This is a genomic window from Pedobacter hiemivivus, from assembly GCF_004331685.1.
Lineage (GTDB): Bacteria > Bacteroidota > Bacteroidia > Sphingobacteriales > Sphingobacteriaceae > Pedobacter > Pedobacter hiemivivus.
In genome coordinates, this window is record NZ_SJSM01000014.1 from 57,672 (window position 1) to 115,342 (window position 57,671).

Here is a 57,671-nt window from a genome sequence, read left to right on the forward strand (position 1 = left end):
CCTAAAATCATAAACACAGGTTCCATCCTTACCGACCCAAAAGCGATATGAGAGATTGATAAACATACCGGTACCAACAGGTTGGCACATTCCTGTTCCTTTGGAACTATGGCGTCATAAGCAATACTATATGGCAGAGGTGCCTTAACCCCAATATCACCCTCATTCTGTACAAAACCTGCCTGAGTAACATATCGCTGTGTATTGTGCGAATCCAATGCATAAGACCCCATTCCAATCGGATTAGGCACTTCCTTTTTACCCAACACTTCGTGCTCTGTCATCACATAAACACTCACCATCCTCCTGGCCTCCCTAATGTACAATTGATGTGGCCAGTTGCCATTATCTTTGAACTCATCCTTTGCCAATCCCCAGGTATTCAGTTTAGCCTGTAGGTTCTTCGGTATACGTGAATCAGTTGCCATGAAATATAGTAACCCCTTCTGATAATTTTCATGATCCTTGATGATCTTTCGACGTTCCTTGTAAGAAGCCTCAGGATAAGCATAATTCCCTCCAATATAGTCAGTACTAAAAGGACCGTGATTATTCGTATCAGTCTTCCTGTTTGGAACGGGATCGTACTTATTAAATAGTTCATTCCAACCGCTTTGGAACACCCTGGCCAACAGCTCATAGTCTGCAGAATTATAGCCATCAGGTTTTGGAAAAGCAACCCGGTTCTCCGGATGATCGGTTAAACACATCCTGAAACAATAAGCCTGCAATTTATCGTCACCCTCGCCCTTTATTCCTGGATTCTCCTTGGAAATTCCGGCAAGCAAACCACTCGCCTTATCACCCGGCACTTTGTAAGGATCTATCTTTCTGGCAAAGTGATGGCCATGTTGAAAAACTTCCGTCTGGATGCCATTCCAATTTTCTCCATACACACTGTTGGCTTCCCGGCCTACATGGTAGCTTACTTTGGCCGAAGCCATAAGGTCACCCTCATAGGTTGCATCAATAAACATCTTGCCATAAAACTTCTTCCCACTCAGCGTAGTAATAGATATGATCTTTCCATTTACTTTATTGACGCCATTTTTCCTGTTAAGCCATTCATTGCGGTATACGGTAAGCTTGTTTTCCTTAACAAAATCTTCCATCACCTTTTCTGCCACATGAGGTTCAAATATCCACATGGTCCTGTCGGCACCGTCTATTGCCGGTGTACCCTGACCTTTATTGCCGTATGCTTCCTTTTTCTGCCACTTCCAGGCTGTATCAGTATTGTAATGCATAAACACACGGTGATAAAATTCCCTTGCCAATCCACCAATAACCTCCTTATCTCCGGTATCCGTAAAGCCGAGTCCGCCCGAAGAAAGACCTCCAAGGTGTACATCAGGTGATACTAGGATCACAGACTTCCCTAATCTTGCGGCTTGCACACCCGCTGTTACCGCAGCAGAGGTACCTCCATAAATGATGATATCGGCATCATAAGTTTTCTTTTGAGCCCAGGCCGTATTAGCCAAAAGGGTGACAGACAGTATCAGAACTGCGAATTTATTTCTCATTACTTAGTATTTAACAATTTACTTAAAAAACCAGGATAACTGTCTTTATCAACAGACCCGTCCCCTTTCGTGATACTGTCACCAAAACAGACAATGCCCGAAGCCGGCAATTTATGGTCAGTTATGAAATCATAAACTGTTAAACCAATAAATCGATATCCGTTTACTGTAGGGTGAATCCCATCCCTCTTATTGGTATTGGCAAGATTTTGAATTAAAGAGTCCCTATCAGCACCAATTTTGCCGATTGCCAAAAAGCGATGTTCCAGATCCAGCAAATAGGTTTTATGCTCCGCAGCTATTTTTTTAACGACATCGTTGATTTGCTTTCTTCTTCCGGACACCCCCTCGGGTTCATAAAATGCTGCAGGATGACGGGTTAGCAGGTCGGGCTCATAACATGGAAGTATGGTCATCAGCAACACCTTGCTCTTCGTTGCTTTAATACGTTTCACCATTTCTTTAAGATGCTGCTCATATTCCGACAAGGGTATGTGCTTCACACTGTTCATGTCATTGGTACCGACCATCAATATGGTTAGCTTTGGTTGATGGGCAAGGCAATCCTTTGCTATACGCGTTAGCATATCCACCGTATTGTTCCCCCCAACGCCCGCATTGATAATTTCAAAAGCTGCAGGTTCCCCACTTCCCTCAAGGGAAGATGGAAAACCTGCAGTGTGTGCAAAAGAACTGTTGCGCAGCAAGCCGTTCATCAATACTGTACCAGCTATTGTACTTAAAACGTACTTAACAATTTGTCTCCTGTTGATATGATTCATTATTTGTGAATTGTAATTTATGGTTTAGTTATGGTATAGGTAAAGTTTTTATATGATTTAACCGATCCAAGGCCCAATTCGACATTATTGCTTGCAGATGTCAAAGTAATAATAATTGTTTTATTCACCGTCACCGCAACATTCTTGATAGGAATGAGAATCTCAGCGGAGTACTGTCCGGCCGGAATCGTCACACTTGTGTATGTAGGCATTGTATAGTTTACATCAACCACCGCTGTTCCGGATATGGTAAAATTCACCACTACATCATAATCCTTTGGCGTATTTACATATACCCTGGCTCCGGCAACCGGTACTGCAGGTGATCCGCTTGCCGTGTTGCCTACTGCGGTTACAGCCCCCGGATAAGGTCCTGTATTTACTTTTGCTACAATGTATACTGCATTTGGAATGTCCGGATAATTCTTTTCATCTTTCTTACATCCCACAACTGCAATTCCAAATAATAAAACGATTAAGCTTATTTTAATAACTATTAAAGTTTTCATAATTTCCATAAATTAATATCCTGGATTAGGAACCAGGTTAGGGTTATCAATAAGTTCCTGGGCAGGGATTGGCCAGCGCAACCAATTGGGATTGGTATTTCCCGTTACCGTAGCATAACGTCCTGTTCTAATGAGGTCATAATATCTTTTACCTTCATAAACCAGTTCTCTTAGCCTTTCTTTTTCAATTTCCAAACGAACATCACCCTGCAAAGTGGCTAGCGTACCGCCAATATTAGCCCTTCCACGAACCAGATTTAGTAGCGTAATCGCATCCGGTGTTAATCCCTGTTCATTTAAGGCTTCGGCTCTGAACAAGATGATTTCAGGTAAGCGGTATACGATTCTATTTGCATCCTGCTGTAAAACATTATTGGCTACCGTACCAGGATATTTCAGCACGTAAGTTTGATTAGGATCTCTGTAAGGAGCCGGACTGGGTCCAGAGTTACGGTAAGTACCCGCGGTTCTCAGGTCGCCAGCAGGGAGAGCACTAAGCACAGCAGGAGATGGCTGGAACCTCCAGTTGCCAGCAGTATAGGCCTGACCTAAAGGAAGAAATAGATCCGTCAGTGGATTTGTATCGCCTTCCTGATAGGTATAGTTATACTGGATTTCGAATATCGATTCTGACGAGTTCTTATTGGTAAAAATAGTAGGGTAACTTGCGCCGGCTACCAAACTGTAATTCGCCGAACTCACCATCACCAGTCTGGCCATTTCCGCTGCCTCAACATAACGCTTCTGCCATAAATATAAATCAGCCAGTGTACTTCTAATCGCTCCTTTTGTAGCACGTCCTTTATTTTCAAGTGTAGAGCCAAAAGGAAGATCTGGCACCCTTAATTCTGCAGCCTTCAAATCCAGTTCAATCTGAGTAAAAATCTCCGCTCTGTTTTTTTGTTTAGGAAACAGCTCCCCGGAAAGGCTCTCAAAAGGCTCGAGTACTAAAGGTATATTTTCAAATGTGCGTGTTAAGTAAAAGTAAAAAAGTCCTCTTAAGAAATAAGCTTCTCCCATAATCCGTTCCCTGCGAACATCCAATGCCGGATCTGGAATTGTAGGCACGTGTTTAAGTACACCGTTGATCCTGTTTATGCCCTGGTAAAGAAAATTCCAGGTCACATAACCGTTGCCTGAGCCCACATTACCACTAGTCACCTGCAAGTCATTGGATTGGGTCCTGTCGGTATTAGCGAAAACATCTGTCCGCCCATCTCCCCAGACCACATAATTCACCGCATTTTTTTGCAATGCGTCATAACAAGCATTGATGGCATTGTCTGCGTCTGATGCTGTTTTAAAGAAATTGGCACCGGTAATCTGGCTTTCAGGAACCTGGTCGGTCACTTTCTCACAACCAATTCCTGCGAAAACCACCAGCAATCCTAATATATATTTTAATCTAAATCTTTTCATGGTCATAACTTTTAAAATCCAACACTTAACCCAAATATGAATGTCCTGTACTGAGGATAAGTTCCCTGGTCAATACCAATATCGGTGACTCCGCTTCCAAGAGAACTGGCTTCAGGGTCATATCCGGTATAATTAGTAATGGTAAAGAGATTTTGCGCAGTGGCATATACCCTGATATTTCTGATCGGCGTCTTATTAAAAAGCTTTGTAGGCAGCTTGTAGCCTAGTGTCACGGTTTTAAATCTTAAATAAGAACCATCTTCAATCCAACGGTTAGAGAATCTTTTGTTTCCAGCAGGATCGGCATGGTTAGCACGTGGAATATCTGTCACATCACCTTCAGCTCTCCATCTTCTGAGCATATCCAGACTTCCGCTAAATCTACCGTCACTTTCTACTGTAAAGCGGCTTCCGTTAACCACATCATTACCATAAACAAAGGTGGTCAGGATATTCAGGTCAAAATTCTGATAAGTAAAAGAGTTGTTGAATCCTCCGGTAAACTTTGGAAGCGCAGAACCGATAATCATCCTGTCCCCATCATCTATGGTCTTGTTACCGTTAACATCCGAAAACATCATATCCCCACCCTTAAACACATAATTGTTAGCTCCAATACTGGTAGAAGTTAAGCCCGTGGCATTGTCAGTAGTATATTGGTATACCCCATTGGACTTCCAGCCGTAAAAACTACCGATAGACTCTCCAACCCTAAGCACAGAATAGGAAATTAATGAACCAGTCAATCCCGCCCCCTTTTGTAAGATAATCTCGTTTGCGCCCGAATTTAGGCTCAGCACTTTGTTTTTATTAAAGGAGATATTGAAGCTAGAACTCCATGTAAACTTTTTCCCTTCTATATTTCTGGTATCCAGCGTAAACTCCAGTCCTTTATTTTCCGTAGCGCCCACATTCTGAAGTACAGAACTAAATCCTGTTGTACCCGGCAAAGGAACATTCAACAGTAAGTTTGAAGTTTTCTTTAAATACACATCGGCGTTCAGGGTAATCCTCGAATTAAGCATAGAGATATCCAACCCGATATTGTATTGATCGGTCGTTTCCCAGGTAAGATCAGGATTAGGGATTGTGGTCATATGGACGCCACTTTGTCCCAAATATCTCGAACTGGTACTGTATCCGCCCTGCGCAATGTAATCGTCTATAGACTGGTTACCAGTCCGACCCATACTTGCACGAAGTTTGAAGTCATTTACTGCGGTTATGCCCGACCAAAATGATTCATTACTGATTCTCCAGGCTGCCGATACAGCAGGGAACATAGCATAACGTTTGTTTGCACCAAATCTTGAAGAACCATCACGACGAGCGGTTGCTTCTAAAAGATATTTATCTGCAAATGAATACCCAACTCTCGCAAAAGCAGAAGATAGGCCATTGGCACTAACGCTAGACCCCACTCCTGTAGCTATCGAAGCTGCATTCAGCGTATAGATGTTGTCAGTTGCATACTGGGAACCTGAAGCTTGTAGCCCAAAAGAACGTCGCTTTTGCTGACTATAACCCAACAAACCTGTAACCTTATGGTTTCCAATAGTTTTAGCATAACTTAGTGTATTCTCATTTACCCATCCGGTTACATTTGATGAAAAACCAAAACCAGATGATACCCCATTCCGCGTAGCATTAGAAGGCTCAAAAAAAGTATCCAGTACAGAAGCGTAGTTGACACCCAAGGTCGACCTCAGTCTCAATCCCGGAATGATTTCGAATTCCCCGTAAACATTCCCCAGCAAAGAAGTCACCTGATTCTCATACTTTACACGCTCAGCATAAGCAACGGGGTTTATAAAGCCGGATACATCATCATTGTACAACGTACCATTTGGATTATAAAGTGGCATAGCCGGAGATTTTTTTAAAGCCACCTGGATCAGCGATAAACCACCATCATCAGTGGATGACCGCCTGTTCAGGTATCTTGTAACCGACAGATTAGAACCGAACTTCAACTTGTCTGTCGCATCATAGTCCAAATTCAGTCTGCCGCCGCCCCTTTGATAACCAGAATTAATGATGATACCCTCCTGGTCAAAATAGTTGCCACTCAGCGCAAAACGAAGCTTATTTTCCCCTCCTCTTATCGCCAGTTCATAATTTGATATCGGAGCGCTTCTTAAAATGGCGTCCTGCCAGTCGGTATTAGCCAGATTACCAGAGTTATCCGGCAAAATAAAACTATATAAAGAAGTAATGCCATCATTAATTGCATTTGCACGCTGTTCCTGGATTAATTCCAGCGACTGTATGCTGTTCAACATTTTTGGCCTGGTGTTTTCATTGTCTTTTTGCACACCTCTATAATAGCTCAAGTTATAGGTAGTAGCTCCTTTGCTTCCTCTTTTCGTAGTTATTAATACCACACCATTTGCCGCCCTTGAACCATAAATGGCCAAAGCTCCGGCATCTTTCAGAATTTCCATAGATTCAATATCATCGGCATTGATGGCCGACAAAGCTGAAGGTGGTGTTCCTCCCCTCCCATTGTAACCAGTTAATGATCCTGATTCAACAGGTACCCCATCCACAATATATAGCGGATCATTACCTGCGTTGATAGACGTAGTACCTCTTATTCTCAGAGTAACCGCACTACCCGGGGCCCCGGAATTTTGCACCACCTGCACACCGGATGCCCGGCCCTGAATCAATGATTGAGGCGTAGATACAGGAAGATTTTCTATTTCTCTTCCTTTTATCGAAGATACCGCAGAGAGTAAATCCTTTTTCTTTTGTGTACCATAACCTACCACCACAATTTCAGAGAGCCCTTGCTCTTGCTCCACCAGTTGCAAATTGATCTGAGTTTTGCCCGATGTAGCGATCTCCTGGGGGGTAAAACCAATGTAAGAAAATACAAGCGTGCCTTTCTCCGGAATCCTAATGGTATAATCACCATTCTGATTGGTAGTCACCACGGCTGATCCTTGTTTGTGTTTAACGGTAATTCCCGGCATAGCCATACCTTTTGTATCGGTTACCTTACCGGTAACCAGCTTTGTGGTATCGGCAGTGTTATACAACCTTGGCCTGTCTTTCATAAAGACTACAATGTTTTTACCTCTGATGGCATAGCCTAGGTTCTGCAGATCAAGAATCGTCCTCAAGGCCTCATCAAGAGGTATATTATTCATAGAAAGATTCAACACAGCCTCCTCATTAATTTTATCGGGGGGCCAGACTACATTATAGCCCGTCTGTTTCTTTATACTTTTAAAGATCTGCTTCAGAGATTTTCCATCCTTATGAAGTGTAATCCTTTGCCCCAGCACAGCTGCAGAAGCATGGACCAGGAACACTAGGATTAAAATCGTGGTAAGTTTCATCACACGCATTAGTTGGTCAGACAAAATAGCAGAGCGACCATGCCTGATAAGGTCATAAAAAGTCATATATTTGGTTGTTTTGGTTGATAATTTATTGTACTAGCAATTTTGTAATAATCAAAACTTACATCCGGGAGTGTTAGAGCACTCCTGGATTATTTTAATTATCGTGATGTGGTTGTAAAGACTATTGCATAACGATAATCCTCCTTCCTTCGATTCTAAACTGAACTAATTTCGTGAGTGACAATACCTGAAGGAGTTCTCTTGCATTTTCAAACTTGGAAACACTTCCACTCAGCACCAGTTTCCTACTCGCTTCATCCTGATAAATTATATCTACATCATACCACCTGGATACCTGGCGCATAATGCTTTCCAGGCTTTCGCGGTTAAAGTTAAAAGTGCCGTTCTTCCAGGCTACTGCAATTTCCGTATCTACTTCCAGTACATCAACGTGGGCAGCTTTCAATACAGCTTGCTGACCGGGCTTTAAAGCAGTCAAATTTCCTTTTACCCATACTTTCACAGCACCTTCCAACAATGTCGTCCGAGTGCTGTTTTCATTATCATAAGCATTCACATTAAAATGAGTACCCAATACCCTGATCTCCTGCAAATCAGTAACTACCTTAAAAGGAGCGTCTTTTTGTTTGGCAACTTCGAAATAAGCCTCTCCTTTCAGCAAAACTTTTCGCTCATTTTTATCAAAAACCAGTGGGTATTTTAAGGACGACATGGCATTTAGCCACACCTTGGTGCCATCAGGCATGGTAATTTCATACTGCCCACCTCTAGGTGTTTCTATTGTGTTGAATAAATTCAGCTGATTGGCCTTCCCCTTCACTTCATCCAATTTGTACACGAGTTTACCATCCGCTTTTTTGGTAATCTGGATTCCGGCCTGACTAAGTATTGTGCCATTTGCTTTATCATCAAGGGTAATTTTTTTACCGTCAGCCAACGTAAGAGTCGCTTTGTTTCCACCAGGTGCCAATTGTTCTGATTTTACCGACACCGACTGCTGAACAATCTGCTGCTTTCCCGGCTTGTTCATAAAGAACAAAAGTCCTACACTTAAGGCAATCAATACCGATGCGGCTATAGCAATTCTTCTATATAAAAGGTTTTTTTGGTTTTTATCCCCATAGCCTGCATCGGGTTGCGTCATCATCTTTTGGTGCATGCGTTCCCAATCGCCTTCCGTATGCTGCGCTACTTGTGATTCACTGATCCAATGCTCCTTCAACAGTAATAGCAGTTCTTCCTTTTTTTCATCTTTTTCAATCAGCGCAAACAATTCATTAAACTGCGCTGCTGTGCAGGAGTTATCTAGATAACGCGCTAGTAAAAAGGATAGCTTATTTCCTTCAGACATACATTTTGTATTTGGTTCTAAATACAAAGACGAAAAAAAACAAGGGGAGGCCTACTCTGCTATGAATTATTTTAAAAAAATATAACAACCAGAATAATCAGGTCAGAATTTGCGGAAATATGCAGTCTGATAAAGCTTAATGCATCCAGAATATGATTCTTAACTGTAGCTTTAGAAATATTTAAATGTGTTGCAATCTGATCATAAGTCATATGCTGCTCCCGGCTTAGACGGTATACAAATTGTCTTTTATAGGGTAACTTATTAACCACCTGATCTAACTGACTCTCCAATTCATCAAGATACAGTTTATCATCAGAACTACTATTGTCTGCCGCTTCGATCTCGGTCCAGATCAGCTCTCTCAGGATTTTATCTTTCGAAGCTAAGCGTAGAAAATCAAAAGCCTTATTCCTGGCGACCTTAAAAAGAAATGACGAAAAATTATTGATCTCGGTTAATATACTTCTGCTATGCCAGAGCTTTAGAAAAACGTCCATTACAATTTCCTCTGAGCTTTCCCTGGATTTAGTTACTTTAAGCAGATAGGTATGAAGCCTTCCGTTATATTTTTCAAAAAGCTGCTTGAAAGCCGCTTCATCTCCTTCACTGATAAGGAGCAATAGATCACGGTCGTTATCATCTATAATTTTCATACTAGCTGCCAGGCTGGCTCATACAATGGTTTAATCTGTTTGGTCTACTACACAATAGTACATAAACTCGGTAACTAAACAAAGTCGGGATGTATTAATAGATTATCTTATGCACCACTTTGTTCCTTGTTTACCTTTCTTATCTTTGCTGTAAATAGAGGGTTCTTAAAACCCAACTAATATACGAAATAAAGATGTCAGACGAAAAGATCATATTTTCAATGGCGGGCGTAAATAAGATTTACCCGCCCCAGAAGCAAGTTTTAAAAAATATTTACCTGTCCTTTTTTTACGGCGCCAAAATTGGTGTAATTGGTTTAAATGGTTCAGGAAAATCTTCTCTCTTAAAGATCATCGCAGGTCTTGATAAATCCTTTCAGGGAGAAGTTGTTTTTTCTCCAGGTTATACCGTTGGTTATCTTGCACAAGAGCCAATACTGGATGAGAACAAAACTGTAAGGGAAGTAGTTGAAGAAGGTGTGGCCGAAATTACAGCCATCCTAAAAGAATACGAAGAAGTTAATGAAGCATTCGGTTTAGAAGAAAATTATTCTGATGCGGATAAGATGGATAAATTGATGGCGCGCCAAGGTGAGCTTCAAGATAAAATTGATGCCGTTAACGCCTGGGAATTGGATTCTAAATTGGAACGTGCAATGGATGCCTTGCGCTGCCCTGATCCGGACACCAAAATTGGCGTTCTATCAGGAGGAGAACGCAGACGTGTAGCCATGTGTCGTTTATTACTACAGGAACCAGATGTATTATTATTGGATGAGCCTACTAACCACTTGGATGCTGAAAGTATCGACTGGCTAGAGCAGTTTTTAAAGAATTATAAAGGAACCGTTATTGCGGTAACTCACGATAGGTACTTCCTGGATAACGTAGCTGGATGGATCCTTGAACTAGACAGAGGTGAAGGTATTCCATGGAAAGGGAATTACTCATCCTGGTTAGAGCAAAAAGCAAAACGTTTGGCGCAGGAAGAAAAAACAGAAAGCAAACGCCAGAAAACACTGGAACGCGAGCTGGAATGGGTACGTATGGCACCAAAAGCCAGACATGCAAAATCTAAAGCCCGTCTATCTAATTATGACAAGCTGGCTTCGGAAGACGGCAAAGAAAGAGAAGACAAACTGGAGTTATTTATTCCGGCAGGACCAAGACTGGGTAATGTAGTTATTGAAGCCAACAATGTAACAAAAGCATATGGCGACAAGCTATTGTTCGAAAATCTAAGCTTCTCTTTACCTCCAGCGGGCATTGTGGGTATTATTGGCCCGAATGGAGCAGGTAAAACCACGCTTTTTAGATTGATCACACAGCAAGAAACACCTGACACCGGGACCTTCCGCGTTGGAGAAACCGTAGCATTGGGTTATGTGGATCAAATGCACAATGATTTAGACCCTGAAAAAACAGTATACGAAAACATTACTGATGGACTGGACAACATCCAACTGGGTAATAAACCAGTAAGTGGAAGGGCCTATGTTTCTAAATTCAACTTCAATGGTGGGGATCAACAGAAAAAAGTTGGTATTCTTTCAGGTGGTGAACGCAACAGGGTACACCTAGCCATTACGTTAAAAAAGGGGGCAAACGTATTGTTACTGGATGAGCCAACCAATGATATTGACGTAAACACGTTAAGAGCATTGGAAGAGGCACTTGAAAACTTTGGTGGTTGTGCAGTTGTGATTAGTCACGATAGATGGTTCTTAGATCGTATCTGTACGCACATCCTTGCTTTTGAAGGCGAATCTCAGGTTTACTTCTTTGAAGGAAACTACAGCGATTACGAAGAAAACCGTAAAAAGCGTTTAGGTGATGTAACTCCTCATCGTCTCAGATACAAAAAACTGGTGTAAATTTCATCTTGAAATAAAAAGGCCGGTATTTGCAAAAAATTGCGATACCGGCCTTTTCTTATTTATAAAGTTGCTGAATCTTCTCCTACAGAAATCATCCCTTTTTAGTAAAGAACCCATTAAAATACATCAACTGATATTTGATGGCATTTGACCAGTAATCCCAGTTGTGTACACCTGGCCTGATGATAAAATCATGGGGAATATTGCTGTACTGCAACGTTTCATGCAGCTTCATATTTACATTGTAAAAGAAATCATCCTTACCGCAATCAATAATTAAAGCCAATCGATTTGGAACCAGCATCCAGGTCATATTTACAATGGTGTTGTCTTTCCAACGTTGCATGTTCTTATCATAATCTCCCAGTCTTTTAGCAATGTTCCAGTTTAATGGGAAAGGCGTAATGTCTACCCCACCACTCATACTTCCAGCAGCACCAAATACATCCTGGTGCTTAAAAGAAAGATATAAAGCACCATGTCCACCCATGCTAAGGCCTGTAATTGCTCTCCCCTTTCGGTCTTTTATGGTTTTGTAATTTTTATCAATCCAATTCACCAGTTCCGTAGCCACATAAGTCTCATATTTCCATTCCGGATCAATGGGACTATCAAAATACCAGCTGGTTACATTTCCATCTGGACATACAATGATCGTTTGATAATCATCAGCATATTGCTGAAGCGCCGGCACTTTTTTTATCCAACCAGAGAAAGCATCACCTGCACCATGGAGCAGGTAAACTACAGGCATACTTTGCGCCTGGCTATAGCTATCAGGCGTAATCACTACGGCCTTAATGTTTTTCTTCATGGCTGCGCTATAGGTTAGTGCAGTATCTACTTTAGCAGCATGTGACAACTGCACACACAGCAAGGCTATAAAGCTTAAAAAAAGCGTTTTTTTCATTGTTATTGTTGATTTATCCAAATACAGGCTGCTCCAACCAAGGCCGCATCTTCCCACATTTCAGTTTGCCTGATCATTACGTTTTTGTTTACTATTTTTTGTTGCAGTTGAGGCATAAAATGATCCCATGTACGCGCTATATTGCCCCCAATAACCAGTACTTCCGGATTTTCATCCGCAATAAAATCATTGAGAAAACTAGCCAGGTTTGTAGCAAACTCATCAAAGATCTGGTTCTTTAAAGCAGGTGTTGCGCTATTCAGCAGATCCTCTACATTTTTCACTTCTTTACCTGTCAGCTCCTTATATCTGGTCAACAACCATCGGGTAGATATATACTCTTCCGCATGTTGCTCAAGAAAAGGTAGCGCAGCTCTATTTACATCCACCACTTTTCCGCTACAGTTACTGGCCGATCCAAGTCCGGTACCCAATGTAATGCCTATTGCTCTACCTACATCAGCTGCAGCACCAGCTACCATTTCACCAATGAGAAAGGCTTCAGCATCATTTATAAAAATAATGGATTCACGCGGGATGTTTAACTTGTCTGATAATATTTCACCTACATCGAGTCCATATAGTGAATCATACTTTTTTACATTTTTAAAAAGCGCAATCCCATTTTTATAGTCAAACGGGCCGGGCATGGCTACACCGATTTTAACTTGATCAACAGGAAGTTCAGCAATTAGTGGGCTCAGCGCCTCAACCCAGGAATCGAAAATAATCGAGGCCGCCGCTTCAGAAGCCACTCTTTCTCGTTTTAAACTATCTGGAATAACATGGTAAGTGGAAGAATCTATATATGCAGCCGTAATGTGCGAACCGCCAATATCTACGCCAATAAAAGGAATCAAAGCTGTATTAAGGTTCATGAGCTCAGTTAAATTTGGTTTAGGTTATTCAAATAAAGGTATTTAAACCGCTTTATTAAAATGTTTTCCAAAGTTTTTTAAACTATTCGCTTTCTTCCCCAAGGGCTAGGAGTTCATCATAGGTCAATTCATATAGTTTTGCTGTTTTCTTAATCAACGTATCCGCTGGGTACACAAAATCACCTTCAATTTTTTCATACGTACTCAAAGCCAAGTTTAAACACTTCGCTATTTCCTTTTCCGTTCTTTTAGCATTTTGCCTTAAAAACGTAAATTTCTCTCCCAATGTCAATTTCATATTGTTTAATTTGAATTTAAGTAGATAACCAGCAAGATAAGCGGATACTTTTTCGATTTTTTTTCAGGCCCTTTGCAGGCCGGATAGCGCTTCCTAATGCGACTTTACTACTGCTCGTCTGGGGATTATGTTTCAATTGGATTTTGTCGAACAAAGACGAGCGAGAGACGAACCGAACTCGGCGCAATAACGACTTTGTAAAGGAGCGAGATACAGCAATCCTACAACCCTAATGCAGACCCGAAAATTTTCCTAAAACGGCGTCAGGAATGACGCCTATATATCACAATTCAAATCTCCAAGATTAGAGTTGCTGCGATATAGATATTAACATAATAACAAATATAATGATTCCAATTTACTTCAGCTATAAAGGCTGTATAAAAAACTCCGTATCGCACATTTTGTCGGTTTTCCTGTATAGAAACCTTATTGAAAAATCGGAATTGATTGTTGTTTTATGAACGGTTATCCTTTAGCATATCAATTGCGGTTTTTAGACTAAAATTAAACTTCTGACAGAGTGTACCATACATTTTATCGTTACTAGCTAAAAAGCTAATCAAATCTTTAAGGTAAACGATGCCAATACATTTCCCATTAGTTATAACAGGCAAATTTTCCTGAGTCTTTTTAAGGAGTATATCAATTGCATCAAGTACCAGTTGTTGCGGATGTAGTCCCATTTCGTCATTTAATTCAAAAAGATAAGATCCCTGATCAAGGATAAAAGAACAGATCTGTGGATTATGGGCTATTCCCAATGGTGAAAGCGAAACAAGCTGATCGACATAGTCATTTAGCGTAGCAATAGTATATTTAGACAGACAGTATGAGCTTTTGGCAAAACCAAACACTCTTTTTAAAGTTGTTACACTGATCCTTTTGTTCAAAGACTCCTGGATCTCTACGGCAATATGCCTGCAGTCACGGGGTGTAATATTGGTTAAACCCGTTTTTAAAATTATCTGTTGTTTTAATTCTTCAACATCCATTTTAATTGTACCTGTTTTCTATTTAATGTTACTACTATACCTTGCATCAAAATTAATGTCGAATAGACCTGAACTAATACAAGTAATTAAATCTATAAGTTACTATTGCACTCTGGTTACTTTTAAAAAGCTGTTTGGGAATACTGTACTCGTTCCACTCGTAACCTTTAAATGTTTAATAGTTAGCGTTGGAGCCGTGCTACCTGTCACAACAATACCTTTTATTACAACGCCACCTGTCTGGCTTAATGTCGCTAAAAATGGAGATGATGTTGCAGTATTAAATGCATTTATTCGTAGAGTTTTTGAAGCGGTACTTGTACTCGAACCTGTAATCTGAGCTTCTATAGATGCGCCGGTAGTATTGCTTAGATTCACGCCGTAATTTATACCGGTAGTAACTGCAGTGGTAGAAGTTGATAAAACTGCTTCAAACTCATAGGTTGCGTTAGCAGCTAAAGCCAGTGACAAGCCTGTTATATCCACCAGACTTGTACTAGTAGTTGTTACATTTGCAGCAGCAACCCTTGCATATGTCGGTCCTTCCGCCTGTACAAATTCCGTTGTAGCCAGTTGAGTGGTGTTAGTTCCAAATGCAGCGGTTACTGCAGTTGGAACCCCCGTAAGAGCTGGCGAAGCAAGCGGAGCCTTTAGTACCACTTCGTTATCAAGCTCGTTGATAGCTGCCTGAACATTAGTTGCTGCTATAGTTCCCGCAGGTGTATTAGGAAGCGTAGTTGCAGTTTGGTCTCCTGTATTTGTTCCCGATAAATTTGCTACAGATGTATTGGCTAACATTGCGTTTGTTATCGCGCCGTTTGCAATAGAAGTAGCATTGCCTACTGAGGTTACTACTCCAGTTAAATTCGCGTTTGTCGTTACGCTACCGGCAGTGGTCGCAGTCGCGGCATTTCCACCGATACTTAAATTAGCTACCGGTGTTGTTGATGTTACTGTAAAGGGCGCTGTCCCTGTTGCTATATTTGATATCAAAACCGGTGCTGTGAGGTTTCCTCCGGTTAGGACGAGGCTTGTTCCTGTTGCAGCTCCAAGTACTGGTGTTGTCAGCGTTTTATTAGTAAGCGTCTCAGTACCATTAAGCGTAGCCAATGTACCTGTCGTTGGTAAGGTAAGTGTTGTAGCACCCGTTGAGTTCAATGTTGTTGAAAAAGCACCGCTTGTAATTAATGAACTATTGTTAGCCAAAGTTAATGAAGCTGTTGTGGCTGGTGCGCTTATGGTGACTTTATTTACTGTTGTCGCAGTAGCCACACCAAGATTAGGCGTTGTAAATGTTGGGGAATTTGCAAAAACAGCAAGTCCTGTACCGGTCTCGTCCGATAATGCTGCTGCCAGTCCGGCAGAGTTGGTTAACGTACCTTGTTTCCCTGCTGATGCGGTACCAGCTGCTGCATCAGCATAAGCAGTGGTGGCAATTTTCGTACTGTTATCTGCAGCAGTCTGGGTCACACCAACTGTTGTGGCAGGAAGTGTAACCGTACCAGTAAAAGTAGGTGAAGCTATTGGTGCTTTTACATCCAGCGCTGTTTGGGTAGCTGTTGATACAGGTTTGGCAGCATCACTAGTATTATTAACATTACCCAATCCTACCATTCCAGCACTAATACCGCTTACTGTACCCGTAAACGTTGGAGAAGCTAATGGAGCATATGAAGTACTCGTATAAGCATTCGAGCCCAAAATCCCACCAGCTCCAATATTCAAAACTGAGCCATCTGTACCAGAAAAAGTTAAACTGTTATTTGAAGTCAATGTTTTACCATCTAAGACTGTTATTGTAGCCCCTGTTGCAGGAGCGGTTAAGGTAACTTTGTTTATTGAACTAGCTGTTGCTACTCCAAGATTAGGTGTTGTAAATGTTGGCGAAATTAACGGTGCTTTTAAAGCGAAGCCAGCTGTAAGTGCTGTTTGATCTGCCTTTAAAGCAAGTCCAGCGGTAACTGCTGCTTGGTCCGCTTTCAATGCAAGCCCGCTAGTAAGATCCGTAGTATTTGCTTTCAATGCGATGGCATCAGTAGCAGTATTAAGTGCAGACTGGTCTGCCTTCAATGCCAAGCCTGCTGTTACCGCTGTTTGATCAGCTTTTGATGCCAACCCAGTAGTAAAATCTGCTGTACTAGCTTTCAATGCAAGTCCGCTAGTAAGATCCGTAGTATTTGCTTTTAATGTGATCGCATCAGTGGCAGCATTAAGTGCACTTTGATCAGCTTTCAATGCAATAGCATTCGTAGCAGCAGTAAGTGCTGTCTGGTCCGCTTTAGATGCCAATCCAGTAGTAAGGTCTGTTGTGTTTGCTTTTAATACTAACCCAGCAGTAAGATCCGTAGTATTTGCTTTCAATGCGATGGCATCAGTAGCACTACTAAGTGCAGACTGGTCTGCCTTTAATGCAAGTCCAGCCGTAACCGCTGTTTGATCAGCTTTTGATGCCAATCCAGTAGTAAGATCTACCGTATTTGCTTTTGATGCTAGTCCGCTAGTAAGATCCGTAGTATTAGCTTTTAGTGCAATCGCATCAGTGGCGTCATTAAGTGCACTTTGATCAGCTTTCAATGTAATAGCATTTGTAGCAGCAGCAAGTGCCGTTTGGTCTGCTTTCGATGCCAATCCAGTAGTAAGGTCTGCTGTGTTTGCTTTTAACGCTAACCCAGCAGTAAGATCAGTTGTATTAGCTTTCAATGCGATGGCATCCGTAGCAGTATTAAGTGCAGACTGGTCTGCCTTTAATGCAAGTCCAGCCGTAACCGCTGTTTGATCAGCTTTTGATGCCAACCCAGCAGTAAGATCTGCTGTATTAGCTTTTAAGGCAAGTCCGTTGGTAAGATCCGCTGTACTAGCTTTTAGTGCGATTGCATCAGTGGCAGCATTAAGTGCACTTTGATCAGCTTTCAATGCAATAGCATTCGTAGCAGCAATAAGTGCCGTCTGGTCCGCCTTCAATGCCAAGCCAGTAGTAAGATCTGTTGTGTTTGCTTTTAATGCTAACCCAGCAGTAAGATCCGTAGTATTTGCTTTCAATGCAATAGCATCCGTAGCAGTATTAAGTGCAGACTGGTCTGCCTTCAATGCCAAGCCTGCTGTTACCGCTGTTTGATCAGCTTTTGATGCCAACCCAGCAGTAAGATCTGCTGTATTAGCTTTCAATGCTAACCCAGCAGTAAGATCCGTTGTGCTAGCCTTCAATGCGATCGCATCTGTTGCAGTATTAAGTGCCGACTGGTCCGCCTTCAATGCCAAGCCTGCTGTTACCGCTGTTTGATCAGCTTTAGATGCCAATCCAGCGGTAACATCTGCCGTATTTGCTTTTGATGCTAGTCCGTTGGTAAGATCCGTAGTGTTTGCTTTCAATGCAATAGCATCCGTAGCAGTATTAAGTGCAGACTGGTCTGCCTTCAATGCCAAGCCTGCTGTTACCGCTGTTTGATCAGCTTTTGATGCCAATCCAGCGATAACATCTGCCGTATTTGCTTTTGATGCTAGTCCGTTGGTAAGATCCGTTGTGTTTGCTTTCAATGCGATTGCACCAGTGGCAGCATTAAGTGCACTTTGATCAGCTTTCAATGCAATAGCATTCGTAGCGGCAGTAAGTGCCGTCTGGTCCGCCTTCAATGCCAAGCCTGCTGTTACCGCTGTTTGATCAGCTTTAGATGCCAACCCAGCAGTAAGATCTGCTGTATTAGCTTTTAAGGCAAGTCCGTTGGTAAGATCCGCTGTACTAGCTTTTAGTGCGATTGCATCAGTGGCAGCATTAAGTGCACTTTGATCAGCTTTCAATGCAATAGCATTCGTAGCAGCAGTAAGTGCCGTCTGGTCCGCCTTCAATGCCAAGCCTGCTGTTACCGCTGTTTGATCAGCTTTAGATGCCAACCCAGCAGTAAGATCTGCTGTATTAGCTTTTAAGGCAAGTCCGTTGGTAAGATCCGCTGTACTAGCTTTTAGTGCGATTGCATCAGTGGCAGCATTAAGTGCACTTTGATCAGCTTTCAATGCAATAGCATTCGTAGCAGCAATAAGTGCCGTCTGGTCCGCCTTCAATGCCAATCCAGTAGTAAGATCTGTTGTGTTTGCTTTTAATGCTAACCCAGCAGTAAGATCCGTAGTATTTGCTTTCAATGCAATAGCATCCGTAGCACTACTAAGTGCCGACTGGTCTGCCTTTAATGCAAGTCCAGCTGTAACCGCTGTTTGATCAGCTTTAGATGCCAATCCAGTAGTAAGGTCTGTTGTGTTTGCTTTCAATGCGATCGCATCAGTGGCAGCAGTAAGTGCCGTCTGGTCCGCCTTCAATGCCAAGCCTGCTGTTACCGCTGTTTGATCAGCTTTAGATGCCAACCCAGCAGTAAGATCTGCTGTATTAGCTTTTAAGGCAAGTCCGTTTGTAAGATCCGCTGTACTAGCTTTTAGTGCGATTGCATCCGTAGCAGCATTAAGTGCACTTTGATCAGCTTTCAATGCAATAGCATTCGTAGCAGCAGTAAGTGCCGTCTGGTCCGCCTTCAATGCCAATCCAGTAGTAAGATCTGTTGTGTTTGCTTTTAAGGCTAACCCAGCAGTAAGATCCGTAGTATTTGCTTTCAATGCAATAGCATCCGTAGCACTACTAAGTGCCGACTGGTCTGCCTTTAATGCAAGTCCAGCTGTAACCGCTGTTTGATCAGCTTTAGATGCCAACCCAGCAGTAAGATCTGCTGTATTAGCTTTTAGTGCGATTGCATCAGTGGCAGCAGTAAGTGCACTTTGATCAGCTTTCAATGCAATAGCATTCGTAGCAGCAGTAAGTGCCGACTGGTCCGCCTTCAATGCCAAGCCTGCTGTTACCGCTGTTTGATCAGCTTTCAATGCCAAGCCAGTAGTAAGATCTGCTGTATTTGCTTTCAATGCGATGGCATCAGTAGCACTACTAAGTGCAGACTGGTCTGCCTTTAATGCAAGTCCAGCTGTAACCGCTGTTTGATCAGCTTTTGATGCCAATCCAGTAGTAAGGTCTGTTGTGTTTGCTTTTGATGCTAGTCCGCTGGTAAGATCCATTGTGTTTGCTTTCAATGCGATCGCATCAGTGGCAGCAGTAAGTGCACTTTGATCAGCTTTCAATGCAATGGCATTCGTAGCAGCAGTAAGTGCAGTCTGGTCCGCCTTGAATGCCAAGCCTGCTGTTACCGCTGTTTGATCAGCTTTAGATGCCAACCCAGCAGTAAGATCTGCTGTATTAGCTTTTAAGGCAAGTCCGTTGGTAAGATCCGCTGTACTAGCCTTCAATGCGATTGCATCAGTGGCAGCATTAAGTGCACTTTGATCAGCTTTCAATGCAATAGCATTCGTAGCGGCAGTAAGTGCCGTCTGGTCCGCCTTCAATGCCAAGCCTGCTGTTACCGCTGTTTGATCAGCTTTTGATGCCAACCCAGCAGTAAGATCCGTAGTATTTGCTTTCAATGCGATCGCATCTGTTGCAGTATTAAGTGCCGACTGGTCTGCCTTTAATGCAAGTCCAGCTGTAACCGCTGTTTGATCAGCTTTTGATGCCAATCCAGCGATAACATCTGCCGTATTTGCTTTTGATGCTAGTCCGTTGGTAAGATCCGTTGTGTTTGCTTTCAATGCGATTGCACCAGTGGCAGCATTAAGTGCACTTTGATCAGCTTTCAATGCAATAGCATTCGTAGCGGCAGTAAGTGCCGTCTGGTCCGCCTTCAATGCCAAGCCTGCTGTTACCGCTGTTTGATCAGCTTTAGATGCCAACCCAGCAGTAAGATCTGTTGTATTAGCTTTTAAGGCAAGTCCGTTGGTAAGATCCGCTGTACTAGCTTTTAGTGCGATTGCATCAGTGGCAGCATTAAGTGCACTTTGATCAGCTTTCAATGCAATAGCATTCGTAGCAGCAGTAAGTGCCGTCTGGTCCGCTTTAGATGCCAATCCAGTAGTAAGATCTGTTGTGTTTGCTTTTAAGGCTAACCCAGCAGTAAGATCCGTAGTATTTGCTTTCAATGCAATAGCATCCGTAGCACTACTAAGTGCAGACTGGTCTGCCTTTAATGCAAGTCCAGCCGTAACCGCCGTCTGATCAGCTTTTGAAGCCAACCCAGCGGTAACATCTGCCGTATTTGCTTTTGATGCTAGTCCGTTTGTAAGATCCGTTGTGCTAGCCTTCAATGCGATCGCATCTATTGCAGTATTAAGTGCCGACTGGTCCGCCTTCAATGCAAGTCCAGCTGTAACCGCTGTTTGATCAACTTTAGATGCCAACCCAGCAGTAAGATCTGCTGTATTAGCTTTTAGTGCGATTGCATCAGTGGCAGCAGTAAGTGCACTTTGATCAGCTTTCAATGCAATAGCATTCGTAGCAGCAGTAAGTGCCGACTGGTCCGCCTTCAATGCCAACCCAGCAGTAAGATCTGCCGTATTTGCTTTTGATGCTAGTCCGTTGGTAAGATCCGTTGTGTTTGCTTTCAACGTGATCGCATCAGTGGCAGCATTAAGTGCACTTTGATCAGCTTTCAATGCAATAGCATTCGTAGCAGCAGTAAGTGCCGACTGGTCCGCCTTGAATGCCAAGCCTGCTGTTACCGCTGTTTGATCAGCTTTAGATGCCAACCCAGCAGTAAGATCTGCTGTATTAGCTTTTAAGGCAAGTCCGTTGGTAAGATCCGCTGTACTAGCCTTCAATGCGATTGCATCAGTGGCAGCATTAAGTGCACTTTGATCAGCTTTCAATGCAATAGCATTCGTAGCAGCAGTAAGTGCAGACTGGTCCGCTTTAGATGCCAACCCAGTAGTAAGATCTGCTGTATTAGCTTTCAATGCAATAGCATCCGTAGCAGTATTAAGTGCAGACTGGTCTGCCTTTAATGCAAGTCCAGCCGTAACCGCCGTTTGATCAGCTTTTGAAGCCAACCCAGCGGTAACATCTACCGTATTTGCTTTTGATGCTAGTCCGTTGGTAAGATCAGTTGTATTAGCTTTCAATGCGATCGCATCTGTTGCAGTATTAAGTGCCGACTGGTCCGCCTTCAATGCCAAGCCTGCTGTTACCGCTGTTTGATCAGCTTTAGATGCCAATCCAGCGGTAACATCTGCTGCATTAGCTTTTAAGGCAAGTCCGTTGGTAAGATCAGTAGTATTTGCTTTCAATGCAATAGCATCCGTAGCAGTATTAAGTGCAGACTGGTCTGCCTTTAATGCAAGTCCAGCCGTAACCGCCGTTTGATCAGCTTTTGATGCCAACCCAGCGGTAACATCTACCGTATTTGCTTTTAATGCTAACCCAGCAGTAAGATCCGTAGTATTAGCTTTCAATGCGATCGCATCAGTAGCATTACTAAGTGCAGACTGGTCTGCCTTTAATGCAAGTCCAGCCGTAACCGCTGTTTGATCAGCTTTAGATGCCAACCCAGCAGTAAGATCTGCTGTATTTGCTTTTGATGCTAGTCCGTTGGTAAGATCCGTTGTGTTTGCTTTCAACGCGATCGCATCAGTGGCAGCATTAAGTGCACTTTGATCAGCTTTCAATGCAATAGCATTCGTAGCAGCAGTAAGTGCAGACTGGTCCGCCTTCAATGCCAAGCCTGCTGTTACCGCTGTTTGATCAGCTTTAGATGCCAACCCAGCAGTAAGATCCGTAGTATTTGCTTTCAATGCGATGGCATCAGTAGCATTACTAAGTGCAGACTGATCAGCTTTTGATGCCAACCCAGCAGTAAGATCTGCTGCATTAGCTTTTAAGGCAAGTCCGTTTGTAAGATCCGTAGTATTTGCTTTCAATGCGATTGCATCAGTGGCAGCATTAAGTGCACTTTGATCAGCTTTCAATGCAATAGCATTCGTAGCAGCAGTAAGTGCAGACTGGTCCGCCTTCAATGCCAAGCCAGTAGTAAGATCTGTTGTGTTTGCTTTTAATGCTAACCCAGCAGTAAGATCCGTAGTATTAGCTTTCAATGCGATCGCATCAGTAGCATTACTAAGTGCCGACTGGTCTGCCTTTAATGCAAGTCCAGCTGTAACCGCTGTTTGATCAGCTTTAGATGCCAACCCAGCAGTAAGATCTGCTGTATTAGCTTTTAAGGCTAGTCCGTTGGTAAGATCCGCTGTACTAGCTTTTAGTGCGATTGCATCAGTGGCAGCATTAAGTGCACTTTGATCAGCTTTCAATGCAATAGTATTCGTAGCAGCAGTAAGTGCCGACTGATCTGCCTTTAATGCCAAGCCAGTAGTAAGATCTGCTGTATTAGCTTTCAATGCAATAGCATCCGTAGCAGCAGTAAGTGCCGACTGGTCCGCCTTCAATGCCAAGCCTGCTGTTACCCCTGTTTGATCAGCTTTAGATGCCAACCCAGCAGTAAGATCTGCTGTATTAGCTTTCAATGCTAACCCAGCAGTAAGATCCGTAGTATTTGCTTTCAATGCAATAGCATTTGTAGCATTATTAAGTGCAGACTGGTCTGCCTTTAATGCAAGTCCAGCCGTAACCGCCGTTTGATCAGCTTTTGATGCCAATCCAGCGGTAACATCTGCCGTATTTGCTTTTGATGCTAGTCCGCTAGTAAGATCCGTAGTATTAGCTTTCAATGCAATAGCATCAGTGGCAGCATTAAGTGCACTTTGATCAGCTTTCAATGCAATAGCATTCGTAGCGGCAGTAAGTGCCGTCTGGTCCGCTTTAGATGCCAATCCAGCAGTAAGATCCGTAGTATTTGCTTTCAATGCGATGGCATCAGTAGCACTACTAAGTGCAGACTGGTCTGCCTTTAATGCAAGTCCAGCCGTAACCGCCGTTTGATCAGCTTTAGATGCCAACCCAGCAGTAAGATCTGCCGTATTAGCTTTTAAGGCAAGTCCGCTGGTAAGATCAGTTGTGCTAGCCTTCAATGCGATCGCATCTGTTGCAGTATTAAGTGCAGTTTGATCTGCCTTCAATGCAAGTCCAGCTATTACCGTTGTTTGATCAGCTTTAGATGCCAATCCAGTAGTAAGGTCTGTTGTGTTTGCTTTCGCATCCAACGCAGTTTTCGTAGCAGTACTGAGCGGCTTAGCCAAATCGCTCGTATTATCAACATTCCCTAATCCAACTTTTGATGGACTAATTCCCGTAGCAATCTTTGCATCCGTCACATTCCCATCCAATAATTTCGCAGTTGTTACCGCATCATTTGCAATTTTTGAGGTAGAAATAGCAGCATTACTAATGATGGGTGCTCCTGCCGTACTACCAGTCCCCAACAAATCTCCCGCCAACTGTATTTTTCCTTTCACACTATTCGTAGCATCAGGAATTGTAGCCGCGTTAACAACAACAGCATCAACATATGTTTTTACAGCCTTTGTTGTCGGATATTTTATGTCGGAAGCACCATCAACAGTTACATCAAGTGATTTATTAGCTAAAGCTTCTTTTAAATTAAGTGCAGCTTGAGTAAGTGTACTAATTGGTTTATCGAGGTCTCTGGTATTATCAACATTATTTAAACCACTTATCCCAGAAACCCCTGGCATACCCTGTGGACCAATTGGCCCTGTTGCTCCGGTAGCTCCAGCCGGTCCAGCAACTCCTTGAATTCCTTGTGCTCCGGCTGGCCCAATAGGCCCTTGTGGACCTGTTGAAGATGTAGATTCGTTACTCGGTGTCCAGGCACTACCATTCCATTTTAAGATCTGTCCCGTTAAAGGAGCAGTTATACTAATAGCAGATCCCTGTAATTTATTTACCGTAGGGTTAGGATAATTCCCGCTCAAATCTCCCCCAGCGGCACCTACAGGAGATGCAGAACTTGCATAAATCGCATAAGGAACAGACTGAAGTTGAGACGTTCCCATATCTATAAAACTCCCCCCTCCAGCTGGATCTATTTCCACTTGAAGAAACTTATTACCCGTGCTCCAATTAATTGACGCTATTGTTCCACTTTGCGAAAGTGCTCCACGACTGCCAATTACAGCCGTAAACAATCCGAATTTGTTAGTGGTAAGCTGCCTGCTTTCTGTATAAACACTGTTTCCACTTGCACCGCCATCTCTAATGGTTAACCTTAACCGGATGGACTGCTCTGCAACAGGATTACCATCTGCCTTCCTTGCAACCCCTTGATAATTAATTTGGGGAAGTTGTTGTGCCATAGCACTGCTGCAACAAATCAGAATAAATGCAAGAACAATTAAAGAAAATCGAGTTTGCGAAAGTTTAGACATATAGTGGTGAGTTCTAATTTAGAATAGTAATGAAGCCTTTGACAATTTCAGACTTGGCATTCCTTTTAAGTTTGATGACATAGTAATATGTACCTTCGGTAAGTAATCTACCCGAAAGATACGCTGTCCAGTCGTTTTGATAATTTTTGGTTTGAAACACAGTCCTACCCGAGCGGTCAAATACTGTTACTTCGTTTTCAGGAAATTTTTCAAGATCCTTAATTACCCAGACATCGTTAACTCCATCCCCATTTGGTGTTAGAATATTGATAGGAAAAATTAAGGGACCTGCAGCAATAACCAGGTTACTAACAATAGGTTGCAGTACCCCATTTGTAATGCTTACTTGCCTATTAATCATAGTTTCAACGAGCGCAAGTTCTCCTACACTCCACTCGTAAGTGAAATCTTTTTGGGTATAAGTATTCCCCGAGGAGTTTACAACAGCCGCACCTACACTTTGTGCATAACCGCTACCAGCCGCCATCAAAGTGAATAAAAAATACAGCCAATACCTCATGCAGTAACAGTAGTTTCTGGCATCACAGTTTGGTTAATTACGATAAAAATGATTCTTCCTTTGTATCCCGACAAATTTGATAGAATTCGAGACAAAGGTATCAAAGTGTTTGATTAGATTATTAAATCGTAATATAAATATCTCTAACTATTCAATAGTTGTATTAATTTAAGATATAACCACCTAATTACTAATGGAATTACCTACAAAAACCTTCATAAGGATAGCCTACCACATGTTACAAAGCTTCAATCTCCTTTACATAAAAACTGGTGCATCTTGCACTTAAAAACAAAAGCCGCTGTAAATTTTTAATTTACGGCGGCTTTTTAAAACAACTAATTAATCTACTATTTAGTTAAATTCACCCTAAGGTTCAATTCAAAACTACCATTGGTATAATTACTCAATGCCGAAGTCTGAGTGGTATAAGTACCGCTTACCAGGTATCTCTTTTTGTAATCCATACCTAAACCGAAAGTCGCATTTTTGGTGCTGTGGTACATACCTAACAACATCACCTGCTTGTTGGCAATGCTCAGTTGTGCACCCGCATCGAAGATATTGTCAAAGCCTTTTACACCACGATAAGCAACTTTTGGCTCTAAATCTACCCCCTCAGCACCTTTGCTCAGGTTAAACTGGTAACTTGCTGCTGTGTAAAAAGTAGCCACATCAGCCGTTTCAATATCATCTTTTTTCAATACACGTTTAAGATTCGGTATCGCAGCCTGTACATTTAGCTTGTTTGAAGTATAGGCAACACCAAAATCACCATCCAGGTAAGTTTTGCGGTCGTTGTATTGACCTACGCTCGGATCGGCCGGATTACCATAAATATCAGCATTTTCCAATCGCTGACTCATAAAGCCCAACGACACCCCGAAGTGTAACTGGTGTCCGTTGTCGTTTAATGGCAAGTGGTAAGCATAACTACCCACTATGCGGGTTTCTCTTTGCAAACCTGCACTTTCATTGTTTACAGCTAAACCCAGACCGACTTTGTTAAAACCGTAATCGGCAGTTAAGTTTTGGGTTAAAGGTGAGCCTGGAACATTGCTCCATAATTTACGGTAAGCCCCGTTTAATTTTAAACCTTGTCCGGCGCCAGCAAAAGCTGGATTGATTAAGTATTGGTTGGTAAAGTACTGCGCTGATAGCGGGTTTAATTGTGCTTTTACCAAACTGCTGATTGTAGCGAAGGTAAGGATCAGTACTGTTTTGTATATTATTTTCATTTATCTCTTTTTAATTGCTAATCTTCACCCTGAGCTAAACTCAAGATGAAGATCGCGTTATATTAATTCGATTTAGTAATCGTTATAAATCCTTTTACTTTAGGCCTTGCAGGTCCGAAATCTATGATGTAAAAATAGGTTCCTTCAGCTAGTGGCAAGCCATTCAGTGTACCGTCCCAACTGTTGTCATATCCTTTTTTACTAAAAATCAAACGACCACTTCTATCAAAAATCTTCACCTCGTTGTTAGGGTAAACATCAATATTGTCAATCAACCACTTGTCGTTAATCCCGTCACCGTTTGGCGACATGATGTTAGTGGCTTTAACTTTAGCCATATCATCCAATACCGTAATGGTAAAAGTTTGTGTCTCGGCACATCCGCTCGCGTTGGTTACGGTTACATTATAAGTCGTGGTGGCAAGTGGTCTCACCTTAATGGTTGCCAAATTTAATCCACTTTGGATACTGCCATTGGCTGCCCAGGCATAGCTGACACCACCAGTAGCACTTAGCGTTACAATCTCTCCTTTGCTGATCTGCGCTCCTTTATCACTGTTGATAGCCACAATTGGTAGCGCATTCACAGTTATCACAAAAGTTCGGCTAAAGATATCTACACCACCATTGTCAATACCACCATTATCTTTGACAGTTACTGTAACAGTAGCTGTTCCCGAACCACCAGGTTTAATGCTATAGTTAATGATAGCGGTCGCACCAGAACCAGATACTGTTAAATTCTGTAATAAAGCACTATTATTTCCCGCCACACTGATGCTCGTACTTTGTCCCGTTTCAGGACCAGCGCTAATACCCATTAAATTGATATTCTGTGCAGTTGTAGTATAACAGATGCTCTGATTGGCAATAGCAGCCAATGTCGGCAGCTCATTCACATCATTTAAAGCGATGGTAAAAGTCTTATCCAGACTGAAACCATGCTGTGTGGTGCTTCTCAGCCTCACACTATAAGTTGTTTTATTTTCATAATCCAGAGTAGCAGCAGTTAACAGCCGATTGCCACTAATACTGAATAAAGCATTATCAGTATCACCAGTACCTGAAACCAAGCTATAGGCAAATGTTGCATTAGGATCATCAGAAGTACTGCTCAATGTACCGGCTGCAGTACCTGAAGCTCTGTTTTCGTATAATGTAGTTCCCGCAAATAACACATTTGTAGGTGCCCCTGGTTTTACGGTCAGTGTACCATTCACATAACTGATCTGGTAATTCGCAGCTACAGCTCCTGAAGGAACAATAGTATAAGTTCCGAGCGGACTATTCGTTGTTGCTGTTGTGCTTAATGTAACTGGAGTAGTCAATACAGCCCCCGTTTCTCCATTTACTAATCCAGTGTATTTCACCGTAAATGTTGGATTGGCAGTTCCAGTGAACTTTTCCTTATCCTCGGCAATAATACTCAAGGCCGCCTTGCCAATAGTTAGGTTTGCCGTAGTGTAGTTTAATACATAGTTGCTGCTCAGTGCCAACGTATTCTTATTAATGGCATAGGTTCCAACATTTTCACCTGCAGCCCTATTCAGACTTCCGCTAAAGGTATCTGTGCCAATCAGCACCGGACTAAAGGTATAAGTCAATGCCGGATCAGCAGTACCATAGCTTTTGCTCGCAGCTGTAGCAGTTACAGTAATATTTTTTGTCCCGATACTCAGGTTGGCAGGAACATAGGTGATCAGGTAATTTGATCCTGCGGTTAAAGTTCCCCGGTTGATAACGTAGCTACCGATATTTTCGCCGGTAGTTCTGGCTAAGTTTCCTGTTAAAACATCCGTACCGATAAGCGCCGGACTGAAAGTATAAGTCAGCGCCGGATCTCCATCACCGTATGTTTTATTTTTGGCGACAGCAGTAATGGTCAGCGCTTTTGTAGTAATGCTGAGGTTCCCTGGTACATAAGTAATCAGATAGTTGTTATTTAAAGTAAGAGAGCCCTGGTTAATGATATAGTTTCCGATATTTTCACCAGTTGTTCTATCTAAGTTTCCAGTAAATACATCTGTTCCAATCAGCGCTGGACTGAATGTATATGTTAACGAAGGATCCGCTACACCATACGTTTTGGTTTTGACCACTGCGGTTACGTTGATTGTCTTCTTCGTGATGCTGAAATCAGCACTAGCATAGTTCAGGCTGTAATTACTGCTTAATGCAAGTGTCCCCTGACTGATCGCATAGTTTCCGATATTTTCTCCAGAAGCTCTGCCGAGTGCTCCTGTAAAAACATCCGTTCCGATCAATGCCGGACTGAAAGTATAAGCAAATACAGGATCTATTGTGCCGTATTCCTTATTACCGGCAGTGGCGGTTACGTTCACTGTTTTCTTAGTGATGCTTAAATCAGCAGTTGTATAGTTCAGGGAGTAATTGTTACTTAAAGCAAGCGTTCCCTGTCCAATGGCATAGTTCCCAATGTTTTCACCTGCAGCTCTGTCTAGATTTCCTGTAAAGGTATCTGTTCCATTGAGCGCCGGGCTAAACGTATAGGTAAATGCCGGATCAGCAGCACCATACACTTTGGTTTTAGCGGTTGCAGTCACAGTAATGGTTTTGGAAGTGATGGCCAGGTTAGCCGGAACATAAGTAATCTGGTAGTTTGAATTTAAAGCTACCGTCCCCTGGTTGATCGCATAGTTACCAATATCTTCACCAGCAGTACGATCCAGTGTTCCGGTAAATGCATCTGTTCCGATCAGTACCGGGCTGAATGTATAGGTAAATGCCGGATCAACAGCAGTAAATACTTTGGTTTTGGCTACAGCGGTTACGGTTACTGGTTTAGCGGTAATATTCAGGTCGGCTGAAGTAAAGGCAAGGATATAATTTCCGTTTAAGGCTAGTGTCCCCTGTCCGATGGCATAGTTCCCGATGTTTTCACCAGGAGCCCTGTTTAAACCTCCGCTAAAAGTGTCTGTTCCGATCAGTGCCGGACTGAACGTATAAGTCAATGCCGGATCGCCTGCTCCATATATTTTGGTTTTAACCGCCGCAGTTACATTCACGGTTTTCTTCGTGATGCTGAAATCAGCAGTAGTATAATTCAGCGTGTAGTTGTTGTTTAGCGCAAGGGTTCCCTGATTAATGGCATAGTTGCCAATGTTTTCACCAGATGCACGGCCCAATGTTCCAGTAAAAGCATCTGTTCCGATCAGTGCAGGACTGAAAGTATAAGCCAGTGCAGGATCTGTTGTACCGTATTCTTTGTTACCGGCAGAAGCAGTTACCGCAATTGCTTTTTTAGTGATGCTTAAATCAGCAACAATATAATTCAGGCTGTAATTATTGCTTAGCGCAAGCGTTCCCTGTCCAATGGTATAGTTGCCAATGTTTTCACCCGCTGCGCGATCCAGGCTACCAGTAAAAATATCTGTTCCGTTCAGCGCTGGACTAAAGGTATAAGTAAATGCAGGATCAGCCTCACCAAAAGCTTTAGTTTTGGCGGTTGCAATTACGGTAATGGCTTTGGAAGTAATGCTCAGGTTAGCCGGAACATAAGTAATCTGGTAATTCGGACCGGCCGTTACTGTTCCCTGGCCAATGGCATAAATACCCACATCTTCACCAGCAGTACGGTCCAGGTTTCCGGTAAAAGTATCCGTTCCGATCAGCACCGGGCTGAACGTATAAGTCAGTGCCGGATCAGCAGCTGTAAAGATCTTGGTTTTGGCGGCAGCGGTTACAGTTACCGGTTTGGCGGTAATGTTCAGGTCGGCCGAAGTAAAGGAAAGGGTATAATTCGTGTTTAATGCTAATGTTCCCTGTCCGATGGCATAATTGCCGATGTTCTCACCAGCTGTACGGTCCAGACTACCGGTAAAGGTATCTGTGCCGATCAGCGCTGGGCTGAACGTATAAGTGAATGCGGGATCTACTACGCCATACACTTTGGTTTTAACAACTGCCGCAACTGCAATATCCTTTTTGTTCACCACTAGGTCCTGAGTTACAGGAGTGGCTGCAAGGAAGGCAGAGTTTCCTGGTTGTGAAGCGGTGATGGTCGTTGTACCAGCTGTCAGGATGGTTACTGTGCTTCCTGATACGGTGGCTACAGCAGTATTACTCGAAGTATAGGTTACCGCCAATGCTGAACTGCTGGTTGCAGTCAGTGTAATTGGGCCTGCACCATAAACCGAAGCAGCGAGCGGATTAAAGGTAATGGTTTGAGTTCCTTTAGGAACGGACACAATATTACCTGATTTAGCGCCTTCATTTCCGGTTATATCCACAGCAGAAATGCGGTAGAAATAACCGATGCCATTGGTCAGTCCGGTATGGGTATACGTTAAAGTTCCTGCCGGAATGGTCTGAATAGCTGTGGCCGGGTTAATGCTTGTTCCTCCATAAAGAATGTATTTGTCCAGATCCGGAGCCGGACTTGCATTCCAGGTCATAGTGTTCTGTGTATTTCCAGCAGTAGCTGTCAGGCCCGTAGGCGCAGCAGGAGCAGTTCTGTCAACAGTGACACTGCTGCTGTTGGTGCTTGCCGTTACCGGGGGTCCTGCATTTCCAGGTAAATCTGAAAACGCAATGTTAAAGGCAAGGACTCCTTCAGGAGTGAGTCCTGATACCGTTTGGGTTGCCGTCCAGCTGTTTCCTCCGCTATTGGTCGGGGTTACCGCAATTCCACCCATGGTTACCGTTGGGGTGGCAATGACTTCTGAGGCCGTAAAATTCAGGGTGATGATATCTCCTGCTTTTGCTAAGCTTGTGGTCAGGTTGTTTGAAGCAATGGTTACTGTGCTGAGGGTAGCGATCGTTTTGTCGTAGGTGACGCTGCTGCTATTGGTGGTTGCAGTGATGTCTGTTCCGGCATTTCCGGTCAGGTCTGTGAAGGCAATGTTGAAAGCAGCAGTTCCTTCTGTTTCCGATCCTGCCAGCGTATATGTCGAAGTAAAGCTGTTTCCGCCTGCAGAAGCAGTTACAGCCGCATTTCCTACGATGGTTACTACAGGAAGTGCAACTGCTTCTGAAGCCGTAAAGCTTAATGTGATGACATTCCCTATTTTTGCAGTTTGATTCGAAGCATTATTGGAGACAATGGCTACCGTAGTTAATGTTGGTGCCGTCTTGTCGTAAGTCACACTGCTGGCATTGGTGGTTGCAGTTACTGCAGTTCCAACATTTCCGGCAACATCTGCAAAAGCGATGTTAAAAGGGATGACACCATTGGCGTCTGCCGATTGTGTGGTATAAGTTGCTGTCCAGTCGTTTGCAGCGGTATTGGTCACTGTAGCGGTATTTCCAAGAATGCTCACCACTGGGGTACCGATGGTTTCAGAGGCTGTGAAGCTCAGGGTAACCACATCTCCTGTCTTTGCTTTTGTGGTATTTGCATTATTGGAGGCAATGGTTACTGCTGTTAGGGTTGGAATGGCTTTGTCGATGGTATACACCTCTCCGGCAGTATATCCTGCCTGAACCTCGTTACCAATCGTGTTGATGATTCCTGTTCCTGAACTTTTAAGGTCCAGTCTTAAGGTTCCCGATCCTGTTCCTGTATTTACCGTAACTGTCCTTGTATTATTACTTCCTGAGACGAATGTGACCGCAGGAGCGGTGATTCCGGTAGAAGTAATGCTGAAATCAGAGGTATTGACACCAGTCACATTTTCAGAAAAAGTTACTAAAAACTGTGCTGCAGTGCCATTGATCGTGGCATTGCCAGTTCTGGTAATGCTTAGTATGGTTGGCGCGGTAGTATTGATGACGATATTTTTGTTGGCACCTAAAGAACCTGCAGCTCCGGGGGCGGCAAGGGTTAAGGGGGCATCGTTTCCTGCAGCATCTTTAATGGTTCCACCTGCAAGGGAAAGTGCAGTGGTGCTGGCCTGATCCAGGTCAGCGATACTTTGGTTAAGGGCTACAGTATAGTTAAATACCAAAGCTGTACTTCCCGAGCCACTGGCATAACTGGCTGTTCCTCCTGAATTGAGGCTTAGCGTTGGTGTTCCTGTTACGGTTACCGCTTCAGAAAAGTCGACCGTTACGGGAATGAGGTCCCCAATTTTATACGTCCCGTTTGCAAGGCTGGAGTTTACCGAGCTGACTACCGGAACAGTGTTGTCGATAACAATGTTTTTGTTGGCAGCCAAAGAGTTTGCAGCTCCGGGGGCAGCCAGAGTTAAGGTAGCATCGTTTCCTGCTGCGTCTTTCAGTGTCCCGCCATTTAAGCTCAGTGCGGCAGTGCTGGTATAATCCAGATCGGCGCTGGCATCTGTTGGTTGTACGGTATAGTTAAAGGTGAGGGTCGATGTTCCTGAGCCACTGCTGTAGTTCACAGTAGTACCTGAATTTAACGCAAGCTGAGGGGTTCCGGTTACAGTAATGGTTTCAGAAAAATTCAGGTTAATGACGATGGCATCTCCTGCTTTATAAGCACCATTGGCGGTGCTTGAATTGGCAGAAGTCACAGTGGGAACAATCCCGTCTACGACAATCGCTTTGTTGTTGCCCAGGGAGTTTGCTGCTCCGGGAGCGGCAAGGGTAAGTGTCGCATCAGTATTTCCCACATCTTTGATAGTTCCTCCATTGAGGCTTAGCGCGGTAGTAGCCGAATAGTCAAGGTCAGCAGAACTTTGTCCGCTGGCGATGGTATAGTTAAAGGTAAGTGTATTTGTTCCGGTTCCACCGCTATAATTAACCGTAGCCCCTGTATTTAAGCTCAGTGTTGGTGTTCCGGTTACGTTTACGACGGTTGAAAAAGTAACATTAATGGCGATAACATCTCCGATTTTATAAGTTCCATTAGCCGTAGAAGAAGTTACTCCGCTAACGTTTGTTCCAAGTTGAAAAATAGGATTTGTGCCTGGAAAGGCTGCTCCGCCAGGATCAAGAGATTTCTTATTTGCGAGCAATTCTGTCCTTGTCCAGTTCGATTTTGTATTAATTGCAATCAGGATGGATGCTTTTGTTCCTGATAACGTTCCTGAATAGTTATTAAAATCTCCGTGATAACCTGTTGGCGGAGTTCCTGCAATGGTCAATGTAGCATAAAAATTTCCTGCTGCAAGTGTAGATGGCAGGTAAGAAACGGCCGCACTAACGATCCCGGCTGCCTGCCATCCGGTTATCGGATCAGGGGCATTGATGCCTGGGAGTGCAGTAGACCAGTTTGCAAATCCGTAGATAAAGTTAGGACTGGCATCGCTACCGGTATAAAGAAACCAATTGTCTCCTCCACCTGCAACGACGGTTCCCGTGATCCAGCCGGTAGCTGTCGCGGTCCCATAGGATTCGAGTCCTGTCGCGGTTGGAACGGCTCCACCTGTGATGGCAATGTTAAATATTGTTCCTGCAGGAATACTGCTGGTAGTGGTCCAGGTGATCAGTCCGTCGGAGCCATTCGCGACCAACGCGGATTGGTCCCAGCCCTGGTCGGTAATCTTAAGTACTGTACCCGAGGGAATCACTTTTAAGGCTACAATAGCCATATTCACTGTTGCTGCGTTCCCATTAAAGCCAACAATAGCAAAATCTCCGGTAGTCAATTGAGCTGCGCTTTTTTTTGCGGAAAAACAAAAAACACAAAATAATAGAATGGCTGAAATAGTACTTAGGGATGAACTTTTCATTTGAAGAGAGATTATTTTAAGATGATCAATATCCAAACATACCTGATTTATTACACTAATAGTTAAATCAAATCTGTAGATTCATCCAACGATTCAATCGTTGTAATAACAAAAAACACTTAAATCGTTCAGAATATACTTAGGATGCCTTTTTTCCTGAAAAGAAAGCTTTCGGCATTAGACCTGTCTCTTTCTTAAAAGCATTATAAAAAGTCGCAAGACTTTTAAAACCAGACTCATAAGCCACAGATTCGATAGTCATTTTATCAGACTTAAGCGGGTATTGATCTATAAAAAAAGTAATTCGGTATCCGTTAATCCAATCGCGAAAATTTTTATCCAAAAAACTATTGATAACGAATGAACAATGGTGTACGGGAATATTAAGCTCATTAGCTAGCTCAACAATTTGAAAATTAGGTTGAAGATATGGCTTTTTGTTTTCCATAAAAGACTTCATCAAATCAGAATAAATAGCTAACTGATCAGGCAAAAGGTTGACTTTCTTCACCGACACTGTTGCCTTCGGAAGTTCTTTAACTTCCTCCGGTTTTTTTTCCATATCTACTGCCACAAACAAATAGCCATAAAACAATTTCGGCTGATGCATGATAAATACAACGATCACCAAAAGCACTACGCAATTAAGTATAATAAAAGAAGTATTAAATATCGGCTCTTCTACATCCCAAATCATCAACGGTAAGAAACTGACCAATTGAAAAAAGGTAGCGGCTCTAATAAAAAAGAATATCCATTTTTTACCATTTGCATCAATATGGTCATCAATCACTTTTGATTTGAGTACAGCAAACCAGGTTGCAGTCAAATACACCAGCAACAAGAAAGGTCTGCCCAGGTAATAAAACCAGGAAGGGAATAACCCACTCCTTTCTGTTATAAAAAGTTGTTTATTATCTCTAATCTGATCCCCGATAACATCCCATTTTATTTCAGGAGAAAAGGGCAATGGCAACAAATGAATAATGGCGAGAAAAGCGGGAATAAAATGCAGCCATTCAAACTTACGGAGCTGAGTACGACCGTTGATAAAATGGGTTACATACAAATAAAAGCAAGCAGGAGCAGCATAATAAAATGGGGCTGAAAGCTGATAAAAAAATGAAAAAACATCCTTATCCTGCGAATTTACAAGCAGGGAAACCAAAACCTGACCAAATCTGGCAATAAAGATAATGGACAGTAAACGATTCAATAGTTTCACACCTCGTTTTGCGAAAAACAAGTGCAAAGAAAGTAAGAGCAAGAAAAAACAACTAATACTTGAAAAAAAGATCAAAGCCCTATATTTGATGGTGCAAGATATGTGTTTTTCTTTAAAATGAATATTATCATTTTACACAAGCAAGCAAGAATCGGGTTTTAACACCAAATAATTTTAATGATTTTCGCACTCAGGATTAAGCGCTGCGTCTAATCTTTAAATTAAAACAAAATGGATTTATTTAGTAACGAAACAGTTGAGAACAAAAATCTATTGCCTTATGATGGTACAGTAAAATATTATGGCAAATTAATGTCTTCACAAACTGCTAATCATTACTTGGATATATTGTTGAATACTATCGAATGGAGAAATGATGAAGCCGTCATTTTTGGCAAACATATACTCACCAAACGAAAGGTAGCTTGGTATGGCGAAAAAGAATTCGAATACACTTATTCAAATGTCACAAAGAAAGCATTGCCCTGGACCCCAGAATTACTTGAATTAAAAACATTAGCAGAAAAAATACTGGGAGAAACATTCAACTCTTGCCTCCTTAATCTTTACCATACTGGAGAAGAAGGTATGGCCTGGCATAGCGATGGAGAGAAGGATTTGAAAAAGAATGGAGCTATCGGCTCGATGAGCTTTGGAGCAGAAAGGAAATTTGCCTTTAAGCACAAGCAAAGTAAGCAAACCGTTTCTTTAATTCTGGAAAACGGAAGCTTACTAGTTATGAAGGATGATACGCAAACCAATTGGTTGCATAGGTTGCCCCCAACCAAACAAACGCATAGGCCCAGGGTTAACTTAACCTTTCGGACGATTGTATCCTGAGCCTTTCTCTTATCTTGCTATATAAAATCTTCCCTATGTGGGCTAAATACGTCTATCAATACCCCAGGCTCCAGACATACAGAGCCATGTAAAGTGTTAGGTGGTACATAAAAACCGTCACCCGTTTTTAAGATCTGTTTTTCATCTCCAATCGTCAGTTCAAAAATACCACTTTCTACATAGCTCACCTGAGTATGCGGATGTTCGTGAATTGAACCTATAGCATCTTTCTCAAATTTCACCTTCACCAGCATAACACGGTCATCATAACCATAAATCTGCCTTTGGATTCCAGGAGAGGCATATTCCCAGGGAATATCTGCACCCTGCTGAAAGTTTTTGCTTTTTAATAAATCACTCATATCTTCTTTTCTATAATTCAGTTCATTGTTTTAAACTATACTTCCGCTTCCCCAGACGAGTACTCCAATACATCTCCAGGCTGACAATTCAGCGCTTTACAAATTGCATCCAAGGTTTCTACACGAATAGCTTTGGCTTTGCCTGTTTTTAAAATGGAAAGATTTGACATGGTAATGCCTACTTTTTCACTGAGCTCAGTAAGCGACATTTTGCGCCGAGCCAGCATTACATCAATATTTATGATTATAGACATCTTAAACAGTTAAATCTTGTTCATCCTTCAACTTTTTACCTTGTTTAAAAGCGAAATACAAAGCTGCAAAAATAACACTTAAAACGGCAGGCTTCCAGAAAACACCCCAAGCATCAGTACTTAATTTGAGGTCTGCCGTAAAATATTTGTAAAAAACTACTCGAATTAAAAGATTTAGCAAGAATAGAATCAAGGGTATCAACAAAAAGCTCATTGCAATCATCTTTAAACGCCGAACATTTCTATCAGAAAATGGCGTCCCTGTCGCAATCTCCAATAGAACTTTAATAAAGCCACCGACAATATAATAAAGAAAATATAGTATAAAAAGAATTGCAAAACAGGCCAGTATTATATTTAATATACTGAAAGTAGTATTACTTACAGGAAGAAGCATACTCTTCGTCCAGGTATCATACCTAAAAGGGACCGCAATATCTAATTCATCACATTTGTATCGAAAATTATTTCCATTAGCTAAACCAATTGGTTTACAAATAACCTTTCTTACATAGGGCTTTCCTTCTTTAACGTAGTACCTAACAGGATCTAATACTCCTACTGTATCTAAGGTCCACCAATGAAGCGAAATAAAATGCTCTTTAACTTTAGACTTATCATTATCCCATATTGAACAATCCTCACATCTTTGAAGTGCCGTTGCCCCAATAAACATAAAACTAAAAGATCCTCCTGTTAGCGTCCCATTTTTCATATACCGCCTTTGTTTTACACTGTCAGTCAGCCGGAGAAACCTTCGATGGGAAATGCTATCCGGAACTAATGCATCTATTGGTACCAAAGTCTTCTCCATCTCATACATAGTAGCCGACGAATCCGACGAAGATCCACCTGTCTTAATCATAAAAGGAAGAATGCTCAGGAGAAGTAAGACTCCAAATGAGACTACTAAAACGCTAACAACTATATTAATCGTACGCGAATTGAGAAAGTTAAGCTTCATAATTAAAAGTTTAGACTGCAAACATAAACATTATTCAATAAATATTTATTGTAAATCAATAAATATTTATTGATTTACACCTCATTTTGTATTTACCACATATCTTTCCTAAATTTAATCAATCATCCTTATCGCTCTATATGGAAATACAATCTGGCTACGCTACGCGCCGGCCCTTCTTTTTTATCATCTTTATTTACCTCGCCGCAGGACTAGCTTGGCTATACCTTGGAAGTATTATCATTGGCATTGTAGACCGCAACAATCCACATGTAGATCTCCGCTATCTATACACAAGTAAAAACATATCTTTCCTGCTTTTTACGGGCGCAGCTTTATTCTTTCTACTCAGAGCTCACCATAAGCGTTTGTTGCGCGCAGAAAGCAATTACTTCAAGTTATTCGAAGCCTCACCCGGAGCTGTGTATGTAATGGACAAAACTACCTTCAGGTTTCTTGCCGTAAATGATGTGATGGTCAAAAAATATGGCTATAGTCGTGGCCAACTGCTAAAAATGTCAGCCTTAGACATCCGCCCTAAAGAGGAAAGAAAGAAATTAAAGGATTACCTCTATTCCGACCATACGGAAGGACACGAAACGGGGATCTGGTTACATCAGAAAAAAAACGGTGAACTTTTCTATATGCTTATTTCGCATCATTCTATAAAATTCAAAGACAATGATGCCTATATTGTGATTGCTATTGATATAGACCGCAGCGTAAGAAACGAAAGAAGACTCAAAGAGATTGCCTGGACAAACTCACATGAAATCAGAAAACCGGTAAGCAATATATTGGGATTAGTTCAACTCATGAAGGCAGAACATCCTGATGAACCTACTGACACTAACCTTGTTGAAATGCTTGTTACTTCAGCACATGAACTTGATACCGTAGTAAAAAAGATCAATTCACATGCTGAAGAATTAGATAAGAGAATCTAGGCGCCTGCTGCGCCCGGATCTTGCTTTGGAGGTCTTGGTCCCCGTTTGTAAATCACAAGACCATTTAAAAAATTACGTAGAATCTGATCGCCGCAAGGCTTAAAATTAGGGTGATCATCGCTTCTAAAAATATCTCCAAGCTCGCTTTTGCTTACTTTAAAATTTACTAGAGACATTATTTTCAATATATCATCGTTGGTAAGCGCTAGCGCTACACGCAACTTTTTAAAGATATCATTATTACTCATATTACATTGCTATTTCAATCTTTACCTTTTTATTCTTTATTCTCTCGTTAGTAAGCGCTCCTAAAATGCTATTTACCATTTTACGCTTCACAGCCACATAAGAAGCCTGATCTTTTACTTCAATCAAACCAACATCCTCTTTCTGCAAGCCACCCTTTTTCAGCAATAAGCCAACAATATCTATTTTATTAACCTTATCCTTTTTCCCTGCAGCGATATATAAAGTTTGCCACTCACTATCTCTAGGAAGTGAGAAATTACCTTTCAGGGCTTCTAACTCGATATCACCTTTCAAAAAAGGATACTTTTCATCGTCAGCAACAATCAGGTAAGCCGTACCTTTTGCATTCATACGTGCCGTACGTCCGTTACGGTGCAAAAACGCATCCTCAGTATAAGGCAATTGGTAATGAATGATGCATTCTACTTCCGGAATATCCAAGCCCCTTGAAGCCAGATCTGTGGTAATTAAAATTTTAATACTACCATTTCTAAACTTTAGTAACGCCCGCTCCCGCTCATCCTGCTCCATTCCACCATGAAAAATATCGTGTGAAAGATCCTGATCAATCAGCAAGTCACTAATACGATCCACGGTCTCCCTGTGGTTACAAAAAATCAGCATGTTTTTATGGCCAACCTTACAGATCAACTTTAATAAGGTAGGCAACTTATCTTCTGCAGTCGTCAACACCTTTTTCAACTTTAAATCTGGTGCTACAGCAGCATCTTTTAGAAAGTTAATCTCTACAGGTTTACTAATCCCAGTAAAATCAGGGATTTCTTCCATTGAAGTTGCCGATGTCAATATTCTTTGTTTTAACGAAAGCAGCTTTCGGATGATATATGACATATCTTCCTGGAAACCGAATTCCAATGCTTTATCAAATTCATCAAGTACTAACGTAGTAATCCCTGACTCGTCAAAATTTTCATGACGAAGGTGATAAGCAATCCTACCGGGAGTTCCGATCAGTACTGCTGGCGGTTGCTCAAAATTGTTTCTTTCCGTTTTTACAGGGTGCCCACCGTAGCAGCAGTTCACCTTAAAGCCGGTAGACATTTGCCTGAACACCATTTCAATTTGTAAAGCCAACTCACGTGAGGGCACCAATACCAGTGCCTGAACGCCAGCCACATCTTTCTTTAAATTTTGTAATACCGGCAACAAGAAACCTAATGTTTTACCCGACCCCGTAGGAGCCAACAAAACTAAATCACTCCCTGTTTTACTTGCAGCAAGCGTCTCTTCTTGCATTTGATTAAGGGAAGTAATCTTTAATTTCTCCAGTATCTTTTCTACCATCATGGCGCAAAGATAGTGGAATTAAGGCATTAAAACTTCAGATACTTCTCCCGCAGAGACTTCAACGAGCTATTTAATCGCATATCCAGATTCATTAACATGCGTCCGCGTTCAGCAATCCATGTCGTCATCTTTCGATTAACCCTCTTCACAGGCATATAAACCCGCTCTTCCATCACTTCGAGATAATCAACTGACGCTCTGCTCTTTTGAAGCAGATAAAATTCATTTAACAATTCTGTCTTCATAATGCTTATATTTAGTTATTGATTCTCCTTATTTAACGAAAGCGTATTCCTCTTATTATAACAACTCTCCTTCAAAAGAGTTTAAATATACGACTAAACTGTTGACAACTAGATAATTGTTAACAATTAAACTACAGTACTTTAACACGTTTTTAATTTTATCCCCTTATTTTTAGGAAACCTGAATACGGGTTGTTTAACAAAAACATCAATTAACGTATGAACTGGAAGAAATTTAGCGGCGAAATCGTTCATTCTCCAATCCTCGAAGAGATTGAAAACGCCATCATCAGAGAAACCGACAACGGCTACAAGCTTAAAGTCTGCATTGGAACAGACTCACAGGTAAAAGGCCCACTTACAGACTTCGCTACCGTAATTGTTCTGCTAAGGGAACATCATGGCGGTTTCATGTATATTCATCAGGAAAAAACAGCGCAAAAAATGAGCATCAAAGAAAGGATGCTGGTTGAAGTGCAAAAGTCTATCGAAACGGCTTATTCCATTTGCGATCTTTTAGACCTATACAATGTGGATCTGGAAGTACATGCAGATATCAATACCAACCCAATGTTTAAATCAAACAAAGCTTTAAATGAGGCTATGGGTTATATTTTAAGTATGGGATTCATTTTTAAAGCAAAGCCCGAAGCATTTGCCAGCTCTACCTGTGCAGACAAAATGGTGCACTAACTACCACTTTTTAGCAGGACTTACAGGCTCAGCTTTTATTACTGGTGGCGCAGCAACTTTATTCATCATCGCCGCTTTAAAACGTCCGGCAAAAACATTCGCAGCGCTGGTTGTCGCCTTTAGGTAACCTGCCCATTCAGCTGCATTCAACTTCCCCGGCCTGGTTTCAAGTGGCATCCCAACAGTCGTTGAAGGAACGAAATTGCCATAGCGATCCCTTTGGTATGGAATAAAATTAAAATCAGTCAGCCAGAAACGATACTTCCCATCTCTGATTTCCGCGTAAAAATTATAAAGCACCTCACCAGATGGGCGACTTAAAACCATGGCCGTTTTATTGATGATCAGCTTCCCTTCAGCCTGGAAAACCGAATCGCTTTCCCGAGATTTCAATTTTAATGATTTACTTGATTTTTTAAAAAAAACAGTAGCCCTTGCATTCAAAGAATCTTTAGAAGCATCCTTTACTGTCACTACTTCATAATAAATCAATTTACCCCTATCATCGTTAGACAATGGCCTTTCTTGGGCAAAACAGGCAGCAGAAAAAAACAATAAGATAGCTAGAGTTAAGGTTTTCATAATATAAAGATATAAAAAAGCCATCGGACAATTCCGATGGCTCATTATTAAATGTAATAGAGACTAAAATGCGTAAACAGCAGCCAAAGAGAATTGTGAAGCTGATTTAGTTGGCGTAATGCCATCGCTTTTAAGGAAAGACTGCGAAAAGTCTTTATCATTATCAAAACGAACTTCAGGAATAAAAGTTAAACCACCTGCTTTGATATTTGCAGATAATGTTCCGGAAAGTACACTGGCATCTGCCCCTCCAGAAACACCTTTAAAATTCATATATTCTGCTCTTACACCCAAGCCAACCGAAGGACTGAATGCATATTGCGGATATAAAGCTACACCTGTATAACCAAAGTTATCACTTCCAGCACTAAGATCTGCAGCATTTAAGCCTATTTTAACTTTCTCAGTAACCTGATAAGAAGTTGTTAAATCAACAATTGTACTGTAGTTTCCGTAGGCATCTAATCCATGTAAGCCATTTATGTAAGCAGTCCATCCCTTAATAGGAGAAACCATTAGTTGACCGCCAACACTTGACACTCCACGAGAAGCAGAATATGAATTCCACTCATTAAACAAACCTAACATCAAGCTAACTTTATCAGAGAAAGCATAAGTACCTTTTACCCCAGCATTCTGGAAAGGCCCGTAGCTAAAAAGGTAAGAGGTCGAATAATTGAAGTTGGCTACTGGTGAGATTACTTCATAACCAATAAATGTACCCATGTAACCTGCAGTCATTGTAAACTTATCCGTGAAAGCATAGTTTACATACAAGTTCTGAATGTGAAAACTAGAAGCAGAAACATCATCACCATTCGCAGTAAGCGCATAAGAACCATTAGGTATCGATTGTCCCTGTCCTCGTGGTCCAAAAGACAGTTCTCCAACAAACGATGCCTTACCTGTAGTTTTCTTTAAAGCGAGATCAACCATACCTAATGAAACCGAATTCTGGTCAGTAACAAAGGATGTTTTGATATTTGGTGCTTTTGCGAAGTCATACTTAAAGTAAGTATCTACCGATCCTGAGATCTGTAATGGCGCTTCTGTAGCCTCTTGTGCATAAGTTGCAGAAGCGATGGTCAATGATGCTAAAGTGAATAGAGATCTTAATTTCATAATCAATTGGTTTGAGGTTGGTTAAATGGTTGAATAATTTTTACTTAAAAAGTATTTTCGACTTCCTGACCAGCTACGATCAGTGTACCTTGAGAGTATTTTTCATTGTGCTGACTTGCATCCAAACCTTCTTCTTCTTCTTCAGAAGTTACGCGGATTGGTTGTACCAGGTTAATCAGTTTAAAGATGACAAATGACATCACGAAACTGAAGATCACCACAATTACAACACCTTTTAATTGAGTTAAGAAGAATGCAGGATTACCATATAACAATCCATCAACACCAGCGCTATTTACTGTTTTAGTAGCAAATACACCTGTTAGCAACATCCCAACAATACCACCTACACCATGGCAAGGGAATACGTCTAAAGTATCATCTAATGAAGTTTTTTGTTTCCATGATACCGCAAGGTTTGAAATTACCGCAGCAATTACACCGATGAAGATACTAGAAGGAATACTTACAAAACCCGCACCTGGAGTGATGGCTACAAGGCCAACAACCGCACCGATACAGAAACCCAATACAGATGGTTTTTTACCTCTTGAAACATCAAAGAACATCCAGGACAAACCAGCTGCACCAGCCGCAATATTGGTTGTTAAAAAGGCTGAAACCGCTAAACTGTTTGCACCTAAGGCAGAACCCGCATTAAAACCGAACCAACCAAACCAAAGCAATCCTGTACCGATTAATACATAAGGAATGTTAGCAGGTGGTACTTCACGGTGTTCAATATGAGATTTTCTACGTTTCAATACCAATGCACCAGCCAAAGCAGCCATACCAGCAGAGATGTGTACAACAGTACCACCAGCAAAATCAAGGACACCCATTTTAAACAGGATACCATCTGGATGCCATGTCCAGTGTGCCAAAGGAGAATATACCAATAGCGAGAACAGCACTATAAATAAGATGTATGAAGTGAAACGGATACGTTCTGCAACAGCGCCTACCACCAAACCTGGAGTAATGATGGCAAACATCAATTGGAAAACAGCAAATAATGAAAGTGGAATCGTTGCTGCCAGACTCCATGATGGGCTAGAATTGACACCTTGAAAGAAGAAAAAGGTTCTAGGGTCTCCAATCAAACCACCGATTGAATTACCGAAGGCCAGACTAAAGCTAACTACTACCCATAATACAGAGATTACACCTGCAGCTACCACACTTTTGATCATGGTAGAGAGCACATTTTTACGATGAACCATACCACCGTAGAAGAAAGCAAGCCCAGGAGTCATTAAAAATACCAAGGCCGAAGCAATTAATACAAAAGCGATATCTGGTCCACTGTATTTTCCCTCGTCAAAATTAGGAAGTAAGGGAATAAATAGGGCAAGAATTGCAATTATTAATAAAACTGCAAATGGGCCCCACTGTTTAAACAAAACTTTTGCCATAATGTTAGATTTTACTTGTTATAATTATCAGTTTATTTGATTTTTTTTCTAAATCTACGGATTAATTCTAGAAAACAATATTAATAACCATACAATTTCAACTAAAACGTTATAATTTTCATTACAAATCAATCAAAAACATTAAAAATTATCAAAAACACAGTTAATATTTTGATATAATCTAATATTAGAGCAAAAAACATATCTGTTTTTTGATAAATAAATAAAAATCACACAAAATCAGATAAAAAATCAAAAAACACAGAATCATACACAGAAATGAACCCCGCGTAAACAAAAACATCCCGAAATTCGGGATGCAAAAAAAATTAACAGAATAAAATGTAATGAATTGCCTTTATTTGGCTAATGGTACATAAGCGCTGCCCTGTACTACCCCTCTTTTCTCAATCTCCTTATCAATATAAGTCTGAATGGCAGATTTGTTCAATCCCCAATTGGGCGCAATCAGTAAATCCCAGTCGGATATACCAAACAAACGCTGAATAACCACATCAGGTCTTAATAAAGGAATCAACTTACACAGCAAATCAGTGTATTCCTCAAGAGAAAACAGTTTAAATGGCTGTTTTTTATATTTAGCTCCCATTATAGAGCCTTCAACAATGTGAAGGTGATGGAATTTTACGAATTTAATCTGAGGGAATTTATTAATCTCATGGATATAGCCCAACATCATCTCTTCAGTTTCCCATGGAAAACCAAAAATAGTATGTACGCAAAGATCTAGCTTAGAATTTTCAAGTAGTTTAACCGCTTCTACAAACTCGCCATGACTGCAACCTCTATTGATCTGGTTTAAGGTCTCATCATATATAGACTCCATACCCATTTCCAAATCCACATCAAAACGATCGGTATAGCTTTCCAGTAAAGCTACTTTTTCAGCATCTATACAATCTGGTCTTGTACCTACAGAAAAACCAACAACATCTTCGGTGTTTATAGAAAGTGCTTCATCATACATCATCTTTAAATAATGTACTGGCGCATAAGTATTGGTGTTGGGCTGAAAGTAAACGATAAACTTATCAGCTTTATAAAAACCCTTTCCTCTTTCCATCCCCTGCTCTAACTGCTCGCGGATGGTAGGGAGCTTGCGGGAAAGCTCGGGCGTAAAAGAATCAACATTGCAATAGGTACAACCGCCGTAGCCTTTGCTACCATCACGGTTAGGACAGGTAAAACCTCCATCAACAATTACTTTAAATACACGCTGTCCTTTATATTTTTGTTTAAGGTGCGTACCGTAATTATTATATCCTTTTATGCCTAAATCTAACAGAGTTCCCAATTGCTTATCTTTTATTTTTGCAAAAGTACGGCTTTTTAATTTATTCTGCTGCCCTCCAGTATAGAAGGACAACAGAATGAATCATAAAATTACTTTAACAAGTCATTTATAGCAGTGACTGCAAACAGGCTAAGACAATATAATGTCGGGTTCATTTTACAATTGTATTTTGTACTCCTTATCATTAACAGGAGGAAAGCAGATGTGCGTATCACAGCATTGGTAAGTTACCGCACATACAACCTCCCCTTTTCCGCTGCCACTAATTTCTTGTGTAAACATCACTTCGTCTTCATAAATAGTGGTACCACTATTACTAAAGTACTTAAAAGAAGGTTTCTTTAAGTCGCCCACTTTTACATAGCCGGCAGGGAGGTTAATTTTAAGCCCTGTTTGTATGTAAGGATCTAAATTAGCAACAAATGCGTAAATGTGATATCCAGGGTGAATTTTGACTTTTACCACAACCTCTTTCCTGTCTGTACCTTTATCAACTATACCCGTTGCCACACTTACTGCATTATTGTCGTCCGTTTGTGCTGGTTTAATATTATTATAAGAAACATCAGACTCTTTTTTCTTATAATTATTGCCATCTATGCTTTTATCATTGGTATTGACCATAAAGTAATAACCACCAGTTTCGGTAAAGAATATTCTGTTCTTATTTTTCTCATACCAGTTTCTCCACTCCCCGGATGTTTTATAATCCAATAAGGTATAACGGTCAAGAATGCGTTTTGCCTTATCCACCTCCTGTCCTTTTTCCAGCATAGAGATACATTTTTCAAGCAATCTTTTATCATGATAAGGAATTCCCAGACTTTTCACATCCTCATCTACTTTAATCACATAGCTTGCATCCTCAGCATAGAAATAGTCTTTATTCTCCTCATAATACTTTAGATAAGCCGCTGAGTTTGTCCCAAACTTATCGAACATTTCTTTCTGATTTTTCTTAAGAAAATCCTCAAAAGTTTGTTTGGGCTGTGGTTGATAGCTTAACAATTGCTCTTCCCGTTCAGTCAGTTTTCCATTTTTAGCTTTTTTATCGGCTATTCTCTTTTTCTCTTTCAGCATCTCCTGATCAAACTTCAGGTTCATGTCTGCATAACTGTCAAACGCTTCTTTTGTTGCTAAGTATTTTTTCTCTTTCAGATATTCTCTTGTTGCCCGTCTGTCCAGATATTTCCTGGCAATGACGCCTTTTTCCTTAAACTCTGAAATATAAACAATTGCATTTGCCAACACTGTTTGTGCTTCCGGAGTCATGTATTCAGGCGATGCTGCAAAACCCCAATGGAAAAAATTACCATGTCGGCCTATGGCAACAGCATCCAGCGTTTTTGCACACACCCCACTTGATATAGATTCTGCATCAGGAGAGTCTTCAAAACCCCATGGCCTCGCCACCATCCCTATCCTAAACCCTTTATCAGAAACATATCCCTTTGTTTGCACCCGCCACATCGGTAATGACTTAGGTGTAGGCTTGCCCAAAAAATACTCATAATGAAAAGCATCTTCTGGAGTAGGCTTTTGTTCGATGGTCATTTTCACAGGGAAGGGCCCTTTGAATATCTGATGGTCCTTGCGGAAACCATGCGCGTAAGCGTCAAGACAAAGGCAATACCAGTCCAGTTTTAAGCCTATACTACGACCTAACTTCTCACCCGTTTCACCAATAAAAAGCATCGGCTTGTCAAAATCTTCGGTCAGATATGCTGCCGGCACATATTTAGTAACCTTCCCTTGAGCATCCTTAATCATTTGCCTTTCTGCTATTGCCTTAGGTGTGCCATCGACAACAGTTACATCATACTCATTTGACATATCCTGAGTATAGACCTTAGCATCTATGACTTTTACCACTGAAAAATATTGTTTCAACATCGCTTCAAATGAAGCCGAGCGACGCTTTACATCCTTTTCCTTCTCTTCAGGAGTTTTAAATACATCATTCTCCCAGTTGGCAGAGCCACCCACATACAGCACCCGGAGCTTATTCGAGCCCGCCGGCTTTTGCGCATATACAACCGCAGTACTACAAAACATTAACAGCACTACAGCAATCAAATTCCTTATTTTCATACCTTTAAGTTTTAAATTCTTTTATACTTGCAAAACATTTATCCTTTACGGTCTAGCATTAAATTAATCATCAATTCGAGTTCATCTTCATTATCTCCGTCTGTTCTGAAATTTGAAAATACAACGCGACCCTCTTTATCTATGATGAAATTTGCCGGAGCAGCACCTCTATTGTCAAGATTACCTTTTTGTCTGCCTTCAATATCTTCCAAAGGCGTGAAGCTATAGCCACTTCCTTTCATAAAGGGCACAACATATTCATTTTGGTCAGATACGATATTGATCCCCACATAGCTAAAATCTTTTCCTTTAAACTTACGGACAACATTTTCAAAGTGAGGGAATTCACCTCTACATGGTCCACAACCCGGGAACCAATAGGTCAGCAACACAACTTTTCCTTTGTAATCAGACAATGAAGTCTGACCAGGCGTCAGGTAGTTTTTTAGTGTAAACGCTGTTGCGGCCTGCGCATTACTGTTGATATATTTCAAAATGTCGGTATTTACCTGACCTTCATTTTTGCCCAATTTGACACCATAACCATTAATAACTGATTTCAGTTTAACGCCTGGTTGTTTCGCAAAAGCGAAAATTAAACTATCATAAGCGGCATTGGTATTACCTGCCAGTGCATAGGCTTCGGCTTTTAACACCAGTATTTCCTTATTAAAACTATAATATCTTGGCAATTTCACCTGAGCCAATAATGCCAGGACCTCTGCAGATTTCTTTTCCTTCATTAAAGCTTTCGCATCATTAACACGTTGCGCTTGCAATTTAAGGTTGGTCCACTCCTTTTCCTGCTTTTCAATTTTAGCCATATCCTGTGCCAGCTCTAAAGCCTTTTTTGAATCTTCAACCAACAATAAATCAAAATAAGAAGTCATACCACTTGCCGACCAGTTAAATTTGGCTGGTGAATAGCTGTTACGCAACAACTCATAATATTTCATTTTATCGGCAACATCTTTCGAACGCGTAGCATACCAATATAAGGCCTGGGCACCACGGTCACTCTCAGGAAAACGTTTAGCAACACCCATTGTTAAATCATGATATGTTTTTGGGTCTTTGTCGCGGAAACCACTCGAATAATAAAATGCATAAGAAGCATTTTGAGGATCACTCTCTGTTGCTTTTTTTAAGTACTCATCCCCGCCTTTGAAATCGCCCCAGCGTTGTGCATCTGTCCATAAACCACCCCAGGCTTCTGTAAAATTAGGATCAATGGCAACAACTTTTAGCAGATAAGGCTTTGCTTTAGGGCTTTCATGATTCAAATATGCTTTAGCTAAAGCATAAGGTACTATGGCCGACTTAGGGAATTTCTTCATCCACTTGTCGTACTGCGCAACCACCGCAGGGTTGGTTACACCTGCTGCTTTAATATATGCATCATGGGCACTTAAACTATCAGGAGCAGCTTCAACAGCTTTAGCTAAGGTCGAAAGTGTTGCTTTATCTGCAACCGTTTCAGTTTTTTTACCCTGAGCAATGCTCAGGGTTGGTATGGCAAGACTGCATATTAATGCAATTTTAATTAATCTTTTCATGCGATCAGGGTTATGCTTAGGTTAGGAAAAATATTTAATAAGGGTTTTGTGCGATTTGACCTTTACTGGCATCCATTTCTACACCATTAATAGGTACGAGCAAACGATTTGCACTTAAGGTATATGTTTTAGGTGCATTCATATTTACACCAGTAAGATTTACCTCAAAGAAATCACGGACTACCATAACATTATCAGCTGGATAATCATTTACACTAAGGCGACGAATGTCGTACCAACGCATTGCAAATGGCATTTCCCTTCTTCTTTCTTCCAAAACCTTTTTAATAGCATCATCTTTATCTATAGCAGTTAAAGCAGTATAAGTACTCATTCGCTTTTGTCGAAGTATATTCACCGTTTTCATTGCTTCCGAAGCATCTCCTTTACGAGCAAGCACTTCCGCTTTATTTAATAAAACTTCTCCAAAACTAGGCCCTTCCGGTATATATCTTCCATCATTAAATACCGTATACCTGAATGCACTTGGAGTAACGACAGAAAATCTTCTTCCCCCATTAGGAATCATGAAACTCTTGTAACGTAAATCGTTTTGAGTATCATACAAAGCTAACAACCCATTACTTGGAACAAACCATTGGGTGCCTATGTAAGCATAACGTGTATAATAAAATTCAGACCAATACAAAAATTTAGAGGCTGCCCAGTCGTTCTGCTCAACATATTTTAATGTAGCTGCAGGATTAGCATATGATGCAGGAATTCCCGGCACCAGTGTATTATAATCTACCAGCTTAGCCGTTGCAGTGGTCAGCGCGATTTCCGCTTGAGCCAAGCTCTGATCATACTCCCCTCTAAATAAGTAAACACGGCTCAAAAATGCCGAAATAGCTTTCTTACTTACTCTCCAGGGACGAAGTGACTCAACGTCATCATTGGTTACTTTTTGAGCCTCAGCAATGTCACTCATTATAAAATCGTAGGTTTCCTGTAAGGTTGCTCTTTTTAAAGATTCTGTATAATTCACAGTCTTCTTTAAAGGTAATCCTAAAGCGTTTAGATTTGCAGCACTATATGGCGCACAGTAGTAGTTGGCGAGCACCCAGTAAGAATAAGCTCTTATAAAATAAGCATCCGCTTTTACACGTTGTCTGCGTACATCATCGCCGGTTACCTGATCTATATTTTCGAGAATAAGATTTGCAGTAAAGATCTTTTTAAATTCTCCTGACCATAGCGCATCAGTCGCTGCAGCAACCACACCATCGACACTATTCACATAATACTGTAGATTATCAATAGTAAAAGCAGTTGAATTATTTTGAAATAGTGCTTTTGGAATCTCTGTATCATCTGTGCTGTAGGCAGCGGTCTGAGAAGTTATATAAGAGAAAGCAGTTGCATTGTCTACCAAGGCCTCTAACTGATCTACTGTCTTGATACTGGCTTGCTTTTTGGGTTCTTCTGAAAGGTATTTTTTACACCCTGCAAATAGAATTAAACCCATAATTATCATTAACGATTGTTGTAATTTCATGATGTTTAGGTATTAAAATTGAAGGTTTACACCGAAAGTATAAGTTTGCACAGGTCTGTTTGTACCAGGCAACCAGTCTGGGTTATACCCTTTACTGTTTGCATGCCATACCATTCCCAGGTCACGGGTTTGCGCAAATACTTTTACATTATTTACCTGTATGGCCTTTGCCAGCTTTTTAGACAATCTATATTCCAACGTAAGCTCTTTACATTCTATGTAAGAAGAACTTTCTACAAGGCTACTTAATGCCGGGGCATAGCGATCCCACAGATAAGTTTTTGTTTCATTAGGGTTAGCAAAGCCAGGAACATCAGGATTACCAGCAAGGACATCACTAATGTATTTACTTACAAAAGATTTACCACCACCGACGGTAGTTGCGTAACTGAAACCAGGATTACGATACACACCACCCATTTTACCAACAAATACTGCGGTAAGGTTAAAGTTATGCACCCTGATGTTATTTACCCAACCCAATGTATGCGGAGGTGTTGCAGTACCTTCATAATTTAGGAAAGGCAAGCCTAATCCTCTGTTGTATAGAGACACATCGTTAAAAGATTGTAAAGTACCATTCGGACCAGCAACCTGTGGCACACCATCCTTCATTCCCATATAAGTGAATGAGTAAACCGCATTTACAGGTTTTCCCTCAACAAAAGCTCCCTCAATCATCTGAAATACATACAGAGAAGGGTTATACAAACTACTGATATTATTGTAGTTGTATGCATAATTTAATGATGTGGTATAATTAATTGGCGTATTAGGTATATCTACATTTGTACCCAATGAAATTTCAATACCCCTGTTGGTGATCCCCGCATTGTTAAACTTCTGGCTGGTTGTACCCGTTGCAGCCGCCAAAGCTACTGTACCAATAATTCCCTCTCCTTGTTTGTTATAAAGATCAATTGACCCGAACAGCTTGTTATTTAACAAGGCGAAGTCAACGCCAAAGTTTGTACTTGTGGTTTTTTCCCACTGTAAAAAAGGATTTCCGTTATCTGCAACTGTACCTGTAATCGTTCCCGTACTAGCATTCAAACTTGATCCAATATTTAAAAGTGCTTTTGTAGAAGTACTGCCATCTACGTTTCCATTCTTGCCATAGGTTAAACGAAGATCCAACCTATTCAATATGCCCAGGTTATCCATAAAATCTTCATTTTTCATATTCCACTTTGCCCCGACAGACCACAATGGCGACCAACGCATTTTAGGATCATCAGTAATGAAGTTAGAGGCATCACTTCTTACACTTCCCGTTAGGGTATATTTATTGTCGTAGGTGTAAGAGGCATTGCTATAGAAAGAAACGTACTTCGTCCGGCCCCAGTCAAACACTGTGTTTCCACCTGGGACCGTAGCATTGGCACCCTGAAAATTTTTAAACTGATCAATAGAGCTACCATAACCATATGGAGGAGCGGTAGCCTGCAATTTATCAGAGTAATAGCCATAAACATAAGGATTAGCACGTTGATTTGTAGTATACTGCGCCATTTCCATACCTGCAATTACAGAAATACTATGTTTCGATCCTATGTTCTTATCGAAATTGAACTGATTTCTGAATAAGTAGCTTTCCAGATCGAGATTATTGACATCGTATTTGGCACCATTAGAAGCTGTAAACTCACGTCCTTTTAATATCCCGCCTTTCGGGATATAAGCTTTTCCTACGGTTTTAGTAGCATTATTATACTCGGTCATTCGGTTTATCAATCCCCTAACAAAGAAGGTATTCTCATCAAAATAATCCTTGTAGTCCGTCTTTGCTCTTTCGTACTGAAGCTTGGTATCAAAAGTCAGCCCATTAACTATTTTCAAGTTAAGCCCTGTCTGGATTCGCATACTTAAATTCTCCGTTTTTAACGATCGTCCGTTAACTTCACGCAACAGATTATATGACCAATCTGCATAGGTAAACTTATCTGTTGGGATAAGTGCCAATTGCTCACGGTTATACACATTTAGGTTCGTCCCATAGCTGCCGTCAGCATTTAACAAAAGCTCATAGGGAGAGAGGTCCTGAATTTCAGCAATAGTAGCTCCGCTACTTTCCTGATCTTTATATTGGAGATTAGCCGCAATATTGAAATTAAGTCTATTGGAGATTTTAAAGTCGTTATTAAAGTTTAGATTGATCCGATCATAACCATTTTTGATAAATGCGCCCTTGTTATTCTCGTACATTAAAGACACATATGTTTTAGAACGCTCAGTGCCCGACTGCAAGTTTACATTATATTGATTTAGGATTGCTTTGCGCATCAATAAATCCTGGATTTGCGACCTGTTGCTGATTTTGCTTAAACGATCAAGACCAGCATTCATATCTGCAGTACTTACTGTCCCTGCTCGGTTTGCATACAGTAATTCCTGGGCCAAAGTAAGCGACTTGGTAATATCACCGAAAGAGCCTGCGTACGGACTCAAAACCCAATTGTTCTCAAATGCTTTACGTTCATAGGCAACATGATCGCTTGAATTTGCCTGCGTAAATGCCTGATCAAGATCTACCCGGTTTGATATTCTTGAAAATACATTTGCATCAATTGTTAGCTTTTGATTTCCTCTCGCTCTCTTTGTTACCACAACGACTACACCATTTGCAGCACGAGCACCCCAGATAGAAGCAGCAGCGGCATCTTTCAATACCGTTACAGATTCAACGTCATTAGGGTTGATATCTGAAAAATCACTATTTGAAACAGGAAAACCATCCACGACAACTAAAGGTTTTCTATCTGCATATAAACTAGTATTACCACGAATCAGGAAGTCCACACTGCCATCTGCATTTTCTTTAGCTTGCATTCCGGCAACTGTCCCCTGTAATGCGGTCGACAAGTTAGATACCGGACGGCGATCCAGGGTTTCCCTGTTTACCTGGCTAAACGAGCCAGTAGCACGCTCCTTTGATATTTTCTGATACCCAGTAACCATAACCTGCTCCAGGCTGGATAATTCTGGCTCCATCTGTATTTTTAAAAAACTCCCATTACCAACAGTTACTTCCTTTGTTTTATAGCCAATAAATGAAACTGTCAGAATGGTATTCTCCTCTACACCTGCCAGTTCAAACTCACCCTTGCTATTGGTAATTACGGTCTTCGTTCCATTTTTAACTTTAATGGTCGCACCGGGTAATGGGACTCCATCTTCGCTTACCACTACGCCCTTTACGGTTATAACTTTAAAAAGATGGATTACCCTATCTAAAATACTAACCTGCTTTCTTCTCACCACAATGGTATTCTGGTCGATGGCATAAGTTAAAGGCTGATTGGCAAATACGAAATCCAACAACACTTTAAGGTCTGTATTAGTTGCATTTATATTGACTCGTGTTGCAGCCTTCAATTCATTTGGTTCGTATAAAAAATCATAGCCACTCTGGCTTTTAATTTCTTTAAATAGCTGCTGTAGGGTGATGTTGTTTTTAGACAAATTTATTTTCTGCGCAAAACTTGTTGCGCTGACCTGAAGTAAACTTATTAGGAGAACGATGCAAGTTAGGTTAATCCGCATGATGGTTCTTTTAGAAGGCACTGGTATTTTTTGCCATAAACAGGCATTATAAACCTGCAAAAATTGTAGGTAAATTTTCATACTTTTGGTTTAATGGGTTAGTTGATATGGTTGTTAACTGCAATTTGAAGGGTAACCCAATATTCTACCGGGAGTGGCTCGAATCACTCCTGGTTTTTATAATTACCCAGTTATACGTAAAAATTTATGGCATAACGATAATTCTCCTTTCTTCCATTTTAAAATGAATATCTCCTGTTAATTCAAATTTTCTTAATACTTCTGACACATTTTTAAAGCGGGATATAGACCCTTCAAAGGATCGATTGTGAAAATCTTTCGAAAAAACTACTTCCACGTCATACCAACGCGCTATCTTACGCATAATACTGCGCATCTCCTCATCCTTAAATATAAAATAACCATTTTTCCAGGCTACTTCGGCATCTGTGTCAACATTTTTAACATTTAATTGAGCTGCCTTTAACAACGCTTGCTGACCCGGTTTTAATATAATTCCAGTTTTAACAACATCGTCGTTTGCCCCAGTACTTATTCTTTTCACCTTTACAGCTCCTTCTATCAATGTTGTCCTTGTCTCCGCATCATCCGCATAATTGCTAACGTTAAAATGAGTACCCAAGACTTCAAGTTCCTGATCATTGGTTCTTACTAAAAAAGGCATTCTTTTCTCATCTCTACGCCCCTTAACTACAGCATACGCCTTTGCCACTTCAAAATACCCTTCGCCTTTCAACTCCACAACTCGTTTATCGCTTCCTGTAAAATCAGTTGGAAACTTAAGAGACGAACTAGCATTTAGCCACACCCTTGTCCCATCTGGTAAATGAACCTGATATTGCCCGCCCTTTGGGGTTTCTATGGTGTTATAGGTAATTTCTTCTTTTCCCATGGCCTTAACCCGTGAAGAAACTTCATAAACAATTTGTCCATCGGCCGTTTTCTTGATAGACAACCCCGATTGCTCTGCAATTTTTCCTGCAGCCGCATCTGTCAATTCAATTTTGCGTCCATTAGCGAGAGTTAATACCGCATTATTGCCACCAGGCTTAACATCATGTGTTGCAAAATCACTTAAACCGATAGCTTTATCATCTAAATAAAAAAAGAGACCCACCGACAAAGTCATCAGTACCAGTGCAGCTGCCGCAATACTTTGCCATAGTTTAATACCCCCCTTTTTGCTTTGAATGGGTTGCCGGTCAAAGCGGCTATCTCCTATAATGCGCTTGTATAACATATCTGATTGCAAATCAGAAAAAGATTGCGCCGTGGGACGACTATCCCATACTTTCTGCATAAAAGCATATAATTCTGCATCATGATTTGACAAAGTAACCAAATCCATCAGCTCATTATATTCCATTATAGAAATCTTATTACTAGAGTAAGCAATCAATAAATTTTGCAGTCGTCTTTTGTTCATTTTGCTTATTAATCCTGATATTTACGCGAGATCTATAGGTAATACACGGCAGCCCCCTTATATAACTAGTCGAATAATAATTATTTTTTTCAGATTACAAATAAATGCAAAAATGAATGTAAAAACACATGATGAAAGTCAGCTAATTGCAGATTTGCTAAAGAGCGATGAATCTGCCTTTGCCCTGGTGTTTGACATTTACAAAGCAAAACTTTATAGTTTCGCCTGGAGGTTTTTAAAAAACCGTGAGTTAAGCGAAGAAATTGTACAGGAAACATTGATTCTTTTATGGACCAATCGACTCACACTTGACATCAGCTATCCATTAGGTCCGTACCTTTATACTATTGCAAGAAGATTAACATTAAACGTGCTCCGCAATGCCGCTACCGCAGGTGCAGCACGCGAAAAGCTTTGGGCAGACCTTAAAGAGGCGCACAATGAGACTGAAGAAGCTATACTTTTGGCAGATTTGGAAGAGTTTACAGAACAAAGTGTTGCTAAACTCCCAAGCCAACAGCAACTGGTCTTTAAACTAAGTCGGTACGAAGGGCTTACGCATGATCAAATTGCTGAAATGCTAAATCTGTCTAAAAGTACCGTAAACAACCATTTGGTTGAAGCGCTTAAAAACCTGCGTCAGCAATTCAAAAACTCTGGAATATCATATGGTATTTTACTGGCCTGGTTATTTTTAAAATAACCTTATTTATCTACACGCATGGTTTCAATATCGCCCATGTATTTGGTCAACGCAGCTTTATAGGTTAAATCCTGTCCAGCTACTTTTGTCAAAAAGCTTTTAAAATCCTCCAAATCACCAACAGTAAAACCCATCCTCACAAAAAGTTCCTTGTCCGTTTCCCAATTGTCCAGATTAATTTTCTTTAGCGCCAACTCTCTATAGAGCAGCAATCCCTTTACAAAATCTTTATATGCAATGGTCTTTTTGTAGTCGTTAAAGTAATCGATCAACGTTCGATAAGTAGCAGGTTTGCCAATTCTTGCCTGATCCAGCATTAATGCACCCAGCATAGGGCCTCTCAAAAACACGCTGTCAATAGGTTCAAAATTACCGCATTGCTTAAGGATAGCAATGTCGCGTTTCAGCAGACTATCTTTTTCTGTTGATTTATGCTGCACAAAATAAGGCTCGGTATCTAACAACTTTTTACAATCAATGACCTCCTGCGCAGTAGCAGCGGTGCATAGCAAAACGAATAAAGAAAGGATCAGGGATAACTTCATATGGAGTTACAAAGGTATAATCTTCTGACTAAAAAGGCTGCATCATTAACAACAGTGTTAACAATGCAGCCCCTAAAAATCTTATTAAAAATTACTAGTTCAGCTTAAACTCAACCCTACGGTTCAAAGCCTTACCCTCTTCTGTGGTATTAGGTGCAGTAGGTTGTGTAGCGCCAAAACCTTTTACAATTAAGCGGCTTCCGTCGATCCCTGCATTTGTCAGGTATGACTTCACAGAGTTTGCTCTATCTACAGATAAAGACATATTGTGCTCCGCAGATCCTTCAATTGAAGAGTGACCATTGATTGCAAATTTCACTGATGGATCTTTCTTCATTTCTGCAGCAATCTTATCCAACACTTCAAATGAAGCTGTTTTCAATACGCCTGAGTTAAACTCAAACTGAACATTACTAAAGTTGTAATCTGGCTTTTCTTCTACAGGTGCTGGAGCTGGTTTTGGCTCGGGTGCAGGTTCTTCTTTTTTCACTTCTACCGGTGGTGCTGGTTGCTCAACTGGCGTAGGTGGTTTAACAATTGCCTTCTTTGTTTTACAAGACTGTACGGAGATCGCAAGCAAGCCAACGGCCGCCAATAATAAACTGGTTCTTAAAAATTTCATTTGTTTATTTGTGTTTGTGT

General features: G+C 41.2%; 38 protein-coding genes (1 of these 38 only partly in view). 5 read left to right on the forward strand and 33 right to left on the reverse strand.

Annotation, left to right across the window (positions count from 1 at the left end):
- The 7 genes from EZ444_RS19025 to EZ444_RS19055 form a co-directional block, all read right to left on the reverse strand.
- Window positions 1–1,526: the 5' portion of an FAD-dependent oxidoreductase gene (locus EZ444_RS19025; RefSeq protein WP_131610732.1), read on the reverse strand. It extends 121 nt beyond the left edge of the window; only the first 1,526 of its 1,647 coding nucleotides appear in the window; it begins with the start codon at window positions 1,524–1,526; its stop codon lies off the left edge, out of view.
- A complete protein-coding gene (locus EZ444_RS19030) occupies window positions 1,526–2,308 on the reverse strand; it encodes an SGNH/GDSL hydrolase family protein (protein ID WP_131610733.1) in 783 nt (260 codons plus the stop codon). The genes EZ444_RS19025 and EZ444_RS19030 overlap by 1 nt, the downstream gene beginning before the upstream one ends.
- A gap of 17 nt (window positions 2,309–2,325) precedes the next feature.
- Entirely contained in the window at window positions 2,326–2,817 is a 492-nt protein-coding gene (locus tag EZ444_RS19035; protein WP_131610734.1) for a hypothetical protein, read from the reverse strand.
- Between the two features lie 12 nt (window positions 2,818–2,829).
- Entirely contained in the window at window positions 2,830–4,236 is a 1,407-nt protein-coding gene (locus EZ444_RS19040) for a RagB/SusD family nutrient uptake outer membrane protein (RefSeq protein ID WP_165503665.1), read from the reverse strand.
- A gap of 11 nt (window positions 4,237–4,247) precedes the next feature.
- On the reverse strand, window positions 4,248–7,649 hold the full coding sequence (locus EZ444_RS19045; protein ID WP_131610736.1) for a TonB-dependent receptor: 3,402 nt from the start codon (window positions 7,647–7,649) through the stop codon (window positions 4,248–4,250).
- Window positions 7,650–7,770: 121 nt separating this feature from the next.
- A complete protein-coding gene (locus EZ444_RS19050) occupies window positions 7,771–8,961 on the reverse strand; it encodes a FecR family protein (RefSeq protein ID WP_131610737.1) in 1,191 nt (396 codons plus the stop codon).
- Window positions 8,962–9,032: 71 nt separating this feature from the next.
- Window positions 9,033–9,617, reverse strand: a complete 585-nt coding sequence (locus EZ444_RS19055) for an RNA polymerase sigma-70 factor (protein ID WP_131610738.1) — start codon at window positions 9,615–9,617, stop codon at window positions 9,033–9,035.
- 194 nt (window positions 9,618–9,811) lie between these two features.
- Between EZ444_RS19055 and ettA the strand changes: the two genes are divergently transcribed.
- Entirely contained in the window at window positions 9,812–11,491 is a 1,680-nt protein-coding gene (gene ettA / locus EZ444_RS19060; protein ID WP_131610739.1) for an energy-dependent translational throttle protein EttA, read from the forward strand.
- Window positions 11,492–11,585: 94 nt separating this feature from the next.
- Here ettA and EZ444_RS19065 read toward each other — a convergent pair whose 3' ends face one another.
- The 9 genes from EZ444_RS19065 to EZ444_RS19105 form a co-directional block, all read right to left on the reverse strand.
- The gene (locus EZ444_RS19065; protein ID WP_131610740.1) at window positions 11,586–12,404 is read right to left on the reverse strand and encodes an alpha/beta hydrolase; all 819 of its coding nucleotides are present in this window, start codon (window positions 12,402–12,404) and stop codon (window positions 11,586–11,588) included.
- A 2-nt stretch (window positions 12,405–12,406) separates the two neighbouring features.
- Window positions 12,407–13,282 (reverse strand): ROK family protein, encoded by an 876-nt coding sequence (locus tag EZ444_RS19070; RefSeq protein WP_131610741.1) that lies wholly within the window; start codon window positions 13,280–13,282, stop codon window positions 12,407–12,409.
- Between the two features lie 82 nt (window positions 13,283–13,364).
- The gene (locus tag EZ444_RS19075; RefSeq protein WP_131610742.1) at window positions 13,365–13,580 is read right to left on the reverse strand and encodes a helix-turn-helix domain-containing protein; all 216 of its coding nucleotides are present in this window, start codon (window positions 13,578–13,580) and stop codon (window positions 13,365–13,367) included.
- 458 nt (window positions 13,581–14,038) lie between these two features.
- Window positions 14,039–14,575, reverse strand: a complete 537-nt coding sequence (locus tag EZ444_RS19080) for a CBS domain-containing protein (RefSeq protein ID WP_131610743.1) — start codon at window positions 14,573–14,575, stop codon at window positions 14,039–14,041.
- A gap of 102 nt (window positions 14,576–14,677) precedes the next feature.
- Complete coding sequence (locus EZ444_RS19085) at window positions 14,678–24,700, reverse strand: hypothetical protein (RefSeq protein ID WP_131610744.1); 10,023 nt, start codon at window positions 24,698–24,700, stop codon at window positions 14,678–14,680.
- Window positions 24,701–24,785: 85 nt separating this feature from the next.
- Window positions 24,786–25,292: a gliding motility-associated C-terminal domain-containing protein gene (locus tag EZ444_RS19090; RefSeq protein WP_131610745.1), complete on the reverse strand. Its 507-nt coding sequence runs from the start codon at window positions 25,290–25,292 to the stop codon at window positions 24,786–24,788.
- Between the two features lie 350 nt (window positions 25,293–25,642).
- A complete protein-coding gene (locus EZ444_RS19095; protein ID WP_131610746.1) occupies window positions 25,643–26,530 on the reverse strand; it encodes a PorP/SprF family type IX secretion system membrane protein in 888 nt (295 codons plus the stop codon).
- Between the two features lie 62 nt (window positions 26,531–26,592).
- Window positions 26,593–34,125 (reverse strand): MBG domain-containing protein, encoded by a 7,533-nt coding sequence (locus EZ444_RS19100; protein ID WP_131610747.1) that lies wholly within the window; start codon window positions 34,123–34,125, stop codon window positions 26,593–26,595.
- Window positions 34,126–34,264: 139 nt separating this feature from the next.
- Window positions 34,265–35,350 (reverse strand): helix-turn-helix domain-containing protein, encoded by a 1,086-nt coding sequence (locus EZ444_RS19105; RefSeq protein ID WP_131610748.1) that lies wholly within the window; start codon window positions 35,348–35,350, stop codon window positions 34,265–34,267.
- A 231-nt stretch (window positions 35,351–35,581) separates the two neighbouring features.
- Here EZ444_RS19105 and EZ444_RS19110 point away from each other — a divergent pair, with 231 nt between their 5' ends.
- On the forward strand, window positions 35,582–36,190 hold the full coding sequence (locus EZ444_RS19110; protein ID WP_131610749.1) for an alpha-ketoglutarate-dependent dioxygenase AlkB family protein: 609 nt from the start codon (window positions 35,582–35,584) through the stop codon (window positions 36,188–36,190).
- 17 nt (window positions 36,191–36,207) lie between these two features.
- On the opposite strand, the gene EZ444_RS19115 is transcribed toward EZ444_RS19110, so the two are convergent.
- Genes EZ444_RS19115 through EZ444_RS19125 form a run of 3 tightly spaced genes read right to left on the reverse strand, consistent with a single transcriptional unit; the run spans window position 36,208 to window position 37,521 of the window.
- Window positions 36,208–36,552 carry a cupin domain-containing protein gene (locus EZ444_RS19115; protein ID WP_131610750.1) on the reverse strand — a complete coding sequence of 115 codons (345 nt, stop codon included), beginning with the start codon at window positions 36,550–36,552 and terminating at the stop codon, window positions 36,208–36,210.
- A gap of 35 nt (window positions 36,553–36,587) precedes the next feature.
- Window positions 36,588–36,806 carry a helix-turn-helix domain-containing protein gene (locus EZ444_RS19120; RefSeq protein WP_131610751.1) on the reverse strand — a complete coding sequence of 73 codons (219 nt, stop codon included), beginning with the start codon at window positions 36,804–36,806 and terminating at the stop codon, window positions 36,588–36,590.
- 1 nt (window position 36,807) lies between these two features.
- The gene (locus EZ444_RS19125) at window positions 36,808–37,521 is read right to left on the reverse strand and encodes a DUF2975 domain-containing protein (RefSeq protein WP_165503666.1); all 714 of its coding nucleotides are present in this window, start codon (window positions 37,519–37,521) and stop codon (window positions 36,808–36,810) included.
- 389 nt (window positions 37,522–37,910) lie between these two features.
- On the opposite strand from EZ444_RS19125, the gene EZ444_RS19130 reads away from it, so the two are divergent.
- Window positions 37,911–38,717, forward strand: a complete 807-nt coding sequence (locus EZ444_RS19130; protein ID WP_131610753.1) for a PAS domain S-box protein — start codon at window positions 37,911–37,913, stop codon at window positions 38,715–38,717.
- On the opposite strand, the gene EZ444_RS19135 is transcribed toward EZ444_RS19130, so the two are convergent.
- From EZ444_RS19135 to EZ444_RS19145, 3 genes are read right to left on the reverse strand one after another with little or no spacing between them, the layout of a single operon-like run.
- A complete protein-coding gene (locus EZ444_RS19135; RefSeq protein ID WP_090785574.1) occupies window positions 38,714–38,965 on the reverse strand; it encodes a DUF1456 family protein in 252 nt (83 codons plus the stop codon). The genes EZ444_RS19130 and EZ444_RS19135 overlap by 4 nt on opposite strands.
- Before the next feature lies 1 nt (window position 38,966).
- Window positions 38,967–40,274: a DEAD/DEAH box helicase gene (locus EZ444_RS19140; protein ID WP_131610754.1), complete on the reverse strand. Its 1,308-nt coding sequence runs from the start codon at window positions 40,272–40,274 to the stop codon at window positions 38,967–38,969.
- Window positions 40,275–40,300: 26 nt separating this feature from the next.
- Window positions 40,301–40,519: a hypothetical protein gene (locus EZ444_RS19145; RefSeq protein ID WP_131610755.1), complete on the reverse strand. Its 219-nt coding sequence runs from the start codon at window positions 40,517–40,519 to the stop codon at window positions 40,301–40,303.
- 219 nt (window positions 40,520–40,738) lie between these two features.
- Here EZ444_RS19145 and EZ444_RS19150 point away from each other — a divergent pair, with 219 nt between their 5' ends.
- On the forward strand, window positions 40,739–41,212 hold the full coding sequence (locus EZ444_RS19150) for a ribonuclease H-like YkuK family protein (protein WP_131610756.1): 474 nt from the start codon (window positions 40,739–40,741) through the stop codon (window positions 41,210–41,212).
- Here EZ444_RS19150 and EZ444_RS19155 read toward each other — a convergent pair whose 3' ends face one another.
- The 9 genes from EZ444_RS19155 to EZ444_RS19195 all read right to left on the reverse strand — a co-directional run bounded on the left by EZ444_RS19155 (window position 41,213) and on the right by EZ444_RS19195 (window position 55,781).
- Complete coding sequence (locus tag EZ444_RS19155) at window positions 41,213–41,794, reverse strand: DUF4468 domain-containing protein (RefSeq protein ID WP_131610757.1); 582 nt, start codon at window positions 41,792–41,794, stop codon at window positions 41,213–41,215.
- Between the two features lie 63 nt (window positions 41,795–41,857).
- Window positions 41,858–42,916, reverse strand: a complete 1,059-nt coding sequence (locus EZ444_RS19160; RefSeq protein ID WP_131610758.1) for a porin — start codon at window positions 42,914–42,916, stop codon at window positions 41,858–41,860.
- Window positions 42,917–42,960: 44 nt separating this feature from the next.
- Window positions 42,961–44,331, reverse strand: coding sequence for an ammonium transporter (locus EZ444_RS19165; protein WP_131610759.1), 1,371 nt, complete (start codon window positions 44,329–44,331; stop codon window positions 42,961–42,963).
- Window positions 44,332–44,689: 358 nt separating this feature from the next.
- A complete protein-coding gene (locus tag EZ444_RS19170) occupies window positions 44,690–45,646 on the reverse strand; it encodes a TIGR01212 family radical SAM protein (protein ID WP_131610760.1) in 957 nt (318 codons plus the stop codon).
- A 156-nt stretch (window positions 45,647–45,802) separates the two neighbouring features.
- Window positions 45,803–47,737 carry a protein-disulfide reductase DsbD domain-containing protein gene (locus EZ444_RS19175; RefSeq protein ID WP_131610761.1) on the reverse strand — a complete coding sequence of 645 codons (1,935 nt, stop codon included), beginning with the start codon at window positions 47,735–47,737 and terminating at the stop codon, window positions 45,803–45,805.
- Between the two features lie 38 nt (window positions 47,738–47,775).
- Complete coding sequence (locus tag EZ444_RS19180; RefSeq protein WP_131610762.1) at window positions 47,776–49,293, reverse strand: redoxin family protein; 1,518 nt, start codon at window positions 49,291–49,293, stop codon at window positions 47,776–47,778.
- A gap of 34 nt (window positions 49,294–49,327) precedes the next feature.
- The gene (locus tag EZ444_RS19185; RefSeq protein WP_131610763.1) at window positions 49,328–50,791 is read right to left on the reverse strand and encodes a RagB/SusD family nutrient uptake outer membrane protein; all 1,464 of its coding nucleotides are present in this window, start codon (window positions 50,789–50,791) and stop codon (window positions 49,328–49,330) included.
- Between the two features lie 12 nt (window positions 50,792–50,803).
- Window positions 50,804–54,415: a SusC/RagA family TonB-linked outer membrane protein gene (locus EZ444_RS19190; RefSeq protein ID WP_131610764.1), complete on the reverse strand. Its 3,612-nt coding sequence runs from the start codon at window positions 54,413–54,415 to the stop codon at window positions 50,804–50,806.
- Window positions 54,416–54,539: 124 nt separating this feature from the next.
- Window positions 54,540–55,781, reverse strand: coding sequence for a FecR family protein (locus EZ444_RS19195; RefSeq protein ID WP_131610765.1), 1,242 nt, complete (start codon window positions 55,779–55,781; stop codon window positions 54,540–54,542).
- A gap of 112 nt (window positions 55,782–55,893) precedes the next feature.
- Between EZ444_RS19195 and EZ444_RS19200 the strand changes: the two genes are divergently transcribed.
- Complete coding sequence (locus EZ444_RS19200) at window positions 55,894–56,484, forward strand: RNA polymerase sigma-70 factor (RefSeq protein WP_131610766.1); 591 nt, start codon at window positions 55,894–55,896, stop codon at window positions 56,482–56,484.
- A gap of 2 nt (window positions 56,485–56,486) precedes the next feature.
- On the opposite strand, the gene EZ444_RS19205 is transcribed toward EZ444_RS19200, so the two are convergent.
- Window positions 56,487–57,029: a hypothetical protein gene (locus EZ444_RS19205; RefSeq protein ID WP_131610767.1), complete on the reverse strand. Its 543-nt coding sequence runs from the start codon at window positions 57,027–57,029 to the stop codon at window positions 56,487–56,489.
- A gap of 94 nt (window positions 57,030–57,123) precedes the next feature.
- Entirely contained in the window at window positions 57,124–57,651 is a 528-nt protein-coding gene (locus tag EZ444_RS19210) for an OmpA family protein (RefSeq protein ID WP_131610768.1), read from the reverse strand.
- Window positions 57,652–57,671 lie beyond the last annotated feature (20 nt).

Coding starts and splice junctions, on each gene's coding strand:
- EZ444_RS19030 (WP_131610733.1), bottom strand. CDS start 2,308: ATGAATCATATCAACAGGAGACAAATTGTTAAGTACGTTTTAAGTACA.
- EZ444_RS19035 (WP_131610734.1), bottom strand. CDS start 2,817: ATGAAAACTTTAATAGTTATTAAAATAAGCTTAATCGTTTTATTATTT.
- EZ444_RS19040 (WP_165503665.1), bottom strand. CDS start 4,236: ATGAAAAGATTTAGATTAAAATATATATTAGGATTGCTGGTGGTTTTC.
- EZ444_RS19045 (WP_131610736.1), bottom strand. CDS start 7,649: ATGACTTTTTATGACCTTATCAGGCATGGTCGCTCTGCTATTTTGTCT.
- EZ444_RS19050 (WP_131610737.1), bottom strand. CDS start 8,961: ATGTCTGAAGGAAATAAGCTATCCTTTTTACTAGCGCGTTATCTAGAT.
- EZ444_RS19055 (WP_131610738.1), bottom strand. CDS start 9,617: ATGAAAATTATAGATGATAACGACCGTGATCTATTGCTCCTTATCAGT.
- ettA (WP_131610739.1), top strand. CDS start 9,812: ATGTCAGACGAAAAGATCATATTTTCAATGGCGGGCGTAAATAAGATT.
- EZ444_RS19065 (WP_131610740.1), bottom strand. CDS start 12,404: ATGAAAAAAACGCTTTTTTTAAGCTTTATAGCCTTGCTGTGTGTGCAG.
- EZ444_RS19070 (WP_131610741.1), bottom strand. CDS start 13,282: ATGAACCTTAATACAGCTTTGATTCCTTTTATTGGCGTAGATATTGGC.
- EZ444_RS19075 (WP_131610742.1), bottom strand. CDS start 13,580: ATGAAATTGACATTGGGAGAGAAATTTACGTTTTTAAGGCAAAATGCT.
- EZ444_RS19080 (WP_131610743.1), bottom strand. CDS start 14,575: ATGGATGTTGAAGAATTAAAACAACAGATAATTTTAAAAACGGGTTTA.
- EZ444_RS19085 (WP_131610744.1), bottom strand. CDS start 24,700: ATGGCACAACAACTTCCCCAAATTAATTATCAAGGGGTTGCAAGGAAG.
- EZ444_RS19090 (WP_131610745.1), bottom strand. CDS start 25,292: ATGAGGTATTGGCTGTATTTTTTATTCACTTTGATGGCGGCTGGTAGC.
- EZ444_RS19095 (WP_131610746.1), bottom strand. CDS start 26,530: ATGAAAATAATATACAAAACAGTACTGATCCTTACCTTCGCTACAATC.
- EZ444_RS19100 (WP_131610747.1), bottom strand. CDS start 34,125: ATGAAAAGTTCATCCCTAAGTACTATTTCAGCCATTCTATTATTTTGT.
- EZ444_RS19110 (WP_131610749.1), top strand. CDS start 35,582: ATGGATTTATTTAGTAACGAAACAGTTGAGAACAAAAATCTATTGCCT.
- EZ444_RS19115 (WP_131610750.1), bottom strand. CDS start 36,552: ATGAGTGATTTATTAAAAAGCAAAAACTTTCAGCAGGGTGCAGATATT.
- EZ444_RS19120 (WP_131610751.1), bottom strand. CDS start 36,806: ATGTCTATAATCATAAATATTGATGTAATGCTGGCTCGGCGCAAAATG.
- EZ444_RS19125 (WP_165503666.1), bottom strand. CDS start 37,521: ATGAAAAATGGGACGCTAACAGGAGGATCTTTTAGTTTTATGTTTATT.
- EZ444_RS19130 (WP_131610753.1), top strand. CDS start 37,911: ATGGAAATACAATCTGGCTACGCTACGCGCCGGCCCTTCTTTTTTATC.
- EZ444_RS19135 (WP_090785574.1), bottom strand. CDS start 38,965: ATGAGTAATAATGATATCTTTAAAAAGTTGCGTGTAGCGCTAGCGCTT.
- EZ444_RS19140 (WP_131610754.1), bottom strand. CDS start 40,274: ATGATGGTAGAAAAGATACTGGAGAAATTAAAGATTACTTCCCTTAAT.
- EZ444_RS19145 (WP_131610755.1), bottom strand. CDS start 40,519: ATGAAGACAGAATTGTTAAATGAATTTTATCTGCTTCAAAAGAGCAGA.
- EZ444_RS19150 (WP_131610756.1), top strand. CDS start 40,739: ATGAACTGGAAGAAATTTAGCGGCGAAATCGTTCATTCTCCAATCCTC.
- EZ444_RS19155 (WP_131610757.1), bottom strand. CDS start 41,794: ATGAAAACCTTAACTCTAGCTATCTTATTGTTTTTTTCTGCTGCCTGT.
- EZ444_RS19160 (WP_131610758.1), bottom strand. CDS start 42,916: ATGAAATTAAGATCTCTATTCACTTTAGCATCATTGACCATCGCTTCT.
- EZ444_RS19165 (WP_131610759.1), bottom strand. CDS start 44,331: ATGGCAAAAGTTTTGTTTAAACAGTGGGGCCCATTTGCAGTTTTATTA.
- EZ444_RS19175 (WP_131610761.1), bottom strand. CDS start 47,737: ATGAAAATAAGGAATTTGATTGCTGTAGTGCTGTTAATGTTTTGTAGT.
- EZ444_RS19180 (WP_131610762.1), bottom strand. CDS start 49,293: ATGAAAAGATTAATTAAAATTGCATTAATATGCAGTCTTGCCATACCA.
- EZ444_RS19185 (WP_131610763.1), bottom strand. CDS start 50,791: ATGAAATTACAACAATCGTTAATGATAATTATGGGTTTAATTCTATTT.
- EZ444_RS19190 (WP_131610764.1), bottom strand. CDS start 54,415: ATGAAAATTTACCTACAATTTTTGCAGGTTTATAATGCCTGTTTATGG.
- EZ444_RS19195 (WP_131610765.1), bottom strand. CDS start 55,781: ATGAACAAAAGACGACTGCAAAATTTATTGATTGCTTACTCTAGTAAT.
- EZ444_RS19200 (WP_131610766.1), top strand. CDS start 55,894: ATGAATGTAAAAACACATGATGAAAGTCAGCTAATTGCAGATTTGCTA.
- EZ444_RS19205 (WP_131610767.1), bottom strand. CDS start 57,029: ATGAAGTTATCCCTGATCCTTTCTTTATTCGTTTTGCTATGCACCGCT.
- EZ444_RS19210 (WP_131610768.1), bottom strand. CDS start 57,651: ATGAAATTTTTAAGAACCAGTTTATTATTGGCGGCCGTTGGCTTGCTT.